The sequence below is a fragment of the [Ruminococcus] lactaris ATCC 29176 genome, assembly GCF_025152405.1.
Classification (GTDB): Bacteria; Bacillota; Clostridia; order Lachnospirales; family Lachnospiraceae; genus Mediterraneibacter; species Mediterraneibacter lactaris.
The window spans coordinates 1-57,671 of sequence record NZ_CP102292.1 but is presented as its reverse complement, the minus strand read 5'-3'; the positions used below and the strand labels follow the sequence as shown (position 1 = coordinate 57,671).

Here is a 57,671-nt window from a genome sequence, read left to right as displayed (position 1 = left end):
TGTGTATTATAATTACTTTCATAATTTGAAAGATTCACTCCACCACCGCACAGATGATATTTTCCCTCTTTTTCAAACGTATCATAGCTAAACATATTCATAATGTAGTCCAGTGTATAGAGGTCATCTCGCAGGTCAACCGCCGTCTGACTGACTGTACCTGAAAAATCCGAGAACAGTCCTGATACAATTGATGCCCCCTTCGATGCCTTTACTTTTCCATCAGTAAACCCCTCCTGGAGTAATGCCGCATAAGCCGCTGATGGTCTGTCCGCTATATCCTTAATTTCATTACCTGTATCTGAATTTGCCTGATTAGCATCTTTTACTTCATCATCATGTTTTTTTCTTCCTCTTCTTTATCCCTTTCAGCCTGTTTCTTATTTTCTTCGCTATACTTTTTAAATTGTTCGCTCATCCAATTATAAAAATCTGGCTTTCTTCCTTTAATTTCTCAGGTATTTTTTCCTGATATAACTTCGGAACAATTTTTAATACTGCCAAGGTAATCCCTCCTTCCTTTTACAGAAAATCTGCAATTTGGTATAAATCTTCATTATTTGAGTAGTATTGATCTGTCGCTTCTATCAATCGTTCATTATTTTCACCCAAGTATTTAATGGTAGTTTCAACTTTCTTATGCCCCAGGGCAAAACGAATGTCATTCAAATCCCATCCTTCTTTTCTTCTTTCCTCCGCAAAATAGTGTCGGAGCTGATGCGGATGGGAATTGATATCCGTTTTTTTGGATAGCCTTTTCAACATGCTATACACAGAATCCGCATCTAATAGCTCTCCTTTGTTTTTTCCAGTTAATTTTGTAAATAGATACTCCGAGTTCATCAGACTTTTTCGGTTATCAGAACGGGATATTCTTCTAAAAAAATACGGGAACGAAAAAAGATAATTGCAGACAATGGATTTTCTTTGGATCTCTCTACTGTTCAGGTGCATGAAAAGTTTTTTTCTACCTTAATGCGTGGACTTTCCATGATGACAAGTATATCATGTAATGTACAAAGTCCGCTCGCATATAAAAGGTAAGTGCAAAATAATTCGACGGATTGTGTTGCCCTAAAAATCAATCCATAATAATCATTAGAGAATGCAAGCATTTCACTTTATTTTCTCTTGCTAGAAATGATAGATGCGAGCATTTTACTCTATTCAAGTTATGGAGGTGTGCTCATGAGAAGCAAAAGAATACCTGCTGAAGAACAATACCGTCTCATCATGGAATGCCGTCAAAGTGGATTGACAGATCATCAATGGTGTGTAGAACATGATATCAAGCCAGGAACTTTTTACAACTGGGTAAAAAGACTGCGTCAGAAAGGTTGTGTGGATTTACCGGCGTCAACTAGACGCACCTATTGTGCACCAGAAAGCCAGGAAGTTGTCAGAGTGGATTTTCATGATACTGACCCGATTCCTTATGAACAGCCATTAAATGTAATTCCGGCAACTACGGAAAGAAATAACCTTTCTGTAGCAGAGCCAATGAAGCTGTCTGTAGGAAGCTTTCATCTAACAATACCAACTCTTCTCATTATATAACTTTCCAAAATTCCATACATTTTATTTAGTTCGTATAAAACTGAGCAAGCCTGTCTGCTCAGTAACAAAATGTCAATAATTTTTTAATCACTTTTTTCCGAAAATGGGTAAAAAATAGAGCACACAGGATATTTCCCTATATGCTCTGCTCTCATGTTAAATTTTTGAATTCTACAAACTGAAAGTTTACAATTTCTTTATAGGATGCCTAATGACCGTTTTCCATTTTTCTGGGGCAACCTTTCTTGCATCAGACAGATATATTTCATGATGTAATCTTTCCATATTCATATCATTAACATATCCATTCTGCTCCAAATAAGCATCCATAAGTGCAACAGTTGCAGGTTCATCATCAAATGCCCCCAAGTGCATTATTTGAACACACAATCCCTCATCAATGGTCAAAAACTCTGCCGATGAACAGTCTATTTTTTTCTTTTTAGCTGCTGTTTCAACAGCCCATTCAAAATCTTTTTGATTCACAAAATCAGGCAGGCGGATAACTGAAATCCAATTAAATGAATCTTTATCTGCATAATTTACACCATGTATATTTTCCTGCCACCAGAATCCTTCAAGTGGTGGAACTACATATTCAAAAAATCCTGCAATTTTATAATCTGTCTTGTAACTCATTCTCAAAGTATATGCAACCGCATATAATACACTAATTGCCTGCTGATATGCCCCGCCTTCTTCGTTTGGATTACCCTTTCCTCTGACTGCAATATAATTTGCTTTTGGGACTGTTACAATCGCTGGTTTATTTTTAGGCATATAAAACTCTTTATATTCTTTCTTAAAATCAAAAGCCATAACTACCTCCTTAAACTTAAGTTGTTACTTTCTGCATAGCGTGTTTCCCAAAATGATAATCACCACGACATCAACCACAATGATTCCCACTGCAATATATATAAAAAATGCAGAAAGAAAGTTTTCAAACAAACCCATAATTAATATAAGAATTGCTATAATAGACATTCCAATTCCCGTTGTTCTGCATAACTTCTTTTCATCATACTTTTCCTTTTCTTCTTTTGAAGCCATATTGTATCCAGAAATAAACCAACTTCCGTGCCCAGAAAGTAAAATTATAGAAAGTACAGCAAATACCACAAAGACAGTCCATATTATCCAGTCTGGACCCGTAGCTAAATCTGCTAATTTCATATAAATGCCCTCCTTAACTTCCGATTTTCTCAATTCTCCAAACTTGAAGTTGTAGGTTTCTTTGCTATTATATCTTTAAAATTCGTTTTGCTTTCGCATTAACAAATTGGATAATCGGGCCTGAAATGATAACTGTAATGATTGTGCATATGCCAAACTTCCCGCCAAGCAAAACACCTATTATCACAACCAGAATATCTAATGCTATTCGAACAATTTTAACTTGCCAGTTGTTCTTTTCTGCCAAGGCAAAAGTAACTGCTTCATAAGAGCCACGACCAAGTGAGGCAGACGCATATAGTCCGGTCCCGACAGCAAACAAAATAACACCCAGCAACATGATAAAGAAGTTGAACCATCGATATGTACTGTAGACATGGCAGGTGGCAAATACATCCACACAGGTGCTGTATACAATTTGATATAGCACCGTCCCAATATGGATTTGACTTTTATCGTAAATTAATGCAAACAAAATCATCCCCACTGCTACAACAAAAGATGCCATACCGATGCTCAAGTGAAACGTTTCAGCGATACCCTGCCATAGCACTGCGAGCGTGGCGCCACCAAATCCTGCATACAGTGCAAGTGTAATGCCATAGGCTGCAACAATGGAACCTATCACAATAATTATCAATTTCTTTAATAAGTCCCGCAATAGCAAGGATTCCCTTTTGTGCTTATCAAACATCATAATTCCTCTATTCTACAAATTTCGATTGAGATTTCACCTGTTTTAAGCAATTTAACAACTGTTATATTTTGTTATTAAATTCTCCGCAAACCCTTGAAAACACTGAATTTATCACAGGCGAGCTTTCCCTTATTGTTTCCCTTGTGTTATATCGTCCCACCAGTGTTTACGAACTCTGATAAGGGAAAATACAAGGGCAAAAAAATTATATAAAATAGTATAACATAAAATAAAAGTGACATGGTGAACTGATTGAAATGCTTCTGATTTTTGTAGCAAATAATTGATTGAACGATAAGGAGATAAGATACGATGAGAACAATATTTGCAGAATACAATCCCGGACGAAACAGCATTGATGTTTATACCTCTGTTGGCTATATGCTCCGCATTGACTGTTGGGAAGCTGAAAAGGACTTAAAAACCACATCAGGATCAGACTGTGCATTAAACGCACTCGCCATTGATGATCCTCTTGAATATGCAAGATTATATCTTGATGGAAATTTGCAGATGTGGGTAGATGCGGAAGACTCATTAGATATTTTTTAATTTTTAAACAAATACAACAGTTTAAATAACTATTAGCTACAATATTTCCGGAAAATTCATCATGGGATAAAGTTGGCTGGGTAATTTCAAATCTTTCCAAAAGTTTATACCCGCACTTTTCTCCATCCGACAGCATCTGTACAATTTCCAGCCGGTTCGCATCGCCCAAAGCCTTGCATATCAAAGCCACATCCATTGCATTCATATTGACACCTCACATTGATCATTGTCTATGTTCAATATAATATATACATAGATATTTGCCAATGTATGTGTTTTAAAAAAGAGAATCAAGTTTTTGATTCTCTTCATACATTCATTATAGCTTTTATCATCCATTTTATTTGCCCCAAACAGCCGCTGCATTCGACCTTACAAGCAGTTCTTCCACAGGCAGACCGATCGGACAAATATCATGACAAGATAACGACTTCCCGCATCCCTCAAAATATTTCTTCTTATATTCAGCAGAAATCTCATTCAAATGAGTGCTTTCCTGTTCTTCATTCAGAATCCGAAATGCGTTGACTGCAGCAACAGTGCCTGCGAAAGTCCCATTTGCAGAGAAGTTAGGACACACTTCAAGGCAGCAGCCACACATCAGACAGCGTGCCGACTGGTATCTCGGTTCATGTGTCCACGAACTCATATAAGCTTCACTTTCAAGCCAAAGGTTCAGTTTTTTCAAATTTTCAAACAGATTTGACCGGTCAACGATCAAATCTCTTACAAGCGGAAATTTGCTTAAAGGTTCCAAGGTGATTGTAGAACCTTTTAACATATGTAGAAATGTAGAGCATGCCAGCCTCGGACGTTCGTTAATCAGCATGGCGCAAGCCCCACATTTTCGCACCATACAGCTACATTCCCAACTGATGGGAGTAACTATAGTTCCTGAGTTATCTTTCAAAGGAGTTCTACTGTTCAATTCCTTTAGAACAGTGGCAACAGAGCTGTTTTTGCTTCCGTCAAACTCAAATTCCTGCCAATAACTATCTGATTTCTGACTCTCCTGCCGCCTGATTTTTATTTTATATACCAAGTGAATCACCGCCTTTCTGGAACAGGTACAAAGGAAATCTGTATCTGCTTTCCATCAAATCTGGCTACCGTTGTTTTAAGGTAATCATTGTCATTGCTCTTCGGATAATCCTCCCGCCAGTGTGCACCACGGCTTTCTTTTCTTGCAAGAGCACTCTTTAGAACTGCCATGCCAAGCAATGGAAGATTTCCTGTCAGCGCTTGTACCGTTTGAATCCCATTTAACAACGTATTCTCATTTCTGACAACGCCCATAGTCTCCTGCATCACTTTGTTTAATTGCTTTATTTCTGAAATTTGAGACGCTGGTGGAAAATCTATCTGTGTCGCACAAGATAGATCTACTACATCTGCCTGTTCGCATGCTGATTTTGCCGCAACACGTCCTCCGTATAACGCTCCTAACAGAGAATTTCCACCAAGACGGTTGGCACCATGATATTGGGCACAGCATTCTCCGGCAGCGTAAAGATTCTGAATCGGCGTTCTGTGCTGCTCATCCACCAGAATACCTCCCATAAAATAGTGAATTCCCGGTAAAACAGACACCGGTTCCTTTCGTATATCTTTATGCAAATAGGTCATACAATCGTCTGCCAGACCAGATAGCTTATTTGAAATAATCTCCTCCGATATTTCCGTCATGTCAAGAAATACCTCTGATTCATGGCTGACCTTCCATATCTCTCTGGCGGTAATATCTCGTGGCATCAGATTTCCAAGCTCCGGGTATTTTTCCTCCATGAAATACCATTGTTTTCCATCTTTCATGGCAAACAACCTGCCACCTTCCCCTCTGGCCGCCTCGCTGATGAGCATGCGTTTTCCACCACATTTCACAGTTGTCGGATGATACTGGATCATCTCGCCATTTGACAGAGGAACACCAAGCCGGAACAATTCTGCGGTGACTTCTCCTGTATTGCTCAGCGAACCCGTTGTATTTCCAAACAATCCGTGCATACCACCGGTGGCAACAATAACCGCATCCCCCGGTAATTCCACAGTCTCCTGACTGTATTCATCCCTGATTACGCAGCCACAACAAATATTGCCACACAGACGAAGTGTTAGGAAAGAATGATGGCTGAACCGTTCTACCATACCAGATGCTTCTTTCCTGCGAACAGCGTCTATCATAGCTGTCATGATCTGCTTCCCGGTATCGCTCTGTGCAAAAGCAGTCCGTTTCTTTTTCTGCCCGCCAAAATTTCGCAGATCCACATCATCATAGCCACTCATGTTAAATTTAACTCCAAGTTTTAGCAGCCAGTGCACCAGCTCCGGTGCTGCCTGTGTCATTCCCCAAACTGCATTTGGATCTGCCAGACCACATGCTGCCTTTATTGTATCTGTAAAATGTTCTTCGGGACTGTCGTTTTCATCTTTTGTATTCAAAGCTGCGTTGATACCGCCCTCCGCCATAACAGACTGTGCCCGCTCTGACGGAAGGGAGGAAACCAATTTTACATTGCATCCATTTTCCGCTGCCTGCAAAGCCGCTGAAAGTCCTGCCAGTCCAGCACCTATAATAATAATTGTCTTACTCATAGATATTGCCACCCAATATAATAGAAAATAACTGCGCCCGCTATAAACAGAAGGAGCACCGAAAGAATCAAATAAATATCACCCCTTCGTTCTTTATAACTGATGATTCCCAGCGATACGAGCAATGGGCGGATATTGATAAAAATATGAACAAAGATTGCCGCCACGAACGAAAGCTGAGTTACCATCTTTACCGTTGTAAAAGGGAACAAAATATATGTCCCATTCTGCACCTTTCCAAACAAGCCAATATGGAAGAACAGCAGGATCAGTATTGCCAGCCCACTGGCTCGTCTCGCCCAGAATATGGCGTTCTGTTTCAGATACATTTTTCCGGATTGCTTCGCTGTCTGTAAACTCTGAACTGTCAGGATGACACCAATCACCGTATGCACAACAAGAATACCAACACCAATCCATGCAAGAAGTTTCCCTGCACTACTTCCAACTCCGTTCAGCATAAAGCTTCCCATGATTCCATGAATCATAAAAATGAGAAGCATTAAAACAGACAAAATCGTATTCCATTTTCTCATAAATTCCCGCTCACCTCATTTCTTCGCTGTCCATGATCATATAGTCCATCTGTGATAACGTTGTAACGTCAATAAAATCATCCGATGCCAGGAATACATCATACTTTCCACTTACCACTCTTGATAGCATCATTGTGTTACTGTACTCTTTCAGATCTACGGAAAAACCGGCCTGTTTCAATCTGTCACAAAGTTTCTTAGCATAACTGACAAGCGGATAATCCGTCTCAGATACATATAACCGAAAACTAATGTCCGTTTTCATGAGATCTGTTTCATTTGTTTCCGAATCGTCCAGTGCCAATTCTTTTAATTTATTCCGGGTGTTCTCGTTGTCGAGACCATCTGACATCATATTAATACCGAGAACATAAGAGCCTTCCAACTGTGCGGAGGCTTGAGCCGCCTTTTTTGACTTCGGTGTTGCTCCTGTGACTGCATCAATCATAGAAGGCGGTGAATGTAAAATGGCACCAAAACCTACAAGAAAAACAATCGTAACAACTAACAGAATCAGTTTTCGTTTCACATTCCCACCTCATTTCCTATTCTTTCAAAATTCTCATTGCGTTCAAAACAGCAATTATGGTAACGCCTACATCACCAAATACAGCTTCCCACATTCCCGCAATACCAAGAGCGCCAAGAATCAGGAACACACTTTTAATCCCAAGAGCAATCACTATATTCTGCATGACAATCTGTTTTGTCGCTTTTGCTACTTCAATCGCGTCCACCAGCTTAGACGGTTCATCTGTCATCAGAACTACATCTGCTGCTTCAATGGCCGCATCCGAACCAAGCCCACCCATTGCAATACCAACATCTGCACGGGCAAGGACAGGAGCGTCATTGATACCATCACCAACAAAAGCCAATTTGCTTCCCGGTCTCTTTTTACTATCTAAAAGCTCAACCTTTTCCATTTTTTGGTCAGGAAGCAGCTGTGCATAATATTCATCCAACTGCAATTCTTCTGCAACGGACTTCCCAATTTTTTCATCATCACCGGTAAGCATGACTGTTTTTTCCACGCCGATATGTTTCAGGTCAGAAATTGCTTTTTTACTGTCCGGCTTCACTTCATCTGTTATCAAAATACATCCTGCATATTGACCATCTACCGCCAAATAAACTTTTGTACCTGCGTTTTCACAGGTTGTGTACTCTATACATTCTGTATCCATAAGTTTCGTATTGCCAGCAAAAACTTTCTTTTCCCCTGCCATTACACTGATTCCATATCCTGAAATTTCCTTATAATCAGAAATCACTGACTGATCAATTTCTTTTCCATAAGCAGCAAGAATGGATTTTGCAATAGGATGGTTAGAAAAACTCTCTGCCTCTGCCGCATACTCCAGAACCTGTTCTTTTGAAAATCCATTTGCAGGCAAAATATCCGTCACATTGAAAACACCTTTTGTAAGTGTTCCGGTTTTATCGAACACAATAGTGCTGACATTATTAAGTGCCTCTAAATAATTGCTTCCTTTTACAAGAACACCTCGTTTAGATGCTGCACCAATGCCGCCGAAGAAAGTCAGCGGGATTGAAATAACCAATGCACATGGACAAGATACCACAAGGAAAACAAATCCTCTGCGAATCCACTCTGTCCAGCCTCCGCCAAGAATGATCGGTGGCAGAATCGCCAGAAAAGCTGCTAAGATTACAACCACAGGTGTATAATAACGTGCAAATGTAGTAATAAAATTTTCTGTTGGTGCTTTTCGGCTTGACGCATTTTCCACAAGATCAATAATCTTTGAAGCCGTAGATTCACCAAATGCTTTTGTTGTCTTAATCATTAAGACACCCGTCTGATTCATACAACCGGAAAGTGCTTCGTCTCCTTTATGAACACTTCTCGGAACTGATTCTCCTGTTAAGGTGCTTGTATCCAGCATAGAATCTCCATCCAATACCACACCGTCTAATGGAATTTTTTCACCAGGCTTTACAATAATAATCTCACCAATGGAGACATTTTCTGGAGATATGGTAATCAATTCCCCATTTCTTCTTACTGTAGCAGAATCTGGACGTATATCCATTAAGTCTGATATAGATTTTCTGGAACGCTTAACAGCCAATGACTGAAAAAATTCACCTACCTGATAGAATAGCATAACAGCAACTGCTTCTGGATATTCACCAATGACAAAAGCCCCAATCGTAGAAACACTCATCAAAAAATGTTCATCAAATACACGCCCCTTTGAAATGTTCCTCACAGCCTGCCATACAACATCTCCACCAAGAATAACATAAGAAACAATGAGAAAAGCTAACTCGATAGGCAGTGGCACTTTCGCAAAAACAGTCAATGCCATACCAATGGCATAGATTGCTGCACCAGTCGCTAAACGAACTGTCAACTTCTTATCCTCATTGTTATAGGATTCATTGGCCTCCTGCTTTTTTTCCGGTATATAAGATTCCTGTACAATTTCAGAAACTTCCACATCTGGCTCATGGCTATGAACAATCGTTTCAATCTGACTGGCTATCGTATCTGCGGCTGTCTGAGCAACATTGATTGTAAGCGTCTGCTTCATCAGATTTACCACTGAGGATTGCACTCCATCCAACTCTCCGACTTCTTTTTCAATTTTTGCGGAACAATTCGGACAGTCCAACCCTTTTAGTAGAAATATGCGTTTCATGATAATCTCCTTACAATTTGTTTAGTTGTTCAATTACTCAACTATAATGTTAAAAAATATTATTTCTGCCAAAGATGCTCAAATCCCTTGTCAATAATCTCTTTCACATGATCATCTGCCAACGAGTAGTAAACTATCTGTGCTTCTTTTCGGAATTTTACCAGATTCGCTAGGCGTAATGCCTTTAACTGATGCGAAATTGCAGATTTTGTTACCCCCAGTAGCACTGCAAGATCACATACACACATCTCACTCTGTTCTAGAGCGTGTAAGATTTGTACTCTAGTTCCATCTCCAAATAGCTTAAACAAAGAAGCCAACTGGATATAATCATCTTTTAGCTGCATCTTGGATTTCACATCATTCACAATATCCTCATGAATTACATCGCAATTACAAATATAAGACGTTTTTGACATATGTTCACCTCCAAATAATAATAGTTGAACAATTAATCAACTATTATTATACTTATTTTTAAATTTATGTCAATAAGCTGATGTTAGTTCCCCATAAATTTTACAATTAAAACCAGCTCTTTATTCTTTTCTTAATCTTTTTTCCCAGTATACCGTTTTGGCTTTCTTGTCACACTTCCTGTAAATTCCAAATTTGTAACGCTGAGTTTATATGTAATTGTCATGGTTTCCATATTTTTTAGAACACATACCATTTCATTCGTTAATTCCGGCAAGCGTTTTAAACACGGAAGTTTCCTTTTGGCATTTGCATATACATGTCTTGCGTCAAAATAGAACTGATTTTTTGTAAGAATAGATTTTTTTGCATTATTATAAAAATCCTTGGCCGAAAGTCTTGTCTCCACTCCTGTTAAATGTAGAAAGTGATGCCTTAATGGCAAGCCTTTGTACATTCTCCTTAAACAACTCTACATATTGTTATTAACTTTAATCAATAAAGAAATAATTCAAGTTTGTTATCGTTAAGAAAATAGGAAGTTAGCGATTTCTTTTTCCGGTATTCTCTGTCCCACGGATTTCCTCATGATAGAAATAATCTACGATCACTGGATGTCCCTGCGGGACTCTGCCATAAGGCATTTCATTATCCACAAAGGCACAATCATACTTCTTAGCCATTTTCTCAGCTTTTACTTCAAGTGCTTCAAAGTAGCTGCGGTTATGCTTGTTATAGATCTCGTCGTAAAGTGGTACAAGATCAGGATATTTTCCGGCGATATAATCCATAATCGTCTTTTTGAAGCCGCCCCGAAGATTGAGATTTTCGAGCCAGAACAGATCGCACTGATCCTTTACCCGCTCAAAGATTGCTTCAAAATCCGTGATACCGGGGAATACCGGGGATACGAAACAGACTGTGCGGATACCTGCCTCATATACCTGCTTCATAGCAGCGATACGGTGCTCAATGCTCGAAGCAGAATCCATATCGTTCTTGAAATTTTCATCTAGTGTGTTGATCGACCATGAAACGGTTACACGTCCAAGCTTCTTCAACAGATCAATATCCCGTACCACAAAATCCGACTTTGTGCAGATCAGAATATCTGCGTCACTGCCGATCAGCTGCTCCAGAAGTTTTCTGGTATTCCCGAATTGTTCCTCCTGTGGATTGTAGCCATCTGTCACAGAACCGATGACCACCCGCTGTCCGGCATATTTCTTCGGATTTTTAATTTCCGGCCAATGCTTCACATCAAGGAAAGTGCCCCATTCCTCCTTGTGCCCGGTAAAGCGCTTCATAAAAGAAGCATAGCAATACTTGCAGGCATGTGTACAGCCCACATAGGGATTGACCGAGTAACCGCCTACCGGCAGACTAGACTTAGTCATGATGTTCTTTGTTTCCACCTCACGAATGAGGATTCCATTTATTACTTCTTCCATGATTTTTGTACCTCTAACACTTTATTAAATTCTTCCGGCATTTCCTGAATCATATTTTCATCCCCTATGATAGGGACAAGGTCTTCCTTCATAAACACCGGAATGCCGAGCTTATGTGCCTGGTCCGCCAGAGACCATGCCCATTCCGGCTCCGTATGAATCTTCCTGCTCTGAGCTCCGGTCATGGTGCCCACAACGATCCAATTGATTCCGGAAAGGTCAACTGTGCCGGGATCGTCGAATAACGGTTCAAAGGTAACATGGTAATGTTTTGCTCTGACGTTTTTCCGAAGGGCGTCGATACGCCACAGTTCTGCTTTCCTCGTCACCGTAACGCCAAACCATGTGTTTTCCAGATCGGTATCAAAATCCAGCAAATCAGGTCGCTTGGTAAGGAACAGGAATTGATGCTGTGGATTTTCACGGATCTTTGCAAATACCTCGTCTCTCCATTCCGGCTTCCATCCGGAAAGATCGCTCATGCCGGTAAGAAGAAAGTTCTGCGGACGTTTCTTTTCCATCATCTTGAGCTTACCCGGAAAGAATTCAGGGGCAGCGAAGTCATCAATCATATGCCAGCGTTTCACGTTGTTGCGGGCATAGCAATATGTACACCCCACTGTGCAGCCAATGATGATATTCATGTTCTGAATCTGATCTTTGATACAAATACTCATGACTTCTGCCACTCCTCAAGATTCTTTCTGATGCGGTCGAGACATTTCTCAAACCGGGTAATTTCTTCCTCTGAAAAACCTTTGTAGTAAATACTGCCCATCTCATCAGATACAGAATCGTACTCGCCCTTTAAGGCATGTGCTTTCTCAGTCAGAAACAGGAGTGTTTTCCTTTTGTCCGTTTCAGACTGAACACGGCTTATCAGCCCTTGATTTTCCATTCTTTCCAGCATCGTAGTAAGAGATGTTATCGCTAATCCGCATTTAGTCGAGAGTGATCTGATTGAGATACCATCCTCCTGCCACAGCACATAAAGAATACGTCCCTGGGCTCCATTAAACGCATCAATATTCTTTTCACTGAGAATCTTCTCAAAAATCCGGTCTCCAAGCTGTTTTATTTTTGTGACAAGAAATCCTCCATTCATTTCCATATAAAAGCTCCTATATAGTAGTTTATTAAAAACATACTATATAGGAGCTTTATTGTCAAGAGTTTATATGTCTTAATAGGTAAATTCCATTTTTTTCAATTCTCCAAACTGAAAGTTCCTATAATATCACTTGCCATTCAAAGCATATCATATTTTTAACAATATTTCTATTCACATCAATTCTGGATATGCACTTATTCTTTGTATTTACTATATTTCCGGTTGATTTACTTCTATTACCAGCATCCGGTTAATCTTCTCCTGCATTGTTTCCTTTGCATCTTCATTGAAATAATAACGGACCCCATAGACTGTCTGCCCGATTTCCTTTGTAAATGTGTTCCCCTCTGTTTTTGTATGCACCATTTTTTCCTTTTGGATCCATGCAGAGAGTTATTCCATTGATCTCTGTCAGGACATTATTCTTTAAATCAGTCACCAAATGGTCACTTCCATTTTCGTAGGCTACCTATATATAGCCTTTTCTTTTTTGCTTGCAAAAAGCCTTGTGATCACAGCACTTTTTTAACGTAAAAAGCGTTTTTATATGATTCAGCCAACGACAAAAGTGTCCCCAACAAATATCCCTGTCTATATCTAATGCCGTCTGTGATGTTGAAAAGAAATCTCCCCCACACGTAGCTTTTTTTACACAGCTTTGCAATTTCATTGCCAGATTTGCTTTTCTTCCTTTAAGTGCAAATATGATATCACTCATAGTAAACTGCCCTTCTCCTGAAAAAAAAACATCACTTGAGCCAAATTTTTCCAAATTTAAATACAATACGTTATTTCCTCTGCCGGCACACTGCATCGCACATGCTGCTGCCATACTGGACGTTCCTGTTCCTCCAGCCGGAGACATAAATGCAATAACATTACTTCCTCCTAAATTTAAATGAGATTCTGAAACACTTTGTGAATTTTCTGAATAAATACTTAATATCTGCTTATAGATCAAATCGACTTTCTGAAATTTACAGATTGCCGGATAGCCTTTTACACTTTCTATCCCCATTGAGTCCACCAGATATGCCAAGTTACATTTTGAAGGAAACATTTTTAATTGCATTTCTATTTGCTCATCTACTAAAATCATATCAACTCGGTTTGACTGCAAAAATTCTATTGCCCTGTTCATAACCGTAAATGCGTGTATCTCTACCTGTTCTGTATAACGGGTATTAAATACATTTGTAATTTTTTCTAAGTATCCCGTATCTTGTTCTATAATTGCTACCCTAATTCTCATAAAGCCTCCCAAATAACAATTGATATTTGTATTTTCATGAATTTCGACCTATCATCCAATACGTGTCATCATTTGTGGTCACATTATTTTCATACTTTTTATAGTATTTTTATATATCTCTTCCTATAATTATGCCGTTACGCCTATCATTTTCTGTTAACGGGCGTTTTGTGGTGTTTTTCAAGAACAAAATACTGATAACAAAGGATGTTAAATTATGTCAGATTTCTCACAACTACTTTCCTGTCATATCCACAGTAAGGATATTAAGACCTATGCATTAGCACAATACTGTGGACTTGACCGGTCAAATATGTACAAAATCATTAACGGAAAAAGGAAACCGTCTTCACGGGAGCTGGTCTTAAAGATATGCAAATTTATGCAGCTTTCCCATGCCGAACAAAAGGAAATGGAACAGGCTTATGAGATCACTCTGATTGGGCATGACACTTACTATCGCAGAAAAGCTGTCATTGATTTTTTTAATAATTTCCGTTTGTCTAAACTGAATCTGCCGGTTTTATCCGAACTTAATACGGAAATATTATTTGAAAAAGGATCTGTTACGCTGAATACCATGGCAGAAGTGAACCGTTCGCTTCTGTATATTATTTCTTTGGAAGCAAAAAAATCCAACGGCACGATCGACCTTCTCGTACAGCCGGACTGCGATTTTTTGATGAATATTCTTGCTGCTGAGAATTATGACTGCTCACAGACTACGATCCGTCATATCATCTGTCTCAATAACAGTACCTCAGAATCCAGCACCTATCCAAACTATAATCTGCACTGTCTGGAAAAGATTCTTCCGTTGTATAGTAACGTGGATAAATATAACTGCTTTTATTATTATGACCATATTGATTCTAAATGCAGTAAATTTACTTTATTTCCTTATGTCATCATTACCAGTCAGTTTGCCTGTCTGCTGACAGGAGATATGACACAGGGGATTCTGACAAACGCCCCGGAGTCTTTAACTTTATTTAAGGATATCTTCAATCAGTATCTGTCCATGGCATCACCGTTGCTGCGTCCGATCAATGATGTAACCGAGCAGATCAGCTATCTGAATAATATAAGCCATGTTGTCCGTTCAGGCTATTCTTTCCAGATGGTTCCATGCCTCACTCCTTATCTGACGCATGACATTTTGGACAAATATATTATTCAGGAACTTCCAAACCGTTCTGAATTTATTCAGGCAATGGACAATTATATTAAAGTATTTCTGTCCTCTTATATGACACCCGATAATATCACATACATTTTTTCTTTAAACGGGGTAAAGAAATTTTTAGACACTGGCAGAGTCAGTGAATATCCTTATGATATTTATCATCCTCTGGAGATGACCGACCGAATCCACCTGATTCGCAAACTGATGCTGAATCTTCCTATCCAGAATTACCGGGTGTTAAAGAAAGATATCGGGCATTTGGATAATGAGATTTTTCTTCAGGTCACCCAGCCGATGGGATATATTATGTTCTCAACTCCACAGGATCACCGTCTGATCTATCTGGATATTGAAGAACCCGGACTTTTATATACTTTCTGGGATTTCTGTGAAACTTTGGATGATGCCTTATTCTATACGACAACTGAAGCTATAGAAATACTGCGTGATTTAATTGAACAATACAAAGAACTTAGATAAATATTTTACATATTTCCCCTCTTTCCGCACATCCTATTCCTGACTATTTTTATTTTTCAGGAGGTTTATCATGGGAAACAATATGGATCTCGATTATGAAATGTTCTGCTACCAGTGTGAGCAGACAGCCAACGGCAAAGGCTGTACCCGTCTCGGTGTCTGCGGAAAGACACCGGAAATTGCCAATCTTCAGGATCTTCTTATCTATCAGGTCAAAGGCATCAGCTGCTATGGAAAAGTTCTCTCAGAGCTTGGACATCCAATTGAGAAAGCAGTGATCGCTTTTATTGAATCTGTACTTTTTACAACCCTGACCAATGTGAATTTTGATGCAGAAGTGCATGTGCAGCTTCTGCAGGAATCTCAAAAGATCAAAGACTCTCTGCGGGAAAAAGTGTCTGCTTCTGAAGGCAGTTCCAATCTTCATGACTCCGACTACTGCAGTTGTCATACTGCTCAGGCTCAGTACCGGCTTCCTTCTACAAAATCTGAAATGCTCCACGATGCCCCCATTGCCGGGATCATGTATGACAAGTCACTTGACCCCGATATCCGTTCGCTCCGGCAGACAATCCTCTATGGCTTAAAAGGGATCAGTGCCTATGGACATCAGGCACGGGAGCTTGGATATTGCAGCGATCAGGTCGATTCTTTTTATATTACCGCACTGGAATCACTGACCGATGACCGGCTCACAGTCGAAGAACTGATCCGCATGACAATGCGAACCGGTGAAGCTGCGATCGAAGTAATGAAAGTCTTAGATGAGGCAAATACTTCTGTCTACGGAAATCCATCCCCTCACACCGTCAATGTCCATATCCGGAAAGGACCGTTCATCATTGTATCCGGTCACGACCTGAAAGATCTGGAAATGCTGCTCCGGCAGACCGAGGGTACGGGAATCAATATTTATACTCACGGAGAAATGCTGCCGTCCCACGGTTATGAGGGGCTGAAAAAATATCCCCATCTCGTTGGAAATTTTGGTGGAGCATGGCAGGATCAGCAGAAGCAGTTTGATGGAATCCCCGGCTGTATTCTGATGACAACCAACTGTCTCATGCGTCCACGCGAATCTTACAAGGATCGTATCTACAGTACTAATGTTGTTGGATGGGAAGGTGTAAAATATATTCCGAAAAAGCCGGATGGAACAAAAGATTTCAGTGAGATCATCCGTCATGCACTGGAACTTGGCGGATTTACGCAGGATGTCGAGCCACACGAGATCATCGTCGGATTTGGTCATCATGCAACGCTCTCTTACGCCGACAAGATTGTTCAAGCTGTGGAAAGTGGAAAATTGCGACACTTTTTCCTGATCGGAGGATGTGACGGTGCCAGACCGGGAAGAAACTATTATACGGATTTTGCACAGCTTGTTCCAAAGAACTGTATGATCCTCACTCTTGCCTGTGGAAAATACCGCTTTAACAAAATGGATTTCGGGGAAGTGGCAGGACTGCCGCGACTTCTCGATATTGGACAATGTAATGATGTGTACTCAGCGATCCGCATCGCAACCACCCTCGCTGATGCATTTAACACGGATGTGAACGGACTTCCGTTATCTCTGATCATTTCCTGGTATGAACAGAAAGCCGTTGCCGATCTTCTCGCACTTTTAAGTCTGGGCATCCGTAATATTTATCTTGGACCGGAACTTCCTGCTTTCTTAAGTCCGAATGTACTTCAATATCTTGTCGATACATTCCACCTCAGAAAGATCACCAACCCGGAAGACGATATTAAAACCTGCCTTAAGCAGAATGTGCAGGCTTAAAGCACTCTGAAAAAGAAAAAACACCCTGCAGCGTTACGTCTGCAAGATGTCCTTTGAACTCCCCGAGTTGGGCTCGAACCAACAACCCCACGGTTAACAGCCGTGTGCTCTACCATTGAGCTATCGAGGAATATTCTTTTCGTTGATTTCTTATCAACGAAAGATATTTTATCACAATATACCTTCTTTTTCAATAGGTTTTCGTAATTTTTTAAAAAAATAAATCCGGGTTCATAATGAATCCGGATTCTTTAAAGTGGAGAATACGAGAGTCGAACTCGTGACCTCCTGCTTGCAAGGCAGGCGCTCTCCCAACTGAGCTAATCCCCCAAAGGCTTGTTCCTCAATCAGAACTTCTACAGAATATCATATGAGAACAAACCTGTCAACACTTTTTTTATTAAAATGCGAGCAGTCGGATCAAAAATGGATTATGCTCATATAAGAATTTCAGAAAAACACTTTTTTCAATCATTCCAAAGCAGGTATGTCCGACGGATGTGGAATACAGCAAAGTCAGTCCCAGGAAAATCAGCCATACAATCAGTAAAGCTGCGAGCAGTCCCAGAATACCTCCTGCCAGGTGATTTACAAATCCAAGCACCGGCAATTCTCCAATAATATTTACCGCAACCATCAATGCCTTGACTATAATGATCGCCAGCAAGAATGTAACCAGGAAAGCGGCTACCTTCAGCACCAGTCTTGAAATGTACGATGCCACATAGGATGGAAAACTTGTGACATCCAGTTCTTTATAGATTGTGCTGTTATTATTCTCCAGCAGCATATTTTTCAAAAATTCCGGTACCGGTGAATTTTCAATAATTTTAATCTGTTCATCTCTCGGGATCTCTCCTATAACGGAAAGGATGTCTTCTGCCGAAAGACCATATTTACTCCAGTCTGTTTCTCCAAGACTTTCAATCTGCTCCGGTGTCAGATTTTCAAGCGGTGTACCACTTAAATTCATTTTTGACAAATCGTCCGCAGAAATCTCCGGCATGAACATTTTTATACATTTTTTCTCGATCACATCATCAATCGGTGTATACTTCACCAGTGCATTCGATACATAGGGTGACAGAAACGTCACCAGAATCATAGTGATCAGGGTTGCAAAAAGAGAAAGTCCAAACTTCAAAAATCCCCTGATATATCCTACTGCAATGCAGATCAGAAAAATGCCTGCTACTACAATCAACAACCAATTATCCATACGCTCTCCTACTTCGTCAAATAAACGACTTTCAGTTCATTTGAACTCATCACATAGTACCTGTTCACTCCCACAGCCCGGAAGATTTCTTCTATATCCGCACTCATCCTGCCTTCAAATTTCAGGATTCCATTGATCTTATAAATACTGCACCGTCTTCCTTCATATAGAATGACCTCATCTCCATCAATCTTCCCGTGCTTATATTCGCCCGTAAACTCTTTACTGAAAATCAATTCACCCGATCGATTATAGACCCTCAGCTCATTTCCTGACTTTTCTTTATTTACGAGGATCATCCCGAAATATTGATCAGAATGGAAAACGCTCCTGATCTCCTGATCCAGCTTCACTTCTTTCAGCCGCTTTGGTGTATCTTTTCCGGAATAAATTTCAAAAGCATTATCGCCTACCGCAATCGACCGATCAGTCCCCATGAAGAATACATCCGCAAGCATCGTTCCCTCATACTGATCTGCCGTCACCCGGTTATCTGTCTTTTCTTTTCCGGTTGCTCCGAAATTATAATATCCGATTCTCGACTCTACAACTCCATTGTCCGTATAAAGATAGCAGACCGCCAGCATCATACCGTCATCTGTCATATCAAGGGCAACCGGATAGCCTGTCGTTCCAAGCGTGATCTGCTGCTCTACAAGAATATTGCCTGCCGCATCATAAGAAATGATCTGCGGAGAATTTTCATTTTTCAGGATTGCACTTACAATACCCTGATCCGAGATTGCAATCTTTTCAATCGGAAGTGTCGTTTCTATCTCACCTTTCAGTCCGTCTTTCGTGAATACCATAATACTATTTCCGCCTCTGTCTGCCACGGCAAATGCATTCTCCTTTACTTCGATCATCGGCGTCTTGATCTGCGTCGGCTGGATCCACACTTCTTCATTCTTTTTATTCAGATAGACTACTCCATTCCGGTTATATCTTATGATTCCTTTTGCAAACTGTACATAATTGCTTGTATCTGAAATTTCCTTCGTATAACTTGCCGCTTCTCTCGCTGTTCCATACGTCTTATTATCCAACAGCAGATAAGTTCCACAGATTGCCAGTACTGCCAGTATCAAAATGGAAACTGCACCTTCCCATTTTTTCCAGCGTACCTTTCTTTCAGCTTTCTTAAGCTGCTTTGGATTTTCCGGTGGTTCTACGACCTTCAGATACGGAATTTTTCTTTGTGCCATAGGTTTTCCCCTTATCATCGGTTTTCTTCAATCAGGGATTGCTCCAATCCCGGTTGGGATAAGTATAACACGTCTTTAAGGCAATAGCAATTTCTGCCCGATGTAAATCAGATTGCCATTTGATAATCCGTTCATCCTGCAGATTGCATCGATATGCGTGACATCTCCATACATTTTTTTACTGATGATCGCCAGTGTATCGCCCTTTTCTACCACGTAAACGCCATCACTTCCATTTGTTGATGATGATGGTACGGCAGATGCTTCAACTACTTCATCTGACTGACTGTTCTTTGCCTGACTGCTGTTGGCCGAAGCAGTTCCATCTGTGCCATTTTTTGATGTACCATCATCTCCTTCTGCTTTTTTATCGGATGCACTGTTGCTTTTTTCTGTATCTGTATTTTTATTGGCTGCACTGTCAGTTTTTCCCTGATCTGCATCATCACCGGCTGTGCTGTTCTCATTTTCTGCACCTGTATTTTCATCTGCTGTACCATCCTCCGAACCGTCTGCCTGTCCACCATTTGGATCATTGCCTTCATTGCTACTTCCAGAATTATCAGAATCTTTCACCGTGTTAATTGTTCCTGCCACCTCTTCTATCTGGTTCTGAGCTTTTCTGATCTTATTAAAATTGTTCAGCATGGCAACTCCCATGATCACAAGCACCAGCACAAGTCCCACACTCATCGCATAAACAAAATTTCCCTGATGCTTTTGCCGGGTTCGTCTTCCCTGCTTTCTAGCCAGATCACGAAAGTTCTGTGCAGCCTTGTCTTCCACAACTTCCGTCTGCACCGCCCCATTTTTTTTTCGACTCGAGATCATATAATCCTGCATACACGGATTTTTTTCATAATACGTGTAATGCCCTCCGATCTCCATTAAATCATTCATTTTATGTACATAATACGTTTCTTCTTTTTCCTGTGGATCACAGATGATAAAGACTGTATTCTTTTTCGGAAATGATTTCTTATGCAGTTTTACCGTAGAATTTCCCGGTGCTTTTTCCGCATCATCTCTCACCACAAACCAGCCGATCAGTTCCCCCTCTTCAAAAAACTGTTTACATTCTTCATATGCCCGTTTCCACGTTTCATCATCAATCAGATATTCCATCCCAGATACCCTGAGTTCCTGCATCTGGATCGCACCATAAATATAGACATAATCTTCACCTTCGTATGTTTGAAAATCTCCGATCAAGAATGCACCCAATGGCTTTTGTGGGTCGTTTCTGTATTTATCTGATAACTGTGCAAAAAAAGTATCTACATAATCTTCTACATAAATTTTCGGACTGTCACTCACATTTCCAATCTGACGGACATTTTTCGGTATTTGTCTCTCCATTTATTTTCACCTTCCTGACATTACTGATTCATTGATTTACATTTCCCGGCGTTACAGAAAGAATAACATATTGATTCAGAGAGATTTTAGCAGTTACTGTCAAATGCGTTCGACATTTTGTCTGCCTGCACAATCTTTCGTTATTCTTTTGATTTTTCATTCTTATTTCTTAAAAATCCGAAACTAAATCGTCACAATTATGTGCTAGAATAAATTTAGAGATGTTAGGATCAAAAGGGTTGAAACCACGTGTGCTTGCACACTGGTGGTAGAATGACCTTGAGCCCCGCCCCGATATGAGCATAAAAGTGGGGCGTAAGCACCATGATATGCGAATAGCGGGTAGGATTGTGGGAGTGCGTAGCACGAAACAATCCGTTGGCATTATTGTTGGGGGCTTTTGACCCCAACATCAATTTAAAATGTAAGGAAAAGTACTTCTCTGCATTTTCAATAATTTTAATGGAGTGATGATGATGAGATTATTTAAAAAATATATTTCCGTTCATAAGCCTGCAACGATTATTTATGATGAAACTTTCTATCAGATACTCAGAGAGACTGCCCGGCATCCGATTGTCCTGCGAATGAAGCTTTATCCCCACCACGGAACAACGAATTGCTATATTCACTGCCTCCATGTTGCTTATTTTAACTATAAGTGGTGTAAGGCACTTGGACTTGATTATGAATCTGCCACCCGTGCCGGTATGATCCACGATCTCTTTTTATATGACTGGCATACCCATGCAAAAGAGACCGGAGAATATTTCCACGGACTGACCCATGCACGGCGGGCTCTTAGAAATGCACAAAGGCATTTTCATCTCAACTCAACAGAAATGGATATCATCCAGAACCATATGTGGCCGGTTACGCTGCTTCATATTCCACATACAAAAGAAGGCTGGATCATTACTCTGACTGATAAATATTGTGGACTCCTGGAAACCTTACGGTTATTGTAAGCAGTTCCTTTGATCTGTTTTCGATCAAAATATTATGCCAAAAGCTCTCTGCAATCCTGTCGGAGGATAGATCCGACAGTGGATTCATCCCTGTCTAATATAGAAAAGGGATATGGAACAACACTCTTTCCATATCCCTGCATCATGATTGACAAATCTTATTCAGATTTTGGTCATTATTTGTTCAGTTCTCGTAACCGTTCCAGTTCCTTCCTTAACCGTTCATTTTCCTTTTCTGCCGCATCCGCTCTTTTTTTCTCTATCTCAGTCTCCCTTTTTTCCGCTGCAAGATCCGCTTCTGCCTTTTTCCTTATATCCGCCAGCTCTTCTTCCAGCTCATCGATCATCAGCTTGACCGTATTCCTGTCCATGATCTCCAGTTCCTCTGAAAACATCTCCATCATCCTTTCACCGTTCCTGCAGATCTGATAAAATTCCTTATAAATTCTCCGAAAATCCGGGTTATCCCGGCACAGTTCCAGGATCATTTCCGGGTCATCCTCACATAAAAATATAAGCCATTTGTCCAGCCTGCTCCATTCTTTCCTGTCTTTATTTTGGATGATGCTACGAAAAATGTCAAGGCAAATGAAGGTATATTCCTGCAGCAGATCCAGCTCCAGCCCCGTATCACTTTTCTGACGGAACCGGTGAATCGCAACCTTCTCTGAAAACCGGTGGAAATCTCCCCGACTCTTCTCAAATAGCACGATTGTATACACTCGCCTGATATTTCGGTAGGCAAAGGTATCTCCCAGTTCTTCCCGGACTCGTTTATACTGCCGGAGCAGCAGATCTGCGGAATAGCAGGCACTCCTCTCGCCCGGAAATCCGTATCCGATCTTCTGTACTTCCACATTCGCAATACTGCCATCCTCAAACTGGATCACGATATCCATCACCAGCAGCGAACTTTCCGCTGCGATCCGTCCTGACTCATTAGGCAGGACTTTCAGAATCTTCACTTTCCGCCCCAGCACTTCTGACAGGAAGTCACTGAGCCGTTCCGGTCTTGTATCCGGGTTCATGATGGCTTTAAAAAAGGGATCATAAAGCATTTTAATTCCCCGGACTCCACTACAGATCTCCAGGTATTCCTGCTGATAGGATTCTTTCCAGCCCCGGTACTGTGACCAAAGCTCCGGCTTTTCCCGGATTTCCTCCAAAATCTCTTCCTGAGTCCGTATCATTGGAAAATAATTCTGTAACTGATTTTTCATAGGCATTTCCTCTCTCGTATTTTTTCTTCTTTTATCCCCGGGATTTTACATTGGATCTTTTATCTTTGTTTCAGATATGACCGACGCCGTCATTTTTATTTTACATTGCAATCTTTTCTTGGATTGCTGCTTTGATCAAAAGCAATAGACCAGTTTCTGAATCCAGAATCTCCTTTTGAATCGGAGTAGTTACAGAATAATCGGGTACACCCAAAAATGCAAGGTGTTTCTTGTTCATAACTGAAGTTTTTTGTTGATAAACTATGGATATCTTCTTTACTTCATTTACAGAACAAACTTTTTCTTTAAAGAATGACTATCTTCTCGCATAAAAAAAGAAGCAATGTACTTCCAGTTTCTATACATTGCTTCTCTTCTTATTATACTGCTGTTTTCTTTTTTTAACAGAGTTGATTATTTAATCATTTTATCCACAGGTTTTCCCTGTAAATACAACTTTTTTCACAGGAATCTTTTGAAATCCACCTGCTTATTCACAGGCAAACGCTTTGATCTTTGCATAAATACTGTCTGTATCCAGTCCATACTTCTTCAGAAGTTCCAAAGCCGGACCGGACTCACCGAACGTATCATTGATTCCGATCTTCATCACCCTGGTCGGTGCTTTCTCAGAAAGTACATCACATACTGCACTTCCCAGTCCGCCGATCACGGAATGTTCCTCTACTGTTACGACCCTGCCGGTCTCTTTTGCTGCTGCTACGACCAGCTCCTCATCCAGTGGTTTGATGGTATGGATATTGATGACTTTCGCATCAATCCCGTCAGCCGCCAGCTTCTCTGCTGCTTCCAGGCAGTTGCTGACCGGAAGTCCTGTTGCAATGATCGTCAGGTCTTTTCCTTCTCTCAGGACAACCCCTTTTCCCAGTTCAAACTGATAATCCGGTCTGTCATTGATGACCGGCACTGCCAGACGTCCGAATCTCATATAGACCGGTCCCTGATGTTCATAAGCTGCCTGTACGGCTGCCCTTGCCTCTACATCATCGGAAGGATTGATCACGACCATTCCCGGAATGGTCCGCATCAGGGCGATATCCTCGTTGCACTGATGGGTTGCACCATCTTCCCCGACGGAGATCCCTGCATGGGTAGCTCCGATCTTCACATTCAGGTGCGGATATCCGACGGAGTTTCTGATCTGCTCAAAGGCACGTCCTGCCGCGAACATGGCAAAGGAACTTGCAAACGGCACTTTTCCCGCTGCTGCCAGTCCGGCTGCCACACCGATCATGTTGCTCTCTGCGATTCCGCAGTCAATGAACCGTTCCGGGTGGGCTTTCTTGAAAGTTCCTGTCTTAGTCGCTGCTGCCAGGTCTGCATCCAGTACAACGACCTCCGGATGCTCCGTTCCAAGCTGGGCTAATGCATTTCCGTAACTGTCTCTCGTTGCGATCTTCTTTACTTCTGACATAATGCTTCACCTGCTTTCTCTAATTCTTCCATTGCCACCTTGTATTCCTCATCGTTCGGGGCTTTTCCATGCCATCCGACCTGGTTCTCCATAAAGGAAACTCCCTTTCCTTTGACCGTCTTTGCAATGATGGCGGTCGGCTGCCCTTTCACCGTCTTCGCTTCTTTGAATGCGGCGTCGATCTGATCAAAGTCATTTCCGTCAATCTTGATCACATGGAAGTTAAATGCTTCAAACTTCTTGTCGATCGGATACGGCGAGTTGACTTCCTCGATCGTACCGTCGATCTGAAGATTGTTATTATCTACAATCACAACCAGGTTGTCCAGCTTATGGCTGGCTGCCAGCATGGATGCCTCCCACACCTGGCCTTCCTGGATCTCACCATCTCCGAGAAGTGTATACACTCTGTAGTCTGCGTCATCCATTTTTCCTGCGATCGCCATTCCAACTGCCGCTGAGATTCCCTGTCCCAGAGAACCGGAAGACATATCCACGCCCGGAATGTGTTTCATATCCGGGTGTCCCTGCAGGTAAGATCCTACATGACGCAGCGTCAGCAGGTCCTCTTTCGGGAAATAGCCCCGCTCTGCCAGTGCCGAGTAAAGCCCCGGTGCAGTATGTCCTTTGGAAAGCACGAACCGGTCACGGTCTGCCTTCTTCGGCTCTTTCGGGTCGATCCTCAGTTCTTCAAAATAAAGGTACGTAAAAATGTCTGCTGCTGAGAGAGAACCGCCCGGATGTCCGGCTTTGGCACTGTGTACCGATGATACGATGCCCTTGCGGATCTCGTTTGCAGTCTTCATAAGCTTTAACTTATCCATGATATCTCCTTCTTATAATGTCAATTCTTTCTATCATTAACCATGTATTGTCTGATGTTTTCATTTACTCCCCGAACACAGCCAGGTAATCCTGCTTAAATTTCTCAATTCCTGCATCCGTCAGCGGATGATGCGTCATCTGCTCGATCACCTTATATGGCACCGTCGCAATATCTGCCCCTGCCAATGCACACTCTGTCACGTGGATCGGATTCCGCACACTGGCTGCGATGATCTCTGTCTCAATTCCTGCCACATCGAACATCTCAGCAATCTCTGCTACCAGGTCGATCCCTTTTGTAGAAATATCATCCAGTCTTCCAAGGAATGGGGATACATAGGATGCCCCGGCTCTTGCCGCAAGCAGTGCCTGGTTTGCCGTAAAGATCAGGGTCACATTCGTCTTGATCCCTTCTGATGAAAGAACTTTCACTGCTTTGAGTCCCTCCACAGTCATCGGGATCTTAACGACCATGTTCTTATGGATCTTTGCGATCTCACGACCTTCCCTGATCATGGACTCTGCATCCGTTGTCGTTGCCCTGACCTCTCCGCTGATCGGTCCGTCCACGATGGAGGCGATCTCTGCGATCACTTTCTCAAAGACTCTTCCTTCCTTTGCGATCAGGGACGGGTTGGTCGTAACTCCGCAGATCACTCCCATATCATTTGCTTTTTTGATATCCTCTACATTTGCCGTGTCGATAAAAAACTTCATTTTGTTCCTCCTTGATTTTTGAATCCCTTTTTATGTCTCGATTATAAAAGCTTCTTTTTCTATGGTCAACAGCCCGAAAATTTATTTATCCGATTCGTAAATCCTGCCTTATCCAAATCATTTCAGAACATTTATCTTTCATTATACATGGATTGATTTTATATTTTATTACTAATAATGCAATGATTTTTTATTAGATGCTCATCCAACCTGTTAATGACCATCTCCGGGGTTTTTACAGTTCTGTTCTTCCATCTAATGCCCGAAGCAGCGTCACTTCGTCAATATATTCCAGATCTCCACCGACCGGAACACCGCTTGCGATCCTGCTCACTTTGATTCCCGCAGGCTTGATCAGCTTACTGATATACATTGCCGTAGTCTCACCCTCGACACTGGAGTTGGTAGCAATGATCACTTCATCCACATCCCCCTGAAGCCGCTGCATCAGTTCTTTCAGGCGGATATCCCCTGGACCAATTCCCAGCATCGGGGAAATAGCACCATGCAGAACATGATAAACTCCATTATATTTTCCGGTCTTTTCATACGCTGCCAGATCCCGTGGTGTCTCAACTACCATGATCGTCTTCTTATCACGGTCAGGATTACTGCAGATCGGACATACATCCTGATCTGTCAATGTGCAGCACTCTTTACAGTAACGCACATTTTTCCTTGCATCCACGATTGCATTTGCAAGTCCTTCCACCTGATCAAGCGGCATATTGATCACATGAAATGCCAGCCGCTGTGCCGATTTGCTCCCAATTCCCGGAAGACGGGAAAATTCTTCAATCAGCCGGCTGATCTGATGACTGTAATAATCCATTAAAACATCCCCGGCATTCCACCACCAAGACCACCTGTCAGTTTTGACATTGCAGCACCTGACTCTTCTTCAACCTGACGCAGAGCTTCGTTCGTCGCTGCCACGATCAGGTCTTCCAGCATCTCAATATCATCCGGATCAACTACCTCTTCCGCCAGTTTTACCTTCGTAACTTCTCTTTTACCGGTCACAGTCACCTCTACTGCACCGCCTCCTGCAGTTGCAGTAAATTCTTTTGTCTCAAGCTCTTTCTGCTGTTCTTCCATCTGACGCTGCATTCTCTGAGCCTGCTTCATAAGATTTGCCATATTTCCCGGCATTCCGCCACCGGGAAATCCTCCACGCTTAGCCATATTTAATCCTCCACTGTAATCTTCATATTAATTTTCTTTTCTATGTCCACAAATGTATCCTCAAAGTGTCTGCCTTCTTCTACATGCCGTACCTCGACTGACACCTTTTTCTCAATCTTCTTCTCGATCAGATCCTCCAGTTCTGCAACATGATCTTCACGTCCGACCACGCTGGCTGAAAGACTGTCCGGAAGCACGATCATCAGACGGTTATCTCCTCCAAGACTCAGTCTTGCTTTCTTCAGATAACCTCTGAGCATTCCTGAAGCCTCATCTGCAATTGCACGGAAATTTTTCACAACTTCCTGCACATCCTCCGGGATTGCATTTGGCAGTTCCGGTTTTGGAAGACGGTCTGCCCGGCTGTTCTCACCGGCATCACGATTGACATAAACAACCCGTTCTGCCACACCAGCACCCTGTTCCACCTTCTCTTCCACGGCACGGATCCGGTCAAGCAAAGTATCCTGATTTGTCTCCATCGCAGGAACACATAACTTGATCAATGCAACTTCCAGTAAAACTCTCTTCTGCGTTGCATATTTCATCTGACCCGAAAGCTCTGAAAATACTCTGATATAACGAAGCAGCATATCCAGTTCGATCATATCTGATTCTTCCTTAAGCTGCATCATATTTTCTGTGGATACATCCAACACGTCCTCTATATTATCAGATGTTTTCACCAAAAGCAAATTCCGCAGATACCATGTGAAATCCCCGACCAACTGGGTAAGTTCTCTTCCCTGCATGACCAGCTCTTCCACAATATCGAGAACTGCTGCCACATTCCTTCCGATCACATTTCTCAAAAGCTTGCTAAATACATCCGTATCCACCGCCCCAAGTACCTCCAGCACATGATCGTAAGTCAGCTTCTGTCCAAGATAAAATGCAATACACTGATCCAAAAGGCTCAACGCATCACGCATCGAACCATCTGCCGCCTTCGCAATATACCGCAGTGCCTTATCCTCCACCTCGATCTGCTCGGTATCCATCAGTTCCTGCATCCTCGCAGTGATCGTTTCAATGCTGATCCTTTTAAAATCATAATGCTGACATCTTGAAAGGATCGTGATCGGAATCTTATGCACTTCCGTTGTTGCCAGAATAAAAATAACATATTCCGGTGGCTCTTCCAGTGTCTTCAGAAGTGCATTGAAAGCTCCGATCGAAAGCATATGCACCTCATCAATAATATAAACTTTGTACTTTCCTTCTGTCGGACGATACGTCACCTCTTCCCGGATCTCACGGATATTGTCCACACCGTTATTCGATGCTGCATCAATCTCGATCACATTCATTGAAGTGCCTGCTGCAATGGATTTACACATCGCACATTCCCCACAGGGACTTCCATTCACTGGATGCTCACAGTTCACAGCTTTTGCAAATATTTTTGCAACCGTTGTCTTTCCTGTCCCACGCGTCCCACAGAATAAATACGCATGCCCGATACGGTTCGCCTTGATCTGATTCTGCAATGTTGTAACTATATGCTCCTGTCCTTTTACGTCCTCAAATTCTGCCGGACGGAATTTTCTGTATAGTGCCGTATATGACATGTATTACACCTCTTGTAATTTATTATCTGGAGATTTATTTATCGCCAAAACTGATGCCGATCGTTCTTGCCTCCTGAATCAGTCCACACTGCGGATCAACATATTTCAGCTTTCCTGCCACCTCTTCCAGTGGAACTTTCACCGTCTCGCCATTCCGCATGGCAACCATATAGCCATACTCTTCATTCAAGATCAGCTCTGCTGCTTTTGCTCCGACTCTTGTTGCAAACACACGGTCATATGCACACGGAGATCCACCTCTCTGAGTATGTCCCGGAACGGTGATACGCACCTCTTTATCCGTCTCTTTCTGGATCTGCTCTGCCAGCTCATAAGCAATCGAAGGATATTTTCTTTTTGCGAGCTTCTCCTTATACTCTTTCTTTTTCAGCTTTGCATCTTCCTTTGAAATTGCACCTTCTGCAACTGCAAGGATCGTAAATGGCTTGCCTGCTTTTGTACGTCCGTCGATTACCTTCGTGATCGCCTTAATATCATAAGGGATCTCCGGAAGAAGAATGATGTCTGCCCCACCCGCAATTCCTGCATGTAATGTCACATGTCCTACCTTATGCCCCATTACTTCAATGATGAATACACGGCTGTGGGAAGTGGCTGTTGTATGAATCCGATCAATCGTATCGGTTGCAATATCCACTGCACTCTGAAATCCAAATGTCATATCCGTTCCCCAGAGATCGTTGTCGATCGTCTTCGGAAGTGTCACAACATTCAATCCCTCTTCACGCAGCAGATTGGCAGTCTTATGCGTTCCATTTCCGCCCAGTACCACAAGACAGTTCAGGTTCAGCTTGTGGTATGTATGCTTCATCGCCTCTACCTTATCAAGCCCGTCCTTGTCCGGCACACGCATCAGCTTAAACGGCTGTCTGGAGGTTCCGAGGATTGTACCTCCTCTTGTCAGGATTCCTGAAAAATCCCTAGAAGTCAGCATGCTGAAATCCGCATAGATCAGTCCCTTATATCCATCCTTAAATCCATAAATCTCAACATCCTCTCTCTTAGAACAAAGTCCTTTCACAACTCCACGCATCGCCGCATTCAGAGCCTGACAATCTCCACCGCTTGTCAACATTCCTATTCTTAACATTCATGCATCCTCCTTCATTGCTGATTTCGCACTTTCATATGATCCGCTTTATTCTTCCCGGGCATTCTTTTCATGGATATTTTCTTCATGCATTTTTTCTTCATTCATTTTTCCTTCATGCACTTTTCCTTTAGCAGCATTCCCATTCAGCTCTGCAACATCCCTGCAGTGTATCATGCCCTTTTAACAGAATAAATCAGGCAGCCGGATTTCCCAACTGCCTATTATTATAACCTATTTGCAAATGTGCCACAAGAACCAACCTCGATTGCATTGATTTTAAACCATCTTGTATCCATACAGACAAAACGCCGAGAAACTGCCTGCATGATTTTCTACAGCTTTTTACGGGATTGCATTGTCACCTCTATGCAAGAAATTCTTCCAGTATCTGTCGGATCGCCTCCTCCCTTAATGCAGGTTTGTCTTCCTCATTCAGCCGTTCCTTCAGAACTTCCCTCACAGCCTGCCTTGCTTCTGCTTTCGCCGCCGCATTCGCTCCCGTTCCTGCTATGGAATCTGTCTTTTTGACTGACTCTGATCCTGTTTCTCCTGATTCTCTGCCGTATCCTGTACCTGATTCCATTTGCGGCTCAACTCGCCGTGGTTCACCTTCAATATTGATTGGAAGTTCCACCGGTTCCTCACGCTGCTTTCGGAACAATTTTCTGTTCTGAACCTTTTTCTCCCGCTCCTTCACATCCGGCTTTGCAGCTACAGTCTCCTCCTTTTTTACCGGCTGCTCCGCTGCCCCATAATTTGCCGATGCGATCACATTCAGTTCCTCTTTTTCTGTTACCCTTTGTCTTCGCTGACGGACTGCACAGGTATTGTCCAGATAATCGATCATGTACATTTTTACCCCCTGGATTTTATACGGCTCATCTGACATCCGCCGGATGACTTCCAATAAGATCATCTCCGCTGCTCCGACAGCTATATATTGATAAACGGATTCTACTGCTCCGTAATAAAGGTAATCAGCCGACGCTCCTGACAACGCCAATATCCCAGAAAACCATACCGTCAGAATCTCTATCTGTCTCCATGTATGGATCTTAAAGAGAAAGCCTCTGTATTCATATATGTATTTTTCTACAAAGGCATCTGTATTTTCTACCGTGTCATGTACCATGCACGCATGTTCATATTTTGCTTTCACAAGCTTTATCAGTCGGTGTGTACTCTTGGACATTGTTCCTGCTGCCCGGATCAATCGGTTCAGCGTTACCTGATTTACAAGTTTTGCAATCACTCCCAGTATGCCCATCGCTGCCATCAGATATCGAATGACATTCGTATTCGCTATTACTTCTCCTATCATAGCCAACCCTCCTAATTTTTCCCACTTTCCATAACCCACAGAGTTCACAGATGCACGGTCATGTACGATTGGGTTTGTGCATATTATAGCCTAACTTTTCATGCCTGTCCTGCAAAAACGTTCTACAAGTTTCTACACTTCCATGCGAAAAAATGCCAAAAAAAAGCACCTGCCAGTTCAGCGGCACGTACCATAAAAATCAGCTTTGATGATTGATCTGTATACATTCTCAGGTTCAGATTCTTCCTTCATATTTCTTTCCCGAAAATGTCGGTTTAAAGAGAATACACCCGAAAAATAATACACGATTGTATTTTATTTTTTTATTTGCTATAATTCAGATGATGTCAGGGGCAAAAGGTCTGAAACCACGTGTGCTTGCACACTGGTGGTAGAATGACCTTGAGACCCGCCCCGATATGAGCATAAAAGTGGGGCGTAAGCACCATGATATGCGAATAGCGGGTAGGATTGTGGGAGTGCGTAGCACGAAACAATCCGTTGGCATCATTGTTGGGGGCCTTTGACCCCAACATCATTCAGATGATTGGAGGTAAAAAAGATGGATTATAAGACAAAGGGAGTCTGTTCCCAGCAGATTCATTTTGAAATTGAAGATAATAAAATCCACAACGTTTCTTTTGTTGGTGGATGTAATGGAAACCTTCAGGGAATTTCCCATCTGGTTGAAGGAATGGATGTAGATGAAGCAATTTCCAGACTGGAAGGTATCCAATGTGGATTCAAGACTACTTCCTGTCCTGATCAGCTTGCAAAAGCATTGAAAGAAGCGGTTAATAAGTAACGAATTAATACTTTCTTTTTTTCGACAGGAAAGAGCACCCTACTGTATCTCTCTTGTATTATTTATTTTTTTCCTCGCCCTTTCCTGTCTTTTCCCTAGTCCTTCTTTCGCTCCCTTGAGCTCTGAAAGCAGTCGCTATGTCCTGTACTGGAAATCTTGTGGTGTTTCCTAATTAAAGAACGGTTCTCATACTCTAAAAATTTATTTTTTGTTAATAGTTAATGAGTTAAATGTACATCGCAAAGCGGCTGCTTTAAGAACTCAAGAAATCACTTAGGATTTCCTGATATTCTTTTGTTGCTTATAAATAAATAGAATAGTTATAGTTATGGCACTTTGATACCGTCTGTATATGAATAAGTTTCCTCTACAGGGTCATCACCTTTTCTCACAATATGACTTGCATGCACTCTGTAATAGTATCCTCTTTCCACTGTAACAGATTTAGTTGCATAGACGAAATAGTCATTTTCTTTCGTTTCCATAAACCAGTCAATCTGTCCCCAGTCATCGCTGTCTTCTTCACATTGATCCACTCTTACAATCACTGCAAGTTTATCTACCTCATGGTTCGCTGTTGTTGATCCATAGCAGTATACTCTTGAGATTCCTGCTTTGGAAATGGAACACTCACCGGTCATCAGATGTTCTCCACGAGCTATGGAATCTTTTGTCCTTCCTGTAGAGGTATCATCTGTGGTAAGTACGGAACCATCAACTATCTTTTCATTTTCCTGAGCGTTGACTGCAACGGATGAAGTTCCCAAGATACATCCAGCCATTATCAGACTGCTCATTACTGATAAAATTCTTTTTTTCATGTTCTTTTCCTTGCCCTTCTGTATATATAAACAACTGAACTCGGAAAAACTTACGCGTTTTTTAGAAAAAAATTAAATTTTTTAAAATTTTATCAAATTCTGCCCTTTCCATAGTTCCCATGAGCTGATAATGCACGTCATACCGTTCAAATTTAGCTACATATCTTAACCTTCCTGTAGATTCTGTCTGATATACTTTTACCTCTATCGTAATATCTCCACAAGTTTCCGTATACTTATCAACCTCGTTATCTACTTCCTTCTGTCCAAAAGATGAATCATCGTCATTTAAATACATTGAATATCTGACAACTTCATCTCTATACTCATAAAAAAGTGTCGCCTGCCGTTGCTGTTCATCAACTGTATAACGACTTAATCTCATATCTTGCGGATAATATCCTAATCTTACAAGATAATCCCCAAAAGTCTTAGTTAATTCCTTATATGCAGCATCTTCATCAACATCTTTTGTCTTCTTTGAATCCATATCTTCTACATTAATGATATTAGAACTTTCATCCCCATTAATTCGTTCCCACAACACTTTCACATAGGATTTACTTCCTACACTGGTCATAACACTGCCACAAATCAAAATGATAATTGCAGCAATCGCCCCGATCACATATGTCCGCTTCTTCTTACGATAGACTACTTTCTTCAATCTCTTATCGTATTCATATTCTTGTATCTTATTGAACAGGGCAGTCTCCATATCCTCGGATACAGTCATTTCCTCAATTTCTTTATTCTCCTTTACCTTTTTCTCTATTTCTTCTGCCTCTCTGTTAATTCCATCTTCCAATGACAATTTTTTCAGATTCTTCATTTCTTACACCTTTTCTGTCTCTTTGTAGACGTGCAGACTTCTTTCTTCTTGTCCACCGTCACACCTTCTTTTTATCTTGACATTTTTTCAAATAAGATTAATATGAAAATAGTCTAAATTCAATAATTGGGAGGTTATCCATAATGAAGCGAATCATTCTGACCGGTGGTGGTACAGCCGGACATGTCACTCCAAATATCGCCCTTCTTCCTCGTCTTAAGGAACTCGGGTACGATATCCAATATATTGGTTCTTATACGGGAATCGAAAAGGAACTTATTGAACCTTTCGGTATCCCTTATCACGGAATCTCTTCGGGAAAATTACGACGCTATTTCAGCGTACAGAATTTTACTGATCCATTCCGTGTACTTAAAGGCTTTCGTGAAGCCCATAAACTGATCAGACAGTTAAAGCCTGATGTTATCTTCTCCAAAGGAGGATTTGTATCTGTTCCCGTTGTACTTGCCGGGAAACGCTGCAAAGTACCGGTTATCATTCATGAGTCTGATATGACGCCGGGTCTTGCTAATAAAATTGCTATTCCTTCAGCAGCCAAAGTCTGCTGTAATTTTCCTGAGACGCTCAAATCTCTTCCAGAAGGTAAGGCAGTCCTTACAGGTTCTCCGATTCGTCAGGAACTTCTGTCTGGAAATAAGATTGCAGCAATGGATATGTGCCACTTCACATCCGACAAACCGGTTATCCTCGTTATCGGTGGAAGTCTCGGAGCTGTAGCAGTAAATAATGCTGTACGTGAAGCACTGCCTGAGCTTTTAAAAGACTTTCAGATCATTCATCTTTGTGGTAAAGGCAAGATGGATGAATCCTTAAAGGATGTTGAAGGCTACTGTCAGTTTGAATACATCAAAAATGAACTCCGCAATCTGTTCGCACTCGCTGATATCGTTATATCACGAGCCGGAGCAAATGCGATCTGTGAACTGCTTGCACTTCATAAGCCAAACCTTCTTATCCCGCTGTCTGCCAATGCAAGCCGCGGTGATCAGATCCTCAATGCACGTTCTTTTGAACGTCAGGGATTCAGTCTGGTTCTTGAAGAAGAACAGCTTACAAAAGAAACTCTTCTGAATGCTGTAAAAACTCTGTATGAAAACCGTACTACTTTCATAAATTCCATGAAGAACTCCGGTCAGCAGGATTCCATCGGTACGATCATCAAGCTGATTGAAGAAGTTTCTTAATTTTACTCTGTTCCAATCCACCGGGAAGTCTTAAAGTATCTTTATCAGTCTTCCCGGTTCATTTCTTCATATTCGACTTTATAATTTTTCTTTATCCAGTTCTTTGCTCTATGTAGCAGACTGTGCAGTGTTCTCAGATTGACACCCATCAGTTCTGCCACTTTCACCTGAGGCATATCCATATAGTAAACAAGAACCATTGCTTCATACCATCGTGGATTCTTTTTATACATTTCCTCACTGATCTTCTTATGAAGTACGTTCCGTTTTCTTTTCAGTTCATCTTCCAGATATTCATCCTCTGTGCTTTTTGTACCTGGTTCTGGCACAGCACTCTCATCATCATCCATCGCCAATACTTCCCACTTTGCCTTTTTCTTATAGTTTAATGCCATATTTTTCGCAGTGGTATACAGCCATGAAGGGATATTCTCTTTCTTCATGCTGTCGTATCCTATATACAATTTCAGAAAAGTCTCTTGTGTAATGTCCTCTGCTGCCTCTCGATTGCCTGAATAAGTATATGCCGTTCTCAGGATGAGATTTTTATAATTCTCATAACTCTCGTTAAATTCACGATTTCCTGTTAACATATCTTCTCCGGTATCATTTCAATTTTTCTAAGATCTCATTTTTATCTGCTTCTGACAGTTCACCCATATGCCATCCGAGTCCCACATTGTCATTCTTATATCTCGGGATCATATGCATATGAAAATGGAACACCGTCTGACCTGCTGCTTCTTCATTATTCTGGACAATATTATATCCATCACAATTCAGTACATCTGTCAGCTTCGTAATCATCTTCTTAGCCAGAAGAATTGCCTTTGATGCTACCTCATCATCAATATCATATAAATTACGATAGTGATTCTTTGGAAGAATCAGGGCATGTCCTTTTGATGCCGGTCCTAAATCCAGTATTACTCTGAAATCATCATCTTCATAAAGTGTGGCGGAAGGAATCTCGCCTGCTGCTATTTTACAAAAAATACAATTCTCATCTCTCATTTATTTCATCCTCTTTCTCGTCGGTATTCACAAGTAGTATAGACTATTTTTTACCAAAAGAGAAGTGATTTTTTCTCACACACAGACTTATTTTTTCGGTCGAAAAAGGTCGAACGATTTTTCTTGCATTTTCAATTATCCAATGTTAGAATAGTCCGTCAGAAATCTTTATTTCTGATTATTTTTAGAAAGTGAGGGACTTACTCATGCTTACCAATATAGATATCAACAAGATGAACCACTTACTGGAAACGAATGAAGATGCCCGTCAGATCATTACCCAGCTTCTGAAAAATCATCAGGAAGCTGTCTCCCTGATCTCTCACGAAATACGAAATCCACTTACTTTAATTTCTTCCTCTCTACAGATAATGGAACTGGAACATCCTGAAGTAAAAGAATTTTTCAACTGGAAGCAGACCATGGATGATGTTGATTTTATGTGCAGTTTACTAAATGAACTTTCTGATTACAACAATGGAAATACACTTCATCTTTCTGTCTTTTCCATCGAACAGTTATTAAAAAATATTGCAGTCTCCTTTGCAATTTCACTTGAATCAGAACAGTCTGTACATCCCATTGAATTTACCTCCCGCATCATGCCTGATATGGGGAGTTTCACCGGTGACAAGATTAAACTGGAAGAAGTTATTTTAAATCTTCTCCGCAATGCCAAGGATGCGGTTATGGAACAGTCTTACCGAAAGATCCGGCTCACTGCCGACCGCATAGATGACCGGATCGTGATCCGCTGTAAAGATAACGGGTGCGGTATTCCAGAAGATCTTCAGAAAACGATCTTTGAACCTTTCATCACTCACAAACCCGGTGGAACAGGACTGGGACTTGCCGTTTCAAAAAGAATTATTGAAGCCCATAAAGGGACGCTCTCTTTTGAGTCCAAAAAAGGCCCTGGAACAACCTTTACTGTCTCCCTCCCGATCTAAATTTTCTATAAGTCATCGCCTGCTGACTGCCGAATCCACTCGGCTGTATAAGCAGGCTTTTTCTTTTTACGATACAGAATCAGTGCCAGGATAAATCCGCAGACCAGACCGCCTATATGAGCAAGATTATCAACACCGGTACTGGTCATTCCGCAATAGAGACCAAGAAGGACCATCAGCATCATACCTTTTCCTGAAAGATCACCCAGCCTTCCTCTGTTGGCAATCACAACATACAGTAATGCTCCCATCAATCCAAAAATCGCACCGGATGCTCCTGCCGATACACTCTGCTCTTCATGCATAACGTTCCATGCAAAAGACAGACCGCTGCCTCCAAGTCCACTGATAAAATAAATCAACAGATATTTTACTTTTCCGATTACCGGTTCTAACTGCCATCCTAAAGCTCCCAGCATGACCATATTATTCAGCAGATGCTGGATTCCAAAATGCAGGAACATACAAGTAAAAAAGCGGTAATATTCCTGATTCTCCAATATCATCGGTTCATACATTGCTCCATGATGAAGCATAAAATATCCATTCTCAGTATCCCCCAGTAAACTTAATACCATAAAGACTGCGATATTCACTATAATCAGTCCGACAGTACAGACTGCCTTCGGTTTTTTTCTCATATTTATGCCTCTTTTCACCTGACTTTTTTACATTATAGGCAGGTTTCTGAAAAGTTGTCCACATTTTCTTCGAGAAATTCACATTTCAGTTTTATTTTCTGCCTCTGTGAGCAGATCATCCCAATCCCCCCAGTATCCACTTTTTATCTTCTTTCCAAATTTTTTTAAAAATCCATACTTCTTTTTTTCGCATACCATCTCCTGCTTTTGGGGATGTTCCAACGGAAATAATTCTTCTTCACCTTCCTCATTTACAAAAATATCCAGTTTCTGTTCTGTTCTTTTTTCCGGCAGAGAGATTTCACCTGCTTCTTCTCTGTATTTTTTTAGAATCTCTTTCAGATCATAGATATTCTTCATCGTCTCTTTATGGAGCATACAGGTCAAAAATACAGTTTCTATATCTTTGTAATCGATTTTTTTCACAAAAAATTCTGTCAGTCCATGATATGCCTCACAAAAACTTTGATATTCAATCGGCAAATAACAAAAATTGTATTCTCCTCTGATCTTAAAAATGCATTGTGGCATCAGCAAGATCCTGTTGGGATCAAGAAGATACTCTTTCACTTTTTCTCCAAGTGAAAGTAACTGCTCCGTTAATTCCAGAATTTCCTTTTTTTCCATCGCCTCCATCCGATATCGTTCTTCCAATGATGCACCATTCAAAGTCTTATAAGTATACCGACTGCCCTCTTCACGCCCTGTCACCGACAATTCCAGCAGTCCTCTGATCCGATTATTCTGAAGCATCTGAAGCTGGTAATCTTCTTTCTGTAAACTGGGAACATCCACATGAATACAGGATGCATCCCACCGATCCTCAGTCTGTATATTCAATTGCTTCTGTGACTTTATTTTATCCATCTGATCTTCTCCTCCGGATTTACGATTACTGCCCGTTGCCTGACTTCCAGTTCAAATCTTCCTTTCTGTACCATTGCAGTCACCTGAATCTTGTTATCTGTCCGGGTGATCGCCACTGATGGATTTGTCATAAGAATCAGTTTTCCCGAAGTTCTCTCTTCAAAAAATTCTTTCAGATTTTCCTCCTCTGCTCCATGTCTCCGCTCCAGTTCAGCTCCCAGAACTGCCGTTTCTGCGGCTGCTCCATTTAAGACTGCCCTGTCATAGAAGTAAAAGACTGTATGGATGATTAGAACAAACATCAACAGAATCAGTGGCATAATATAAGACATCTCAACAACCGTACTCCCTGATACATATCCCATTGATTCAGACTCCTCCACTCAGCATCCCTCCTAGCATCTCACCCATATATGCAACTGTAAGAAATGGGACAAATGGGATCATACTTTTTCTCGTAAACTTTCTTTTTATCATCAACAGAATTGATACTGCTGCCGCCAGTCCAAACGCTCCCAAAAGTAATATCAGTAACTTCCACATTCCAAGGAAAGTACCGAGTACAATAATCAGAAGACTGTCTCCATATCCAATCTTCTCTTCTGTAAGTCTGCTGATTCCCATAAAAAGAAACCCTGTTAAAATTCCTCCTGCAACAGCTCTCCATGATTCGATACCAGTAATTGCCTGAAAAACCAGTGCCGAAAGAAATCCCAATACAATCACTCCAACACTTAGTTTTCTTCTTTTCATATCCGAATAAGAAAGTGATATCAAATACACTCCCATTATCACATTTCCCACCAGACCTCCATATTTCATATACTTTTCTGACTCCTTTCCCCAATTTTTAAATGCTTTAGCTCTTCCTCTGTTTTCAGCATCCTACATTGACTTTTAATGATTCCGGTTCTATTCTGATGCACTGTTGACCCCCTCTTTTTCTATTCTGATGCACATTTGGAACAGCCTCTTTTTCCTGCTGTCTGAGATTTTTTTATTGTCCGTATCGTTCTTTTTAATCCACTGCAATTCAACGAATTGTGATACCTGTCACCGTATTGCGTAATATAGATTCCGGTCATAGTTGTTCCAATCACGCACCGTTCACACGCATGATATCTGCCTCCGCTTTCATTTCTCATATTGCCAAGTCCCGTGTATGGCACATACTGGATTGATAATTGCAGATAAGGACACGTAGCACTCCTGTGCCATACTGTACCAAGTTCTGTTATATAGACCAGTTCATCCTCTCCTTCTGTATCTTCTCCATCCTGATATCCATTCCACGCACTCATTTTTATATTTTCTGCATATTTTGCAGAATAATTTCCTGGTAGAGGGATTGGAAGTTTCACTTTATACTCCACACAAATATTTACCTCTCCATGCACCATATCATAATAAGATTTCCAACAGCTTATTGCAGAAGTTCCACCATCAAGAAGACTTCTTTCCAGTCGTTCTTCCCCGATATTTTTTATTATCTTCTGCTGCATCTTTACGGAATTAAATACAGGCAAAACAGCCAGATCTTCTACCGTTTCTTTTGCCGCACTCTGTGATGCATTATGAAGTACCAGTCTGATATTCCGCACTTCTATCAGATAGATCAGACAGATTACTGCAAAAAGAAATAGTGGAATTGCAAGTGCTGCTTCTATCGTTATGATTCCTTTTATATTATATTTTTTTACTTTTATCCCCGGTGCAGATGCCCTTTCCATTTTTGGACTGTTGCTATCTTTATTCAGCTTTATCATCGCAGTTTTTCCTTTCTATAAATTTGTGAGGTTTCCCGTATGAGGGGTACGGGATAAGACTGTACCGACTCATCGTCAGTACTTTAAAAATGGGTGTCGGAAAGGACATCTGCACCGGGGATAATCTCTATGAACCTATGTAAATCCGTATGACTGTTTATAGTAAATCGGTTCGATTTATTGATATCCAAAATAAGCAGGAAATGTATAGGATATATCTCCATATACGGTCACTTTATTTTCTATTTCAAGCTTCGTGACGCACTGATCTATGCGAAAATATTCTTTCTCCGGCTGGCTTCTGATATTTTCTTCAATTCGGTCTGCCAGCCTCATGGTCACTTCTTTTGTATCTTTCAGGAACAGCAGTATCCGCAGATAATCTTTGTAGGATAATCCTTTTTCCGTTTCTTTGACCTCTGCTCTCTTGTCACTGCTCAAAATCAATGGAAGTTCTGCGAGGGACACGCTCCAGTTCTCCGAAGTCTTAATTGCCGGTACCCTCTGACCTGCAAGAAGCGTTCTCAGATCTGCAACACTTTCACCACCTGCCCAGGCAGCTAAAATTAATTGCTTTACAACTTCTGTCCCTTCCGGCATAAGCAGTAACGTACAGATTGTTACAGCCAGCACTTCCGCTTCAGCTTTTCTTCCACTGTCTTTTTGCAGACAGATATAATTCACTCCCATTCGGATCAGAAAGAGTTTCATTAAAACCGATTCAAGATTTTCTTTATCTGATTTTTTTCCTGCAAGAAGATATTCCACTTCATAATCCAGACTTTTTTTTCTCTCTTCCTGATAGATTTTATTTCCATCACTCACAGCCGCCTGATCTTCCAACTCATCTGGTTCCGCTTCTCTTCCCGCTGCATTCTCTAAATTTTTCAGGACATACTCATTAAATAAAAGTCGTTCCTCTGTCCCACTCAGATTTTTTCTTGCTGGAAAATTTCCTCTTCCTGCAACTCTTATTCTCACGGATACCTGCCTGTCCCGATTTATCTCTTTGCCTGACAACCTTTTATCTTTCGGCAGCACATAAGAAATGATCCCATTTGCTTCTATCTGCTCCATGCAGTCAAAAGGATTTTCTATCTCCTCCTGATGATCTTTTTCCATCTCTTCAGACATCTGCTTCATCTCTTCTATTGACTGATTCTGATTTTCTTTCGCTTCCTTTTCCTGAATTTCAACTTCTTCCCATTCTCCAGTCATACCTGCCAGATTACGTGCATACTCAATCCCGTATTTCTGTTCCATATATGTAATGATCTGCTCCCGTAATCCCATGCCATCAAGATCTGTCAGATACTGGATTCCTTTTATCTCATGTACGATTCCTTTCGTTCCAAAATAGTGCATTCGTCTAAGCAGATTTTCTTCCTGCAGATTTCCCGTGCCATAAGTTTCCTCTATACCGAAAATATGATACTCTTCCAGCAAATCTGTCTGATATTCTCCAAACAAAGAATACAACGCACTGTCTACATCAATTCTTGCCTGATTTTTCATCAGTTGGATATTCGCTGCATTCATCATTCCTAAAATAAAAGACACCAGCAACACAACCGTCAGACTCAGAAAGACCGTGATTTCTCCTTTCTTCATCTCAGATCCCGGAACTTTCTGATGTAATCTTTTCAAAAATAGTATTCAGCAGATCAATCAACTGCTCCTTAAAAATAACAAGCAGAGCAATAATGATCACCAGAATCAATACCAGTTCTATTACCGTAATTCCTGATACATACTCCTTCCCTGCAAGCATTCCCACCAGTTGTCTTTTTTTAGATTCACCCAATGCTTTACAACCTGTAGTAAACCGTTCTATTTTCGGGTGCATTCTCTGCTTCATTTCACCAACAACATTTCTCATCTGCATTTTCCTCCGTTCATCTGCATTTTACATAGTTTTCTCTTCTGCTCCTGCTATTGCACGAATGATCCATTTTAGTATCACCACCTATCCATTCCTGTATCACTGCCTGTTCATTCTTATATTGCTGCCTATCTATTCTTATATCACTGCTTTTTACTGACCTTAAATCTGGATTGTAAAAAATGCCGGAACTATCACAATAATAAATACAACTGCCAGCATCATAAATAATGGAATCATCAGCTTTGTTCCCGCCTCTTCTCCAAGCTTTCTTGCCTGCTTTTTTCTTTCTTCAAACATTTCCCCGGTTTCTCTTTTCAATAACTCGCTTAATCCCTTTGATCCTTTACGCAGATTTTGGGACAGCAGTGTACCAAATCTACGATACACAGACAATCCACACCGGATTCCATACTCTTCATAACACTCCGACTCTGCCGCTTTATTTTTCATCTGATTTTCTGTATAAATCATCTCTTCATAAGCTTTTCTTCTCCCTGTACGCTCCTTATTTTTTCTATAATCTTCTGTGATACGCTGCCATGCATTTCTTACGGACATCCCCGCTCCGATATACAGGCTGAACCGGTTTATGATCTGTGGATAGTCCCTTCTCATCTCTTCACTTTCTCTTTTCTTTTTTTCTTTCTTTTTCTGATTCTCTGATACAAAGACCATCACTGCTGCCCCGCCCCCGGCTATAAGGATTCCGACAGTTCCTGAATTTTTCTCATGACTCCAGGTGATTTTTGTTCCATTGATTTCATCCGGTAAGATTAAATATTTTTCTGTCCTGGTATCTTCTTCCTCTTTCTGAACAGCCTCTTTAAGTTCCCGCACTATTTTTTCTTTTTTGCTTTCCCTTGCCGGAAATATCCGAACATAAAATTCATATTTTTCGCTCTGTTCTTTATACTTTAACTTTGCAGTCAGCTTCACTAATGTTCCGTCCTCTGTCAGATCATCCTGAAAGATAGTTCCCTGACTGTCTATTACTTGATGACGATCAGAATCCCATTCAATCGAAATTCCCGTGTCAGGAATGGAACTGAACAGATTCAGATCTGATCTCACTTCATCAAGACTTGTATTTTCCCCAAGAATCATCTGTCCAAGTTTCTGTTCCGCATCCCGAAATACATCTGCAATCTCAGTCTCACTATATTCCTGTTCTGATAGATCGATCTGTATCTTTTCACAGTCATTTCCTATTTTCGCCTCCAATTCTTCTGTCTTATTTCCCTTTCCGTGTTCTTCACGCAAAAGTACCACCTGTCCATTTTGATTTCTTTCTAATCCTGCTCCCCGGTCACTCAGAAATACAGCAATACTAATGACAACAGAGACAATGAAAATACTGCCTGCTCTGTAAACTGTCTTCTTTTCAAACTTCAATTTTGATCATCTTCTTTCCCCATATATACGCTGTAAAATATAAAGCAAGGCAGATACTCATCACAATGATCCCTGCAGGATTCCCATACAGTACCTTCAGAAAATCACCAAAGGTCAGCTTCATATACCCGATCATTCCAAAGGGAATCATGCTCATAATTTCAAACTCCAGTTTTTTTGATGCGATCATTGTCTGAATCTCTTTCTCGGTCTCCATCTTTTCACTGATGACTTTTACCGCATCTTTGATAATCACAATACTGTCCCCACCACTTTTTTGGGCAGTAGTAAAAACCGTCACAAAGTTATCTACATCTTCCTGCTCTACATTTTCAGCAAATTCACTCAGTACTTGTCCTACCGGTATATGGATTTTTAATTTTCGTATCATAATCTCATATTCTTTGATGATCCTTGACTCACTTTTGTACATTGGCTTTAAGTCATGGCAGGTTTCTCTGATCGCATTTTCTGCTGAATATCCGGCTTTTAAAGCTCCCGCCATAATCTGAATACTGTCTTTAAACTGAACCCGAAATTCTTCTTCTTTTTTGTCCGTCATTTCTTCCAGCCACTCTTTCATGTAAAATCCCCAGACCGGGAAAAGGATGATTCCGGGCAGAAATGACTCATAAAATAAATACAGGATCAGTCCGAAAATAACCGTACTCTTTGCAAGACCAATCAGATATTCATGCTTCTTTATATCCTGCAGCCATGAGCTTTTCCTGATTCGACAGCTCAGCCACTTTCATAAGTCTTCCTTTAATTTTTCCATGCTCCATTCCCTCCTCCCTGAACTCATATAAAGTCCTTGTATGAATCTTGCCAGACTCATATTTTTCAATTTCTGTAATCTGTAGTACTTTTCTGCTTTTATCTCTTAACCTTCCGAGATGGATAATAATATCCAGTGCCGAAGCAATCTGTCTCTGAACTGCCGCTAAAGGAAGATCAATCCCCATCAACATCATCGTCTCCAGTCTGTGAAGCATATCAGTAGGATTATTTGCATGTCCTGTGGACATTGACCCACTATGTCCGTTCAGCATGGCAGATGAAATCATATCAACCGTTTCATCTCCACGGACTTCTCCTACAATGATCCTGTCCGGTCTCATTCTCAGGGCCGAGCGGATCAGATCTCTGATCGTCACAGCTCCTTCTCCTTCCGGATTTGCTCCCCTCGCTTCCAGTTTCACAAGATTCTCCACTCCTCTGATCTGCATTTCCGCATTATCTTCAATCGTTATGATTCGCTCATCTTTCGGTATAAAATCCGACATTGCGTTCAAAAATGTAGTTTTTCCTGCACCCGTTCCTCCACTCACGAAAATATTATATTTTGCAATAACCAATTTTCTGATGAACTGTGCCGCTTCTTCTGTCATACTTCCACAGTCGATCAGCTTCTTCATCGTCAATGGTTCTTCCGGGAATGTTCGTATCGTAAGGATCGGTCCGTTTACCGCCACCGGTTTCATGACTACATTGACACGGGATCCATCTTTCAGTCTTGCATCCACGATAGGTGAAGCCTCACTAACATACCGGTTTGCCTCACCTACAATCTGCTGGATCACATCAACCAGCCTTTCTTCTGACATGAATTTTCGTTCTGACCGAAACAACCGCCCGCCTTTTTCATAAAAAATATGATCCGTTCCATTCACCATAATTTCTGTAATTTTCGGATCTTCCAGTAATTCCTGAAGGATATCCAGCTTTCTGAATGCATGAAATAGTTCCCTGCTCAATTCAATCTTTTCATTCAACGGCAGATATTCTTTTTCTGAAGCTTCTTCCAGTGTCATACGGATCAGTTCCTGAAGTTCCTCATCTCCGGTCTCTCTGGTCATATCCATCCGCTGCAACACCTGTCCATAAATCAGTTCAGCCCTTCTTTCATTCATCTTTCTGAGCCTCCCCTCTTTTTCCTGGAAGATACCGTTCCTGCATTTTGGTTCGTCCAATCCTCTTTTTCACTGTCCGGGAAAGAATTTCTCCATGACCGGAAATCCGCAGACTCTTTTCATATTGATCCAGCTTTGCCTTTGCGATTCCCTCGTCAATATACGGTGTATAAATTCTTCCGCAATTTTCCAGTATCTGATAAAGTCCGTTGATACTGTCCCCAAGATCCAGAAGAAGGATCTCATAAATACTTTTTTCCAGAATTGCCTCAAACAGACGCAGCCATTCTTCACGATCCACATTCCTGAAGTCCTGTTCATTTCTGATCGCCGGGATATAATCCACTCCGCCTTTTTGCCTGATCATACCGACAAGCTTCAAGCCAAGATTCATATTGTCCTGCCGCATATAATACAAAAGGTCTCCAAGGTCATTTCCTTCCCTGTTCTGAAAATAGTAATTATCTCCTGAGTTCCCTTCCAGATTCAGGTATAATACCGGGACACTTCTTCCCAACTGCCTCGCAGTACGAATAGCAAATTTGGTCTTCCCGATCCGATGGATCGGCGAATAAACTCCGATCAGCCCGCGTACCGATGTATCCGCTACCACTTTTTCTTTCAGTTCCATCCTGCCGGTTACTTTCTGCAAAATGATCTCTGCACTCTGATATCTGTAAACCGGAACTTCTTCCTGAAACCAGTCATCCTCTCCTTCCCGCTCTTTTTCCTGACTCCTTTTTTCCGTCAGAAGATAACGATTTTCTGCTAAAATCTCTTTTCTCTTTTCTACCGGATATTCCTCCGCTATAAGAAGTCTGCTGATCGGCATCTTCTCTGAAAACTCTTTCAGTTGCTGAAGATTCCAAAAGAGGTGAAACTGATACTCCTCTTTTAATTTTTCCGAAATAATGTTCATCAGATTTTCTGCATATTCTCTCTGAACATCGCAGATTACAAATTGAGCCTGACCACTCCTTTCCTCTGCTTTTTCACATATCATAACTTGAATTACTGCTGCGAACCTGCAGCATCGAATAAAGATAAAAGCTGCCGGATGTCCACTTCCGGCACTTAGAGACACCGGTCTTTCCCCTTCAACCGGTGCGACAACAGGTGATTGCCTGTCGTGTAAGACGCATTATATACAGCCTTTTTTCGTTTGTCCAGTCCCTGATTTCAAAAAATTACTTTTTGTTAAAATCTCACAAAATCTGATAGAAAGTAATTCCGTAAAGCAGGCAGACCCCAGGAATACCAAGGGTTCCGGATGTCAAAAAGGAGACAGGATTTAATCCCACATTAATTGAAGAATCAGCCGGAAGCACCCACTGATTTATTATAAATATCAACATCATTCCAACCACTGCCCTTGCGAAAAAATGCAGGATCAGTCCTGTAATCTTCTTTTTCATTTTCCCGTTCCTCATATTCCATGACTACTCCTTGCTCTATTTTATTCCCTGGAACTTTTTCCTATGCTTTGAAATACTGCAGAACTCCACTTTTTTATTTTCCACAATTTTTTCATACGTTTTCCACATCCTTTGATTTTTTCAGAACAGTTATCTTCAACCTCTGCCCGGTTTATCCACACTATAAACTTTTTTCTTACTTTTAATCAGATTGGATAAGTGAAAAAACGACATCCACATTTTACTGCGGATGCCGTTTATTTTTTTCTCAACGGTCAGTCTCTTTTCCAACCATTTTTTTACCATTTATTTATAATTTTTTTCCAGTTTTACGAGTAAATCGATATTTTCTTTTTCGTACTGATTAATTTCCGACTCCTGCACGATCTTTCCCTTTACCGGAGCATACCAGCTCTTCTGACTGAAATAATTTTCATAAGCCGTACCTGTAAAATCATATCCTTTTCTGGCATAAATTTCATTAATCGCAATTCGGATTGAATACGCAGGAGAAACCTCACCGATCAATTTCTCCTGGTCGTAAATTTTTCTGAGATCCTCTTCTTTCAGTACTTCAGAATCTGCCTTTGCAAAAGTATATCCTGTCTTTTCTTCCTGTTCACGGTACGCACGGTAATCCTCTACTTTTGAATCAAATTCTATATTTTTACCACTAAAGGATAACTTCTCTGTTAAAAATGCTTCTTTCTGATTTTCAACTCCATACCATTCCAGTTCTATCTGCTTCTTTTTAGTATCAACTTTTTTAATTTTTGCACACGCTCTCTCCGCCAGCAACTGATACTTTTCAGGAAGAATTTCTTCACGGTCATAACCTGTATATTTTTTATTTCCGTTTTCAGCAAAAATTTCAAGTTTCGACCAGTTCATTCCCGAACCCGATGTCAAAAAAATAAATCCATCTTTGGAACAGATATCGTCAATCCCGGCTGTCACCGCATACTCTTCCTGCATATATTCCCATGATTTTCCTGCATCTTCTGATCTGCACACAAGATAATAGGTCTTCTGCATACCTGAATCCTGCGGAATCATCACCCAAATAAAAGAACCATCCTTTATAACGGTATTTGAGGCATTTTCATAAGTTCCATTTTCCAATACTTCTTTTGCTTTTTTTAACTGATCCTCATCATAAATAGAAGTTTCATCTGACAGTATTTCCTCATAAGTTAAAAATGCAACCTTCTCCAGATTCTGATCGTCAACCTTCTCTTCATTATCTACATTATCCTCTGCAGATGAAGACTCATCCTTTTTATTCTGATCTGATTTTTCAGTATCAGAATCTTCATTTTTCTGATCTGTATTTTTCTGTGTTTCTTCCTGCTTTATATTGGAATCCAACGGATCTGTCACTGAGGTATCTTTTTTCTGACATCCTTCTGCCACCAGTAAAAGAAGAAATATCATTCCTACTGTCATTCCTTTTTGGATCAGAACTTTTTTCTGCTCTTTCTTCTTCATATTTTCGCCCCCTCTGTCTAAATTACTTTTCTGCACTGCCGCTCTTATCCCGACTCTGATCTTTTTATTTGTCTTTGATGTTATCATACACCAATCTTTTTCTTTTTAAAAGGAAAATCGCACGGCAGTTTTTTTCTGTCGTGCGATCAGCTTTTCTTCCTCTATTTCTAAAGTAGAATTACTTCTTCTTCCCGAATCTATGATTCCTCTGAATTGTCTGACGCTTCACTTTCAGGTTCTTCTCCATCAGAGATTTCTACCTGCTCTCCGTCAATTTCTGCAGAAGCTTTTCTTACTTTTGCAACACTTGCAACTTTATCTTTTTCTTTCAGATTAATCAACTTCACACCTGAAGTAATTCTTCCGTATACAGAAATATCAGAACACTTCATACGGATGATGATTCCCTCCGTATTGATAATCATGATCTCGCTGTCTTCATCCACTGCTTTCATACCGACTACATTTCCGGTCTTCTCAGTGATCTTATAACATTTCACACCTTTACCGCCACGGTTCTGTCGTGTAAATTCATCCATATTGGTACGTTTGCCCATACCTTTTTCAGATACGATGAGCAGATCCGTTCCCTGACTTGCAGTCTGCATTCCGATCACTACATCGTTGTCCGTCAGATTCATTCCGCGTACTCCCATGGATACACGTCCTGTAGAACGTACATCCGTCTCATTGAAACGAATACACATACCATCTCTCGTAACAAGCAGAATATCCTCTGTATTGTCCGTTACTTTTACTTCGATCAGACGATCATCTTCTCTGAGTGCAATCGCTGCCAGGCCGGTCTTTCTTACATTTGCGTAATCCTGAATCGGTGTCTTCTTGACAAGTCCCTTTTCTGTTGCCATGAACAGATATTTTCCTTCTTCATATTCGCGAAGCGGAATGATCGCTGTAATTTTTTCTTCCGGCATCAACTGAAGCAGATTAATGATCGCAGTTCCTCTTGCAGTTCTTCCTGCCTCAGGAATCTCGTATGCTTTCATTCTGTAAACACGCCCTGTATTTGTAAAGAACATGATATAATGGTGGCTCGTTGTCACGAACAACTCACGGATATAATCATCTTCCAGCGTCTGCATTCCCTTGATTCCCTTTCCGCCACGGTTCTGACTCTTGAACGTATCCATCGTCATTCTCTTGATGTAACCAAGTTTTGTCATGGTAATCACAACATTTTCCCGTGGAATCAGATCTTCCATGGAAATATCAAACTCGTCATATCCGATACGGGTTCTTCTGTCATCTCCGTATTTTTCAGAAATCACAAGAATTTCTTTTTTAATTACACCTAACAGAAGCTTTTTGTCTGCAAGAATCGCCTTAAATTCTTCAATCTTCTTCATCAATTCAGCATATTCTGCTTCAATCTTTTCTCTTTCCAAACCGGTCAATGCACGCAGACGCATATCTACGATTGCCTGAGCCTGAACTTCTGACAGACCAAACCTTTTAATCAATTCCTGCTTTGCGATCTGAACATTCTGAGAACCACGGATAATCTTGATCACTTCGTCAATATTATCCAGTGCAATCAGTAATCCCTCTAAAATGTGGGCTCTTTCCTGAGCTTTATTCAGATCATATTTTGTTCTTCTCGTAACTACATCTTCCTGATGCTTCAGGTAATAATTCAGCATCTCCAGGAGATTCATTACTTTTGGCTGATTGCCAACCAGTGCCAGCATAATAACGCCAAATGTATCCTGCAACTGTGTATGCTTATAAAGCTGATTCAGAATCACATTCGGATTCACATCACGACGCAGTTCGATGCAGATCCGCATACCTTCACGGCTCGACTGGTCGCTCAGATCTGTGATTCCATCGATTTTCTTATCTCTTACAAGCTCTGCAATCTTCTCAATCAGTCTTGCTTTATTTACCATAAATGGAAGTTCCGTTACAATAATCCGGTTTTTTCCATTCTGCATCGGCTCAATATTGGTAATTGCACGCACACGAATCTTTCCACGACCTGTTCTGTATGCTTCTTCAATACCTCTTGTACCAAGGATTTCTGCACCCGTCGGGAAGTCAGGTCCTTTAATGATCTGCAAAATTTCTTCGATCGTTGTCTCTTCTTTATCTTCGATCTGATCGTCAATGATCTTTACTACTGCTGCGATCACTTCTCTCAGATTGTGTGGCGGAATATTGGTTGCCATTCCTACGGCAATTCCTGATGTACCATTTACAAGAAGATTCGGGAATCTTGATGGAAGAACTGAAGGTTCTTTCTCCGTCTCATCAAAGTTTGGTGTGAAATCTACTGTGTCTTTATTGATGTCAGCAGTCATTTCCATGGAAATTTTACTCAGACGTGCCTCTGTATATCGCATGGCCGCTGCTCCGTCTCCGTCTACGGAACCGAAGTTTCCATGTCCATCTACCAGTGGGTAACGAGTAGACCATTCCTGTGCCAGATTAACCAAAGCTCCGTAAATTGAGCTGTCTCCGTGAGGATGATATTTACCCATTGTATCACCGACGATACGGGCACATTTACGGTGTGGCTTATCCGGGCCATTATTTAATTCGATCATTGAATACAGGATTCTTCGCTGTACCGGCTTCAATCCGTCTCTTACATCAGGAAGGGCACGGGATGCGATTACACTCATGGCATAATCGATGTAGGAAGTTTCCATCGTCTTTTTCAGATCGACTTCATGGACTTTATCAAAAATATTGTCTTCCATCTCTTATCTCCTTAATTCTGTCGATATTGGTGAGAATTTTTCAGTATAACAGCCTGCGGAACTCACGCTCCTCGCCATCTCGAAAATCTACGATTTTCTCGCTGGGTTGGCATTTCCAATGCCAACCCACACAGTTCGTTCAAAAGCACTTGCCGGGTAAACTCGCCATTGCTCCTGAACAAACTGTATGGCTCGTCGCTGTTAAATACTATATATCCAAATTTTGTACGTATTTTGCGTTTTCTTCGATAAATTCTCTTCGTGGTTCTACTTTATCTCCCATCAGTGTGGTAAAAGTAAGGTCGAGTTCGGAGGAAGTTTCATCATCCATCGTAACTCTGAGAAGGATTCTATGTTCAGGATCCATGGTCGTATCCCAAAGCTGCTCGGCATCCATCTCACCAAGACCTTTGTATCGCTGAATTTTATTATTATTATCTCTTCCAACTTCTGTCAGGATCTGATTTAGTTCTTCATCACTGTATGCATACCATACTTTTTTATTTTTCTCCAGCTTATACAGCGGAGGCTGTGCAAGATATACATATCCTTCTTTGATAAGATCAGGCATAAACCGATACATAAATGTCAATAATAATGTACTGATATGGGCACCGTCTACATCGGCATCTGTCATGATAATGATCTTATGATATCTCAGTTTTGAAATATCAAAATCATCATGGATACCTGTTCCGAATGCAGTGATCATTGCCTTGATCTCCGCATTTCCGTAAATTTTATCCAGACGTGCTTTTTCCACGTTCAGAATTTTTCCTCTCAGCGGAAGAATTGCCTGCGTTGCACGGTCTCTGGCCGTCTTCGCTGAACCGCCGGCAGAATCTCCCTCGACGATATAAATCTCACATTTGGAAGGATCTTTATCTGAGCAGTCTGCCAGTTTTCCCGGAAGAGACATTCCCTCCAGGGCAGATTTTCTTCTCGTAAGGTCTCTTGCCTTTCTTGCCGCTTCCCTTGCACGCTGTGCCATCATGGATTTATCAATCGTCAGCTTTGCGACACTCGGATTCTGCTCTAAAAAGATCTCAAGCTGGGTACGCACGATATTATCAACCGCTCCCCTTGCTTCACTGTTACCGAGTTTCTGCTTGGTCTGTCCTTCAAACTGTGGATCTTCGATCTTGACACTGATGATTGCCGTCAGTCCTTCACGGATATCATCGCCCGAAAGCTGTTCGCTTTCTTTGAGCAGTTTATTTTTCTTTGCATAATCATTAAATGTCTTCGTTAATGCGCTTCTGAATCCTGCAATATGCGTTCCGCCTTCCGGTGTTGTAATATTATTTACAAAACCATATGTCGTCTCATTGTAAGAATCGTTATGCTGCATTGCAACCTCAACATAAACGTTATCTTTCATTCCCTCGCAGTAAATAATCTGGTCATAAAGAGGAGTCTTGCTTTTATTCAGGTAAGTAACAAACTCTTTAATCCCACCTTCATAGTGGAATGTATGCTCATGGACTTCCTCTTCCCGAAGATCCCGCAACTGGATCTTCAGTCCCTTGGTCAGAAATGCCATTTCACGGAAACGTTGCTTTAACGTATTATAATCAAAAACCGTCTCCTCAAAAATCTCTTTATCCGGAAGGAATGTTACTTTTGTCCCTGTCAGCTCTGGATCACAGTCTCCCTCGATCCGCAGCTTATAACATACCTTTCCCCGTTCATAACGCTGCTTATAAATTTTTCCTTCATGGCAGATTTCTACTTCCAGCCATTCTGAGAGGGCATTTACAACAGATGCACCAACTCCATGAAGACCACCGGATACCTTATAGCCTCCACCGCCGAATTTACCGCCGGCATGAAGGATGGTAAATACAACTTCCACCGCTGGAAGACCCGCCTTATGGTTGATACCTACAGGAATACCACGTCCATTATCTGTAACTGTGATCGAATTATCCTTGTTGATATCCACAACAATCTTATCGCAATATCCTGCCAAAGCCTCATCCACCGCATTGTCCACGATCTCATAGACAAGATGATGGAGTCCTCTGACAGAGGTGCTGCCTATATACATTCCGGGTCTTTTCCTTACGGCTTCCAAGCCTTCCAATATCTGAATCTGATCCGCTCCATATTCAGCGTCAAATTCTGTACCTGATGCACCCATTCTCCAACCTCCTAGTTTTCTTTTGCTACCGTTCCATCCTGGATATGGAACACTTTATTGATTGAAAATCTATGATTCACAAATTCATCCAGTCCCGTACACGTTACTACAGTCTGAATATCATGAATACTGTCCAATAAATAGTTTTGCCTGCTTTTATCCAGTTCAGACAACACATCATCCAATAAAAGTACAGGCGTATCTTTTATCATCTGCTTTACCAGCTCGATTTCTGCCAGTTTTAACGATAACGCAGTTGTTCTCTGCTGTCCCTGCGATCCGAACTTCCGGATATCCAGCTCTCCACTCAGGAAACAGATATCATCTCTGTGCGGTCCGACAGAAGTACTCTTCATCCGAAGATCTCTGTCGCGGTTCCTCTTCAAAGCTTCTTCCAGTGAACGTCCGCCTGTTCCCGATTCATATGACAGACAGATTCGTTCCTTTCCACCGGTCAGGCGATAATGAATATCTGAAATAATCCCGTTTACCTGTTCAATAAACTGCTGGCGTCTTTCCAGTACTCTTGTACCATATTCCGCAAGCTGCATATCCCATATATCCAGTGTCTCCGCAAGATTCTGATGATTATAAATATCTTTCAGCAACGCATTGCGTTGATTGATGATCCGGTTATAATTCGTCAGATTACTCAAATAAATCTTATCAAGCTGCGAAAGCTCAAGATCGATAAATCTTCGTCTTCCCGCCGGTCCCTCTTTGATGATGTTCAGATCTTCCGGCGAAAAAAATACAAAATGTACGATTCCGAATAATTCACTTGCCTTGCGGATCGGAATACGGTCGATTGCAATTCCTTTTGGACTGTTCTTTTTCAAATGCATATCGATCTGAAAAGTAAGCCCCTTTTTTTCAACGACCATCTCAAGATGTGCTTCATCATGCCCGAACTGGATCATATCCCGGTCTTTTGTTCCCCTGTGGGATTTTGTCGTTCCCGACAAATACAAAGCCTCTAAAATATTCGTCTTTCCCTGTGCATTATCGCCATACAGGATATTCGTCTTAGGATCAAAGGACATATCCAGCAGATCATAATTTCTATAATTTTTTAATCTTAAAGATCTGATAACCATATCTGTCCCACTACCGCTAAATAGCATCCCTGAGACAGACTCTCATATGCTATTTTACACGTTTTCCAACTATTTTTCAATTTTTATTTCATTTCCATCAAAAGTTGCTGTATCGCCCGGATACAGCTTTCTGCCACGTCTTGTATCAATCTCACCATTGACAGCTACCAGTCCGTTTTGTATGACCTCTTTTGCTTCCACACCATTTTCTACCAGTCCGGCAGCTTTCAGTACCTGTCCAAGTTTGATAAATTCATCACTTTCACGAAGTTTAAATTGTTCCATTTTTCTCTCCTAAACTGCCGCATTAAAATTAACCGGCAAAATCAGATAAATATAACTTTGTTCCTCATCCTTGATAAAGCATGGAGCTTTTGCATTCATGAAATAAAGATCTACTTCTTCATCATCAATGACTCTCAGTGCATCGATCAGGAATTTCGGGTTAAATCCGATCATCAGATCTTTTCCGTCTTTTGTACAGAGAATTACCTCATCCATGGAACCGATCTGTGATTTGATCATCATCTGCATTGCATCATCCTTGATATCAATGATGATCGGCTTCTTGTCTCCTTCTTTGATCAGAAGTGTCGCACGGTCGATACAATCCAGTAATTCTCTTTTATTTACCCGGACTTTTGTCTCGTAGTCACTGGAAAGCATCTGATCAATTCTGAAATATTCTCCCTCAATCAGTCTTGATACAACAACTGTTCTGTCAAATTCAAATACAATATGGTTCTTTGTAAATGAAATCTGGACCTCTGCTTCAGCTTCTCCTCCAATGATTTTACTGATCTCCTGCAGAGTTTTTCCTGGAACAATGACTTTTCTTGGTTCATAAGAATCTTTCAGATCAATCTTTCTGATTGAGATTCTGTGACCATCAAGAGATACTACTTTCAGAACATTCTCTGTGATCTCGAACAATTCTCCGGTCATCATTTTGTTCGTATCATTATCAGCGATAGAGAAAATGGTCTGACGGATTGCTTCTTTCAATGTAAATTCAGACACCGTGATAAAATCATTACTTTCGATTGCAGGTAAATAGGAGAAGTCATCTCCTGACTGAGCTGCAATGCTGAATTTTGCTTTTTCACAGGTAATCAGAGCCTGGTTATCGGATTCTGTCTCGATCGTAACTTCACTGTCCGGAAGTTTTCTTACGATTTCAGAAAAGATTTTTGCGTTCAGGGCAATAATACCACGTTCAACAATGTCGCCATCAATAGATGTCTCAATGCCAAGTTCCATATCGTTTGCTGTCAGCTTTACAACATCTGTAGTAGCATCAATAAGAATACATTCAAGGATTGGCATGGTTGTCTTAGATGGAACAGCTTTTGAAACAATGCTGACTCCTTTTACAAGATTTGATTTCGTACAAATAATTTTCATATGATGATAACTCCTTTCGGGTCCGTACCGGGTTTGTGGATAAAGTTCCGGGGCGGCTTTTATAGATATATAAATGAAAAAAATTCCGTCTTATCAGTAATAGGGGCTGTGGATAAGTGAAAAACTACTTCCAGCCCTTATAAATTAAGGCTTTTCGCATATGGAAAACTCTGTAGATATCAAAATAATTTCTTGTGGAAACTGTGGGGATAAAAATCTGTTGAAAATCAATGGTAAACTTATCCATATCTTTTCCACATAAGAATCCACACTTTATCTACATAGTTATCAACATAATAGTTTACTGTTAAGGGAATAAAAGGCAGATACAATTCCTGTTAAATAGGATTGATCTTCTTCCTGATAATATTAATAGTATTATTTAAAGCTTCATCTGTCTTCATATCCTGTTCGATCTTTTTAACTCCATGGCTGATGGATGCATGATCCTTTCCACCAAGTAATGCACCAATGGATTTTAACGGTGTATCAGTCATATTTCTGCAAAGATACATGACAATCTGGCGTGGAAGTACGATTTCAGCATTCCTTTTTTTGCCTTTCAGTTCAGCAACAGGTACATTAAAGTGTTCGGAAACGACTTCAATGATCAATTCCGGTGAAACGGCACGGTTATCATCCGGTGAAATCATATCTTTCAATGCTTCGGCAGCAAGAGGAATGTCGATCGGTTTATTTTCAAGATTAGAAAGTGCAATCAGTTTATTCAGAGATCCCTCCAGCTCACGGATATTGGATTTGATATTATTGGCGATATACTGCATAACTTCATCTGGAATATGGTATTTTTCCAGTCCGTCCAGTTCTTCTTTTTTACGCAGGATCGCCATTCTTGTCTCATAATCAGGTGAGGAAATATCTGCGATCATACCCCATTCAAAACGGGTACGAAGTCTGGCCTCCAGTGTTTCCATATCTTTTGGAGGTTTATCACTGGAGATGATGATCTGCTTTCCGGCAAGGTGCAGATTATTAAAGGTATGGAAAAACTCTTCCTGTGTACTTTCCTTACCTATAATAAACTGGATATCGTCGATGAGAAGCACATCGTTGTTCCGGTACTTTTCACGAAAGCTGGTCATAGCCATTTCATTTCCATTTTTACCGACTTTCAGAGCTTCGATCAGTTCATTCGTAAAGGTCTCACTGGTTACATAAAGTACCTTTTTAGACGGATCGTGCTTTAAAATATAATGGGCAACCGAGTGCATCAGATGAGTCTTTCCAAGTCCTACACCTCCATATAAGAAAAGAGGATTGTAGCTTTCGCCCGGAGATTCAGCAACCGCAACAGAAGCAGCATGTGCAAAACGGTTGTTGCTTCCGACAACAAAGGTATCAAATGTATATTTCGGATTCAGATTTGCTTTTTCATAAATTGCATTAACACGGGTATTTTTAACTGCAATGTCCTTTTTTTCCTGAATTACGGCGGTATTTTCCGTAACAAAGGCAACTTCATATTCTACACCGGTAATCTCAGCGATGCAGACTTTAAAAGGAAGCAGATATTTTTCTTCAATATGTTCAAGACTTGCCTTTAATTTGACAAGAATGTATACAGTATTATCTTTGACTTCATAGACAGTCAAAGGTGCAACCCAGGTATTATAGGCAATATTTGACGAACAGTATTCCTGCTTCATCTTATTTAATATCTGATTCCAATTTTTTTCTACAATGTTCAT

General features: G+C 41.0%; 62 protein-coding genes, 2 tRNA genes and 1 pseudogene (1 of these 65 running past the window's edge). 8 read left to right on the top strand and 57 right to left on the bottom strand.

Annotated elements, in window-relative coordinates:
• Together NQ541_RS00325 and NQ541_RS00320 are read right to left on the bottom strand one after the other, a co-directional pair.
• Positions 1-101, bottom strand: partial view of a DUF5702 domain-containing protein gene (locus NQ541_RS00325; RefSeq protein WP_005608578.1) — the 5' end (the start) only. Its footprint begins 730 nt before the window's first position; 101 of the gene's 831 nt are visible here — the first part of the coding sequence; the start codon lies at positions 99-101; the stop codon falls past the left edge of the window.
• A gap of 421 nt (positions 102-522) precedes the next feature.
• Positions 523-843: a tyrosine-type recombinase/integrase gene (locus NQ541_RS00320; protein ID WP_005608577.1), complete on the bottom strand. Its 321-nt coding sequence runs from the start codon at positions 841-843 to the stop codon at positions 523-525.
• Between the two features lie 345 nt (positions 844-1,188).
• Here NQ541_RS00320 and tnpA point away from each other — a divergent pair, with 345 nt between their 5' ends.
• Positions 1,189-1,557, top strand: coding sequence for an IS66 family insertion sequence element accessory protein TnpA (gene tnpA, locus NQ541_RS00315; protein WP_187115612.1), 369 nt, complete (start codon positions 1,189-1,191; stop codon positions 1,555-1,557).
• Positions 1,558-1,743: 186 nt separating this feature from the next.
• Here the strand turns inward: tnpA and NQ541_RS00310 are convergent, their stop codons facing one another.
• From NQ541_RS00310 to NQ541_RS00300, 3 genes are all read right to left on the bottom strand, one after another.
• On the bottom strand, positions 1,744-2,376 hold the full coding sequence (locus tag NQ541_RS00310; protein ID WP_005608572.1) for a GyrI-like domain-containing protein: 633 nt from the start codon (positions 2,374-2,376) through the stop codon (positions 1,744-1,746).
• Between the two features lie 24 nt (positions 2,377-2,400).
• The gene (locus NQ541_RS00305; RefSeq protein WP_005608571.1) at positions 2,401-2,733 is read right to left on the bottom strand and encodes a DUF3784 domain-containing protein; all 333 of its coding nucleotides are present in this window, start codon (positions 2,731-2,733) and stop codon (positions 2,401-2,403) included.
• Positions 2,734-2,800: 67 nt separating this feature from the next.
• Positions 2,801-3,430 carry a YczE/YyaS/YitT family protein gene (locus NQ541_RS00300; protein ID WP_005608570.1) on the bottom strand — a complete coding sequence of 210 codons (630 nt, stop codon included), beginning with the start codon at positions 3,428-3,430 and terminating at the stop codon, positions 2,801-2,803.
• Positions 3,431-3,742: 312 nt separating this feature from the next.
• Between NQ541_RS00300 and NQ541_RS00295 the strand changes: the two genes are divergently transcribed.
• Positions 3,743-3,982 carry a DUF6061 family protein gene (locus NQ541_RS00295; RefSeq protein WP_005608569.1) on the top strand — a complete coding sequence of 80 codons (240 nt, stop codon included), beginning with the start codon at positions 3,743-3,745 and terminating at the stop codon, positions 3,980-3,982.
• Between the two features lie 73 nt (positions 3,983-4,055).
• On the opposite strand, the pseudogene NQ541_RS13035 reads toward NQ541_RS00295, so the two are convergent.
• The 13 genes and pseudogenes from NQ541_RS13035 to NQ541_RS00230 form a co-directional block, all read right to left on the bottom strand.
• A pseudogene (locus NQ541_RS13035) lies at positions 4,056-4,178 on the bottom strand (ArsR family transcriptional regulator); the annotation flags it as partial.
• A gap of 144 nt (positions 4,179-4,322) precedes the next feature.
• Entirely contained in the window at positions 4,323-5,033 is a 711-nt protein-coding gene (locus tag NQ541_RS00285; protein WP_005608566.1) for a succinate dehydrogenase/fumarate reductase iron-sulfur subunit, read from the bottom strand.
• Positions 5,030-6,574: an FAD-binding protein gene (locus NQ541_RS00280; RefSeq protein WP_005608565.1), complete on the bottom strand. Its 1,545-nt coding sequence runs from the start codon at positions 6,572-6,574 to the stop codon at positions 5,030-5,032. Before NQ541_RS00280 ends, NQ541_RS00285 begins: the two co-directional genes overlap by 4 nt.
• A complete protein-coding gene (locus NQ541_RS00275) occupies positions 6,571-7,110 on the bottom strand; it encodes a hypothetical protein (RefSeq protein ID WP_005608563.1) in 540 nt (179 codons plus the stop codon). Before NQ541_RS00275 ends, NQ541_RS00280 begins: the two co-directional genes overlap by 4 nt.
• A 10-nt stretch (positions 7,111-7,120) precedes the next feature.
• Positions 7,121-7,639, bottom strand: a complete 519-nt coding sequence (locus NQ541_RS00270) for a DUF6921 family protein (RefSeq protein WP_005608562.1) — start codon at positions 7,637-7,639, stop codon at positions 7,121-7,123.
• 16 nt (positions 7,640-7,655) lie between these two features.
• Entirely contained in the window at positions 7,656-9,779 is a 2,124-nt protein-coding gene (locus NQ541_RS00265) for a heavy metal translocating P-type ATPase (RefSeq protein ID WP_005608560.1), read from the bottom strand.
• A 59-nt stretch (positions 9,780-9,838) separates the two neighbouring features.
• On the bottom strand, positions 9,839-10,198 hold the full coding sequence (locus NQ541_RS00260; protein ID WP_005608558.1) for an ArsR/SmtB family transcription factor: 360 nt from the start codon (positions 10,196-10,198) through the stop codon (positions 9,839-9,841).
• Between the two features lie 131 nt (positions 10,199-10,329).
• On the bottom strand, positions 10,330-10,653 hold the full coding sequence (locus NQ541_RS13030; protein ID WP_005608556.1) for a PBECR4 domain-containing protein: 324 nt from the start codon (positions 10,651-10,653) through the stop codon (positions 10,330-10,332).
• 85 nt (positions 10,654-10,738) lie between these two features.
• Complete coding sequence (locus NQ541_RS00250; protein WP_005608554.1) at positions 10,739-11,647, bottom strand: radical SAM mobile pair protein B; 909 nt, start codon at positions 11,645-11,647, stop codon at positions 10,739-10,741.
• Positions 11,635-12,324, bottom strand: a complete 690-nt coding sequence (locus tag NQ541_RS00245; RefSeq protein ID WP_005608552.1) for a radical SAM mobile pair protein A — start codon at positions 12,322-12,324, stop codon at positions 11,635-11,637. The genes NQ541_RS00250 and NQ541_RS00245 overlap by 13 nt, the downstream gene beginning before the upstream one ends.
• Entirely contained in the window at positions 12,321-12,758 is a 438-nt protein-coding gene (locus NQ541_RS00240; RefSeq protein ID WP_005608550.1) for a radical SAM mobile pair system MarR family transcriptional regulator, read from the bottom strand. The genes NQ541_RS00245 and NQ541_RS00240 overlap by 4 nt, the downstream gene beginning before the upstream one ends.
• A 210-nt stretch (positions 12,759-12,968) precedes the next feature.
• Positions 12,969-13,124: a transposon-encoded TnpW family protein gene (locus NQ541_RS00235; RefSeq protein ID WP_005608549.1), complete on the bottom strand. Its 156-nt coding sequence runs from the start codon at positions 13,122-13,124 to the stop codon at positions 12,969-12,971.
• Between the two features lie 103 nt (positions 13,125-13,227).
• On the bottom strand, positions 13,228-14,010 hold the full coding sequence (locus tag NQ541_RS00230; RefSeq protein WP_005608547.1) for a P-loop NTPase family protein: 783 nt from the start codon (positions 14,008-14,010) through the stop codon (positions 13,228-13,230).
• Between the two features lie 217 nt (positions 14,011-14,227).
• Here NQ541_RS00230 and NQ541_RS00225 point away from each other — a divergent pair, with 217 nt between their 5' ends.
• Both NQ541_RS00225 and hcp read left to right on the top strand, forming a co-directional pair.
• Positions 14,228-15,676, top strand: a complete 1,449-nt coding sequence (locus NQ541_RS00225; RefSeq protein ID WP_044939796.1) for a helix-turn-helix domain-containing protein — start codon at positions 14,228-14,230, stop codon at positions 15,674-15,676.
• Between the two features lie 70 nt (positions 15,677-15,746).
• Positions 15,747-17,462: a hydroxylamine reductase gene (gene hcp / locus NQ541_RS00220; protein WP_005608544.1), complete on the top strand. Its 1,716-nt coding sequence runs from the start codon at positions 15,747-15,749 to the stop codon at positions 17,460-17,462.
• A 58-nt stretch (positions 17,463-17,520) separates the two neighbouring features.
• Here the strand turns inward: hcp and NQ541_RS00215 are convergent.
• The 6 genes from NQ541_RS00215 to NQ541_RS13025 all read right to left on the bottom strand — a co-directional run bounded on the left by NQ541_RS00215 (position 17,521) and on the right by NQ541_RS13025 (position 21,658).
• Positions 17,521-17,592: transfer RNA gene (locus NQ541_RS00215), tRNA-Asn, on the bottom strand.
• A gap of 127 nt (positions 17,593-17,719) precedes the next feature.
• Positions 17,720-17,792, bottom strand: a tRNA-Ala gene (locus tag NQ541_RS00210).
• Between the two features lie 70 nt (positions 17,793-17,862).
• A complete protein-coding gene (locus tag NQ541_RS00205; RefSeq protein ID WP_005608542.1) occupies positions 17,863-18,681 on the bottom strand; it encodes a CvpA family protein in 819 nt (272 codons plus the stop codon).
• An 8-nt stretch (positions 18,682-18,689) separates the two neighbouring features.
• Positions 18,690-19,886 (bottom strand): DUF5711 family protein, encoded by a 1,197-nt coding sequence (locus tag NQ541_RS00200; RefSeq protein WP_023921367.1) that lies wholly within the window; start codon positions 19,884-19,886, stop codon positions 18,690-18,692.
• 75 nt (positions 19,887-19,961) lie between these two features.
• Positions 19,962-21,245, bottom strand: a complete 1,284-nt coding sequence (locus NQ541_RS00195; RefSeq protein ID WP_005608539.1) for a LysM peptidoglycan-binding domain-containing protein — start codon at positions 21,243-21,245, stop codon at positions 19,962-19,964.
• 230 nt (positions 21,246-21,475) lie between these two features.
• Entirely contained in the window at positions 21,476-21,658 is a 183-nt protein-coding gene (locus NQ541_RS13025) for a hypothetical protein (protein ID WP_081442901.1), read from the bottom strand.
• A gap of 57 nt (positions 21,659-21,715) precedes the next feature.
• On the opposite strand from NQ541_RS13025, the gene NQ541_RS00185 reads away from it, so the two are divergent.
• Complete coding sequence (locus NQ541_RS00185; protein ID WP_005608536.1) at positions 21,716-22,213, top strand: HD domain-containing protein; 498 nt, start codon at positions 21,716-21,718, stop codon at positions 22,211-22,213.
• A 176-nt stretch (positions 22,214-22,389) separates the two neighbouring features.
• On the opposite strand, the gene NQ541_RS00180 is transcribed toward NQ541_RS00185, so the two are convergent.
• The 10 genes from NQ541_RS00180 to NQ541_RS13020 form a co-directional block, all read right to left on the bottom strand.
• On the bottom strand, positions 22,390-23,433 hold the full coding sequence (locus NQ541_RS00180) for a PD-(D/E)XK nuclease family transposase (protein WP_023921361.1): 1,044 nt from the start codon (positions 23,431-23,433) through the stop codon (positions 22,390-22,392).
• Positions 23,434-23,923: 490 nt separating this feature from the next.
• Entirely contained in the window at positions 23,924-24,868 is a 945-nt protein-coding gene (locus NQ541_RS00175) for a transketolase family protein (RefSeq protein ID WP_005608530.1), read from the bottom strand.
• Positions 24,856-25,692: a transketolase gene (locus NQ541_RS00170; RefSeq protein ID WP_005608528.1), complete on the bottom strand. Its 837-nt coding sequence runs from the start codon at positions 25,690-25,692 to the stop codon at positions 24,856-24,858. Before NQ541_RS00170 ends, NQ541_RS00175 begins: the two co-directional genes overlap by 13 nt.
• 64 nt (positions 25,693-25,756) lie before the next feature.
• Positions 25,757-26,410 carry a fructose-6-phosphate aldolase gene (gene fsa / locus NQ541_RS00165; protein WP_005608526.1) on the bottom strand — a complete coding sequence of 218 codons (654 nt, stop codon included), beginning with the start codon at positions 26,408-26,410 and terminating at the stop codon, positions 25,757-25,759.
• A gap of 235 nt (positions 26,411-26,645) precedes the next feature.
• Entirely contained in the window at positions 26,646-27,242 is a 597-nt protein-coding gene (gene recR / locus NQ541_RS00160; protein WP_005608525.1) for a recombination mediator RecR, read from the bottom strand.
• Positions 27,242-27,595, bottom strand: coding sequence for a YbaB/EbfC family nucleoid-associated protein (locus tag NQ541_RS00155; RefSeq protein ID WP_005608523.1), 354 nt, complete (start codon positions 27,593-27,595; stop codon positions 27,242-27,244). The genes recR and NQ541_RS00155 overlap by 1 nt, the downstream gene beginning before the upstream one ends.
• 2 nt (positions 27,596-27,597) lie before the next feature.
• A complete protein-coding gene (gene dnaX, locus NQ541_RS00150) occupies positions 27,598-29,166 on the bottom strand; it encodes a DNA polymerase III subunit gamma/tau (RefSeq protein WP_005608521.1) in 1,569 nt (522 codons plus the stop codon).
• A 34-nt stretch (positions 29,167-29,200) separates the two neighbouring features.
• On the bottom strand, positions 29,201-30,277 hold the full coding sequence (locus tag NQ541_RS00145; protein WP_005608519.1) for a 6-phosphofructokinase: 1,077 nt from the start codon (positions 30,275-30,277) through the stop codon (positions 29,201-29,203).
• Positions 30,278-30,644: 367 nt separating this feature from the next.
• On the bottom strand, positions 30,645-31,601 hold the full coding sequence (locus NQ541_RS00140; RefSeq protein ID WP_023921352.1) for a hypothetical protein: 957 nt from the start codon (positions 31,599-31,601) through the stop codon (positions 30,645-30,647).
• Positions 31,602-31,948: 347 nt separating this feature from the next.
• Complete coding sequence (locus NQ541_RS13020; protein WP_081442900.1) at positions 31,949-32,140, bottom strand: hypothetical protein; 192 nt, start codon at positions 32,138-32,140, stop codon at positions 31,949-31,951.
• Between the two features lie 23 nt (positions 32,141-32,163).
• On the opposite strand from NQ541_RS13020, the gene NQ541_RS00130 reads away from it, so the two are divergent.
• Complete coding sequence (locus NQ541_RS00130) at positions 32,164-32,406, top strand: TIGR03905 family TSCPD domain-containing protein (protein WP_005608511.1); 243 nt, start codon at positions 32,164-32,166, stop codon at positions 32,404-32,406.
• Between the two features lie 326 nt (positions 32,407-32,732).
• On the opposite strand, the gene NQ541_RS00125 is transcribed toward NQ541_RS00130, so the two are convergent.
• Positions 32,733-33,227 (bottom strand): DUF6147 family protein, encoded by a 495-nt coding sequence (locus NQ541_RS00125; RefSeq protein ID WP_005608508.1) that lies wholly within the window; start codon positions 33,225-33,227, stop codon positions 32,733-32,735.
• Positions 33,228-33,288: 61 nt separating this feature from the next.
• Positions 33,289-34,059 (bottom strand): DUF4367 domain-containing protein, encoded by a 771-nt coding sequence (locus NQ541_RS00120; RefSeq protein WP_005608506.1) that lies wholly within the window; start codon positions 34,057-34,059, stop codon positions 33,289-33,291.
• Positions 34,060-34,202: 143 nt separating this feature from the next.
• Here NQ541_RS00120 and NQ541_RS00115 point away from each other — a divergent pair, with 143 nt between their 5' ends.
• On the top strand, positions 34,203-35,264 hold the full coding sequence (locus tag NQ541_RS00115) for an undecaprenyldiphospho-muramoylpentapeptide beta-N-acetylglucosaminyltransferase (RefSeq protein ID WP_005608505.1): 1,062 nt from the start codon (positions 34,203-34,205) through the stop codon (positions 35,262-35,264).
• 44 nt (positions 35,265-35,308) lie between these two features.
• On the opposite strand, the gene NQ541_RS00110 is transcribed toward NQ541_RS00115, so the two are convergent.
• The gene (locus tag NQ541_RS00110; RefSeq protein WP_005608503.1) at positions 35,309-35,857 is read right to left on the bottom strand and encodes an RNA polymerase sigma factor; all 549 of its coding nucleotides are present in this window, start codon (positions 35,855-35,857) and stop codon (positions 35,309-35,311) included.
• A gap of 13 nt (positions 35,858-35,870) precedes the next feature.
• Complete coding sequence (locus tag NQ541_RS00105; RefSeq protein ID WP_005608500.1) at positions 35,871-36,278, bottom strand: HIT family protein; 408 nt, start codon at positions 36,276-36,278, stop codon at positions 35,871-35,873.
• 206 nt (positions 36,279-36,484) lie between these two features.
• Here NQ541_RS00105 and NQ541_RS00100 point away from each other — a divergent pair, with 206 nt between their 5' ends.
• On the top strand, positions 36,485-37,228 hold the full coding sequence (locus NQ541_RS00100) for a sensor histidine kinase (protein WP_005608499.1): 744 nt from the start codon (positions 36,485-36,487) through the stop codon (positions 37,226-37,228).
• Between the two features lie 5 nt (positions 37,229-37,233).
• On the opposite strand, the gene NQ541_RS00095 is transcribed toward NQ541_RS00100, so the two are convergent.
• The 19 genes from NQ541_RS00095 to dnaA form a co-directional block, all read right to left on the bottom strand.
• Positions 37,234-37,869 (bottom strand): rhomboid family intramembrane serine protease, encoded by a 636-nt coding sequence (locus NQ541_RS00095; protein ID WP_005608498.1) that lies wholly within the window; start codon positions 37,867-37,869, stop codon positions 37,234-37,236.
• A 78-nt stretch (positions 37,870-37,947) separates the two neighbouring features.
• A complete protein-coding gene (locus NQ541_RS00090; protein WP_005608497.1) occupies positions 37,948-38,736 on the bottom strand; it encodes a DUF6382 domain-containing protein in 789 nt (262 codons plus the stop codon).
• Positions 38,724-39,101 carry a TadE family protein gene (locus NQ541_RS00085; RefSeq protein WP_005608496.1) on the bottom strand — a complete coding sequence of 126 codons (378 nt, stop codon included), beginning with the start codon at positions 39,099-39,101 and terminating at the stop codon, positions 38,724-38,726. Before NQ541_RS00085 ends, NQ541_RS00090 begins: the two co-directional genes overlap by 13 nt.
• Positions 39,102-39,105: 4 nt before the next feature.
• The gene (locus NQ541_RS00080) at positions 39,106-39,558 is read right to left on the bottom strand and encodes a prepilin peptidase (RefSeq protein WP_005608489.1); all 453 of its coding nucleotides are present in this window, start codon (positions 39,556-39,558) and stop codon (positions 39,106-39,108) included.
• A 122-nt stretch (positions 39,559-39,680) separates the two neighbouring features.
• Entirely contained in the window at positions 39,681-40,502 is an 822-nt protein-coding gene (locus NQ541_RS00075) for a pilus assembly protein (protein ID WP_005608487.1), read from the bottom strand.
• A 177-nt stretch (positions 40,503-40,679) separates the two neighbouring features.
• Entirely contained in the window at positions 40,680-42,113 is a 1,434-nt protein-coding gene (locus NQ541_RS00070) for a DUF5702 domain-containing protein (protein WP_005608486.1), read from the bottom strand.
• A gap of 1 nt (position 42,114) precedes the next feature.
• The gene (locus NQ541_RS13015; RefSeq protein WP_181973171.1) at positions 42,115-42,273 is read right to left on the bottom strand and encodes a Flp1 family type IVb pilin; all 159 of its coding nucleotides are present in this window, start codon (positions 42,271-42,273) and stop codon (positions 42,115-42,117) included.
• A 273-nt stretch (positions 42,274-42,546) separates the two neighbouring features.
• On the bottom strand, positions 42,547-43,779 hold the full coding sequence (locus tag NQ541_RS00060) for an immunoglobulin-like domain-containing protein (RefSeq protein WP_005608482.1): 1,233 nt from the start codon (positions 43,777-43,779) through the stop codon (positions 42,547-42,549).
• Positions 43,769-44,362, bottom strand: a complete 594-nt coding sequence (locus NQ541_RS00055; protein WP_005608480.1) for a type II secretion system F family protein — start codon at positions 44,360-44,362, stop codon at positions 43,769-43,771. The genes NQ541_RS00060 and NQ541_RS00055 overlap by 11 nt, the downstream gene beginning before the upstream one ends.
• 109 nt (positions 44,363-44,471) lie before the next feature.
• The gene (locus NQ541_RS00050; protein WP_005608478.1) at positions 44,472-45,692 is read right to left on the bottom strand and encodes a CpaF family protein; all 1,221 of its coding nucleotides are present in this window, start codon (positions 45,690-45,692) and stop codon (positions 44,472-44,474) included.
• Positions 45,685-46,695 (bottom strand): P-loop NTPase family protein, encoded by a 1,011-nt coding sequence (locus NQ541_RS00045; protein ID WP_005608477.1) that lies wholly within the window; start codon positions 46,693-46,695, stop codon positions 45,685-45,687. Before NQ541_RS00045 ends, NQ541_RS00050 begins: the two co-directional genes overlap by 8 nt.
• A 202-nt stretch (positions 46,696-46,897) precedes the next feature.
• The gene (locus NQ541_RS00040) at positions 46,898-47,107 is read right to left on the bottom strand and encodes a pro-sigmaK processing inhibitor BofA family protein (RefSeq protein WP_044905192.1); all 210 of its coding nucleotides are present in this window, start codon (positions 47,105-47,107) and stop codon (positions 46,898-46,900) included.
• A gap of 306 nt (positions 47,108-47,413) precedes the next feature.
• Positions 47,414-48,595, bottom strand: a complete 1,182-nt coding sequence (locus NQ541_RS00035) for a YARHG domain-containing protein (RefSeq protein WP_167528438.1) — start codon at positions 48,593-48,595, stop codon at positions 47,414-47,416.
• A gap of 197 nt (positions 48,596-48,792) precedes the next feature.
• On the bottom strand, positions 48,793-51,318 hold the full coding sequence (gyrA, locus tag NQ541_RS00030) for a DNA gyrase subunit A (protein ID WP_005608468.1): 2,526 nt from the start codon (positions 51,316-51,318) through the stop codon (positions 48,793-48,795).
• 208 nt (positions 51,319-51,526) lie between these two features.
• A complete protein-coding gene (gyrB, locus tag NQ541_RS00025; protein WP_005608467.1) occupies positions 51,527-53,461 on the bottom strand; it encodes a DNA topoisomerase (ATP-hydrolyzing) subunit B in 1,935 nt (644 codons plus the stop codon).
• An 11-nt stretch (positions 53,462-53,472) separates the two neighbouring features.
• Positions 53,473-54,558, bottom strand: coding sequence for a DNA replication/repair protein RecF (recF, locus tag NQ541_RS00020; protein WP_044905062.1), 1,086 nt, complete (start codon positions 54,556-54,558; stop codon positions 53,473-53,475).
• A gap of 69 nt (positions 54,559-54,627) precedes the next feature.
• Positions 54,628-54,843 carry an RNA-binding S4 domain-containing protein gene (locus NQ541_RS00015; protein ID WP_005608463.1) on the bottom strand — a complete coding sequence of 72 codons (216 nt, stop codon included), beginning with the start codon at positions 54,841-54,843 and terminating at the stop codon, positions 54,628-54,630.
• Positions 54,844-54,852: 9 nt separating this feature from the next.
• Positions 54,853-55,962 carry a DNA polymerase III subunit beta gene (dnaN, locus tag NQ541_RS00010; RefSeq protein WP_005608461.1) on the bottom strand — a complete coding sequence of 370 codons (1,110 nt, stop codon included), beginning with the start codon at positions 55,960-55,962 and terminating at the stop codon, positions 54,853-54,855.
• A gap of 338 nt (positions 55,963-56,300) precedes the next feature.
• On the bottom strand, positions 56,301-57,671 hold the full coding sequence (gene dnaA / locus NQ541_RS00005) for a chromosomal replication initiator protein DnaA (RefSeq protein WP_005608458.1): 1,371 nt from the start codon (positions 57,669-57,671) through the stop codon (positions 56,301-56,303).

Bases quoted from the DNA above. Each gene is read 5' to 3' on its own strand.
- NQ541_RS00320 (WP_005608577.1), bottom strand. From the start codon at position 843: ATGAACTCGGAGTATCTATTTACAAAATTAACTGGAAAAAACAAAGGA.
- tnpA (WP_187115612.1), top strand. From the start codon at position 1,189: ATGAGAAGCAAAAGAATACCTGCTGAAGAACAATACCGTCTCATCATG.
- NQ541_RS00310 (WP_005608572.1), bottom strand. From the start codon at position 2,376: ATGGCTTTTGATTTTAAGAAAGAATATAAAGAGTTTTATATGCCTAAA.
- NQ541_RS00305 (WP_005608571.1), bottom strand. From the start codon at position 2,733: ATGAAATTAGCAGATTTAGCTACGGGTCCAGACTGGATAATATGGACT.
- NQ541_RS00300 (WP_005608570.1), bottom strand. From the start codon at position 3,430: ATGATGTTTGATAAGCACAAAAGGGAATCCTTGCTATTGCGGGACTTA.
- NQ541_RS00295 (WP_005608569.1), top strand. From the start codon at position 3,743: ATGAGAACAATATTTGCAGAATACAATCCCGGACGAAACAGCATTGAT.
- NQ541_RS00280 (WP_005608565.1), bottom strand. From the start codon at position 6,574: ATGAGTAAGACAATTATTATTATAGGTGCTGGACTGGCAGGACTTTCA.
- NQ541_RS00275 (WP_005608563.1), bottom strand. From the start codon at position 7,110: ATGAGAAAATGGAATACGATTTTGTCTGTTTTAATGCTTCTCATTTTT.
- NQ541_RS00265 (WP_005608560.1), bottom strand. From the start codon at position 9,779: ATGAAACGCATATTTCTACTAAAAGGGTTGGACTGTCCGAATTGTTCC.
- NQ541_RS00260 (WP_005608558.1), bottom strand. From the start codon at position 10,198: ATGTCAAAAACGTCTTATATTTGTAATTGCGATGTAATTCATGAGGAT.
- NQ541_RS13030 (WP_005608556.1), bottom strand. From the start codon at position 10,653: ATGTACAAAGGCTTGCCATTAAGGCATCACTTTCTACATTTAACAGGA.
- NQ541_RS00250 (WP_005608554.1), bottom strand. From the start codon at position 11,647: ATGGAAGAAGTAATAAATGGAATCCTCATTCGTGAGGTGGAAACAAAG.
- NQ541_RS00245 (WP_005608552.1), bottom strand. From the start codon at position 12,324: ATGAGTATTTGTATCAAAGATCAGATTCAGAACATGAATATCATCATT.
- NQ541_RS00240 (WP_005608550.1), bottom strand. From the start codon at position 12,758: ATGGAAATGAATGGAGGATTTCTTGTCACAAAAATAAAACAGCTTGGA.
- NQ541_RS00235 (WP_005608549.1), bottom strand. From the start codon at position 13,124: ATGGTGCATACAAAAACAGAGGGGAACACATTTACAAAGGAAATCGGG.
- NQ541_RS00230 (WP_005608547.1), bottom strand. From the start codon at position 14,010: ATGAGAATTAGGGTAGCAATTATAGAACAAGATACGGGATACTTAGAA.
- NQ541_RS00225 (WP_044939796.1), top strand. From the start codon at position 14,228: ATGTCAGATTTCTCACAACTACTTTCCTGTCATATCCACAGTAAGGAT.
- hcp (WP_005608544.1), top strand. From the start codon at position 15,747: ATGGGAAACAATATGGATCTCGATTATGAAATGTTCTGCTACCAGTGT.
- NQ541_RS00205 (WP_005608542.1), bottom strand. From the start codon at position 18,681: ATGGATAATTGGTTGTTGATTGTAGTAGCAGGCATTTTTCTGATCTGC.
- NQ541_RS00200 (WP_023921367.1), bottom strand. From the start codon at position 19,886: ATGGCACAAAGAAAAATTCCGTATCTGAAGGTCGTAGAACCACCGGAA.
- NQ541_RS00195 (WP_005608539.1), bottom strand. From the start codon at position 21,245: ATGGAGAGACAAATACCGAAAAATGTCCGTCAGATTGGAAATGTGAGT.
- NQ541_RS13025 (WP_081442901.1), bottom strand. From the start codon at position 21,658: ATGTTGGGGTCAAAAGCCCCCAACAATAATGCCAACGGATTGTTTCGT.
- NQ541_RS00185 (WP_005608536.1), top strand. From the start codon at position 21,716: ATGATGATGAGATTATTTAAAAAATATATTTCCGTTCATAAGCCTGCA.
- NQ541_RS00180 (WP_023921361.1), bottom strand. From the start codon at position 23,433: ATGAAAAATCAGTTACAGAATTATTTTCCAATGATACGGACTCAGGAA.
- NQ541_RS00175 (WP_005608530.1), bottom strand. From the start codon at position 24,868: ATGTCAGAAGTAAAGAAGATCGCAACGAGAGACAGTTACGGAAATGCA.
- NQ541_RS00170 (WP_005608528.1), bottom strand. From the start codon at position 25,692: ATGGATAAGTTAAAGCTTATGAAGACTGCAAACGAGATCCGCAAGGGC.
- fsa (WP_005608526.1), bottom strand. From the start codon at position 26,410: ATGAAGTTTTTTATCGACACGGCAAATGTAGAGGATATCAAAAAAGCA.
- recR (WP_005608525.1), bottom strand. From the start codon at position 27,242: ATGGATTATTACAGTCATCAGATCAGCCGGCTGATTGAAGAATTTTCC.
- NQ541_RS00155 (WP_005608523.1), bottom strand. From the start codon at position 27,595: ATGGCTAAGCGTGGAGGATTTCCCGGTGGCGGAATGCCGGGAAATATG.
- dnaX (WP_005608521.1), bottom strand. From the start codon at position 29,166: ATGTCATATACGGCACTATACAGAAAATTCCGTCCGGCAGAATTTGAG.
- NQ541_RS00145 (WP_005608519.1), bottom strand. From the start codon at position 30,277: ATGTTAAGAATAGGAATGTTGACAAGCGGTGGAGATTGTCAGGCTCTG.
- NQ541_RS00140 (WP_023921352.1), bottom strand. From the start codon at position 31,601: ATGATAGGAGAAGTAATAGCGAATACGAATGTCATTCGATATCTGATG.
- NQ541_RS13020 (WP_081442900.1), bottom strand. From the start codon at position 32,140: ATGATGTTGGGGTCAAAGGCCCCCAACAATGATGCCAACGGATTGTTT.
- NQ541_RS00130 (WP_005608511.1), top strand. From the start codon at position 32,164: ATGGATTATAAGACAAAGGGAGTCTGTTCCCAGCAGATTCATTTTGAA.
- NQ541_RS00125 (WP_005608508.1), bottom strand. From the start codon at position 33,227: ATGAAAAAAAGAATTTTATCAGTAATGAGCAGTCTGATAATGGCTGGA.
- NQ541_RS00120 (WP_005608506.1), bottom strand. From the start codon at position 34,059: ATGAAGAATCTGAAAAAATTGTCATTGGAAGATGGAATTAACAGAGAG.
- NQ541_RS00115 (WP_005608505.1), top strand. From the start codon at position 34,203: ATGAAGCGAATCATTCTGACCGGTGGTGGTACAGCCGGACATGTCACT.
- NQ541_RS00110 (WP_005608503.1), bottom strand. From the start codon at position 35,857: ATGTTAACAGGAAATCGTGAATTTAACGAGAGTTATGAGAATTATAAA.
- NQ541_RS00105 (WP_005608500.1), bottom strand. From the start codon at position 36,278: ATGAGAGATGAGAATTGTATTTTTTGTAAAATAGCAGCAGGCGAGATT.
- NQ541_RS00100 (WP_005608499.1), top strand. From the start codon at position 36,485: ATGCTTACCAATATAGATATCAACAAGATGAACCACTTACTGGAAACG.
- NQ541_RS00095 (WP_005608498.1), bottom strand. From the start codon at position 37,869: ATGAGAAAAAAACCGAAGGCAGTCTGTACTGTCGGACTGATTATAGTG.
- NQ541_RS00090 (WP_005608497.1), bottom strand. From the start codon at position 38,736: ATGGATAAAATAAAGTCACAGAAGCAATTGAATATACAGACTGAGGAT.
- NQ541_RS00085 (WP_005608496.1), bottom strand. From the start codon at position 39,101: ATGGGATATGTATCAGGGAGTACGGTTGTTGAGATGTCTTATATTATG.
- NQ541_RS00080 (WP_005608489.1), bottom strand. From the start codon at position 39,558: ATGAAATATGGAGGTCTGGTGGGAAATGTGATAATGGGAGTGTATTTG.
- NQ541_RS00075 (WP_005608487.1), bottom strand. From the start codon at position 40,502: ATGATAAAGCTGAATAAAGATAGCAACAGTCCAAAAATGGAAAGGGCA.
- NQ541_RS00070 (WP_005608486.1), bottom strand. From the start codon at position 42,113: ATGAAGAAAGGAGAAATCACGGTCTTTCTGAGTCTGACGGTTGTGTTG.
- NQ541_RS13015 (WP_181973171.1), bottom strand. From the start codon at position 42,273: ATGCTTGCAGGGAAGGAGTATGTATCAGGAATTACGGTAATAGAACTG.
- NQ541_RS00055 (WP_005608480.1), bottom strand. From the start codon at position 44,362: ATGAAAGAGTGGCTGGAAGAAATGACGGACAAAAAAGAAGAAGAATTT.
- NQ541_RS00050 (WP_005608478.1), bottom strand. From the start codon at position 45,692: ATGAATGAAAGAAGGGCTGAACTGATTTATGGACAGGTGTTGCAGCGG.
- NQ541_RS00045 (WP_005608477.1), bottom strand. From the start codon at position 46,695: ATGATATGTGAAAAAGCAGAGGAAAGGAGTGGTCAGGCTCAATTTGTA.
- NQ541_RS00040 (WP_044905192.1), bottom strand. From the start codon at position 47,107: ATGAAAAAGAAGATTACAGGACTGATCCTGCATTTTTTCGCAAGGGCA.
- NQ541_RS00035 (WP_167528438.1), bottom strand. From the start codon at position 48,595: ATGAAGAAGAAAGAGCAGAAAAAAGTTCTGATCCAAAAAGGAATGACA.
- gyrA (WP_005608468.1), bottom strand. From the start codon at position 51,318: ATGGAAGACAATATTTTTGATAAAGTCCATGAAGTCGATCTGAAAAAG.
- gyrB (WP_005608467.1), bottom strand. From the start codon at position 53,461: ATGGGTGCATCAGGTACAGAATTTGACGCTGAATATGGAGCGGATCAG.
- recF (WP_044905062.1), bottom strand. From the start codon at position 54,558: ATGGTTATCAGATCTTTAAGATTAAAAAATTATAGAAATTATGATCTG.
- NQ541_RS00015 (WP_005608463.1), bottom strand. From the start codon at position 54,843: ATGGAACAATTTAAACTTCGTGAAAGTGATGAATTTATCAAACTTGGA.
- dnaN (WP_005608461.1), bottom strand. From the start codon at position 55,962: ATGAAAATTATTTGTACGAAATCAAATCTTGTAAAAGGAGTCAGCATT.
- dnaA (WP_005608458.1), bottom strand. From the start codon at position 57,671: ATGAACATTGTAGAAAAAAATTGGAATCAGATATTAAATAAGATGAAG.